Consider the following 57,671-nt stretch of genomic DNA (forward strand, 5'->3'; position numbering starts at 1 on the left):
CAGTGGAGGAGTTTATCGACCTCTTCCCGCTCGCCATGCTCGAATTTACCGAGCAGCAGTGGCAGGAGAGCAAGGCGGGGCTGCAAGCCCAGCTGAGCGAGCGGGATGCCAATCTGCGCAGTCGCGGCCAGCGGTTGTGGGTCAGCATCGGCAACAAGGATCTGGGGTTTGATCAGCGCGAAAGAGTCTGCGACGAGGTGGGCAAGTTGAGCCGCGCCGATCTGGTGCGCTTTATCACCCAACTGCGTTCGCGCACCTCCGATCGGCTGATCCTCTGCAGCTATGGTCAGGGGCACGAACATGACGAGCGGATCACCGGCCAGTTTATCGACGATCCACGGGCATTTCGGCTCAATGCCGCCACCTTCGAGGCCTGATCAGGCCTCGCACTCCCCCGCTTTTCCTGCCTACGGCAAATCACAGACAATAAAAAGCCGACCCATCAGGGTCGGCTGGAAAAACCATAACAATTGCGACCAAAGCCGCCAAAAGTGAACATGAGCGTGAAAATCAGACACTGAGTTGCTGATCAGCAAGCGGGAAAGACCCGATACTCGCTTTGCAATGCCAACAGTGATTGAGAAACAGCCTCATATTAGGCACTCCCCCCGCCAGTCACGTTGATCTACGTCAAAGGAGGTAGCGAAGAGCGCGTAGCCCGATGATTTGTCGGCGCAGATCACCCTTTGGCTGCCCGTTAACCCCGGCGAACCAGCCGGTAGGCTACCTCATCGAAGTAGGAGAGCTGACCCGACAGCACCCGCGGGTGATCCACCTCGGCGGCGCGCCCCAGCACCTCGATACGAAAATCGCGCTCGAACAGGGCTCGCACCTCCATCTCACCCACCGAGAAGGGGGGCTGACTCTGCTGTTCAGGCTGATATTCGAGGGTCACCAGCAGGATCTGGCCACCGGTCTCGACCAGCGAACTGATCAGGGCTGCATACTGGCGGCGCATCGCCGTCGGCAGGGCGATCAGCGCCGCACGGTCATAGACCAGCCGGTAACGGCGACCCAGACTGGGGGCGGCGAAAAAATCCCCCTGAAAAATGCGCAGGCTGTCCACCTGATGGCACTGATAAGGGCCCACCTCGCTCACGGTCGCGGCGAGCTGGTTTTCACTGAAGAACTGACTGACGGCAAGGCTCGATAGCTCGAAACCGTCGACCGGATGGCCCTGAGCGCTCAGCCAGAGCATGTCACGGGACTTGCCGCACAGGGGAACCAGCACCGGCTCGTCCGATTGCTGGGCTGACCACCAGGATTGCAGCCAGTGGTTGAAGTCCGCCTGATGAAAGCCAATCCGGTTCTCTTCCCAACGCTGATGCCAAAACGCAGCTTCCATCGTTATTACCCTTCTGTACTAAAGATGCCTCAATATCACAACTTAACCGGCACCGCGCAACCCTCTGCCCTCCCCTTTTTGCCGCGCAGCCTCTGCGTGTTATCGGGCGAATGGCGTGACGTCACCTTGCCGTGCGCCTCGCTGTCGCAATGGGTGCTATTGGCTGTGCTTATGACGGGCAGAGGTATACCAACCCATGCAAAAACGTCATGGGTGTATAGCGATGAAGGAATAAAAGGAGTGGCGTTGGCAGGCCAAACCGTGCCTGCCAATGCCAGAAAGATCACGACAGTGTGGCGCGAACGGCCGCCAGCTGGCGCTCGATATAAGCAAAATCGGGACGATCGGCGGGGAGTTCCGAGAGGCAGGCCGCTTTGAGCTGATGCAACCCATCAAGCGGTGAGTCTTGCGTATCGCAATGGGCCAACAGCTCTTCCAGCAGGCAACCAAAGGCGCGCACTTCCAAACGCTCAAGTCCTACGGCCCGCTCGCGGTCGCAGCGGTCATATAAGGAAGCGGCGCCAAAATCCCCCAGCAGAGCGCGAGCCGGGGCGTCAGGCCCGCGGGTAAACAGAATATTGTGGCCGTAGAGGTCCCCGTGCATGATGCCCGCACGGTGCAGATGGCCCGCCACCGAGGCGATGCCATGGGCCATCGCCAGCGCATCCGGCACACTCAGGCGCAACCCCTCGGGATAGACATCCCGGGTGCAGGAGTCCAGGCTCGGCGGCCCGGCCAGATTGGCAAAGGCCGGGTCGATCAGCTCCATCACCAGCGCCGGAATGCCGGAGGGGTGATCCGCCACCTTGCCCATCACCTTGATAAGGTTGGGATGAGTGCCCGCCGCCAGCGATGCCGCCATCTCGCAGCGGGGCAGTCCGTCGCTGGTCACCGCCCCCTTGAACAGCTTGACCGCCACCTGATTGCCATCGCCTCTATCGCTCGCCTGAGTCACTGCATCAGCAGGATTAGCCACAAGGGTGGCGCGATGGATAACGCCGGATGCTCCCTGCCCCAGCAGCTCGCCCAGCGCCAGCGTCCCCCAGGCAAGGGGAGCGACATGGGCATCATCGATGGCCCGCGTCTCCTCCCCTTCGCTAAAGGGGTTACCCGAGTAGGCGAGCCATGAAAGGCGCGGCAGCGAGAGCAACCACTCGGGGAAGCGTTCGATGCGGTTGGCAGCGATGCGCAGGAGCTCTAGATTGCGGCAGTTGGCAAGACTTGCCGGCAGCTCGCGCAGGCGGTTGCCCGCCAGCATCAACTTTTGCAGGGCGTCGCACTGACCCAGCTCATCAGGCAACTGTTCCACCGCGTTGTCGGTCAGGATCAGCCAGCGCAAACCGGCGGGCAGCGCCTTGGCCGAGACGGTAGCAATCCGGTTGGCCTTAAAGCCAACCATGGTGAGCGCCGGGCAACGCCCCAGCACCTCGGGCAGCTCGGTAAAGCGGTTCTCGGAGCAGAAGATGATGCGAAGTTTGCCAAACCCGGCCAGCTCGTCAGGGAGCGTGCTTAGCTGGTTGCCGGTCAAATCCAGCATCTCCAGCGTCTCTTTCAGGCTCAAAATCTCGGTGGGGAACTCCGTCAGGTTTTCAGAGAGCTTCAGATGGCGGGCACCGCACAGTTCACCTGCGCGCAGCTGTTCCAGAGTATGCATAACCGTTTCTCAATCCTGATGATCTGCCTGATGGCGTTGCCAGCCATCAGCGCGCGCCGAACCCGGGTCCGGCGATTTTAAAGGGGGGCATTATAAAGAATTCGGGGTGCAGTTCGCCCCTTTTGTTGCCGCAAAGGCCTGTATCGACATGTAGCAAAACGAGTTGGAGAGAAAGAGAGCAAGATTCGGGTCGTTCCAGCGAGGAGTGGTTGTCATAGTGGGGGCCAAACCCAAGTCGGTTGGAACCTATTGGAGTTCCAACCCACAGCCAACCCTGTGCCCCACTGATTTGGCGCACAACACACCTGCGAGGGAACTGCCATGTCATTACTGTCCAACAAGGTCGCCATCATCACCGGCGCCAGCTCCGGTATCGGCCGCGCCAGCGCCATCCTGTTTGCCCGCGAAGGGGCCTGCGTCGTCGTCGGCGCCCGCCGCCAGCCCGAACTGGATCTACTGGTGGAGGAGATCCGCCACGAGGGGGGCCTGGCGGTGAGTCTGGCGGGAGATGTGAAAAGCGAGACTTACGCCCGCGATCTTGTTGATCTCGCGCTAACCCGTTTCGGCGGGCTCGATATCGCCTTCAACAACGCAGGTACCACAGGCACGCCGGGCAGCGTAGAGCAGCTTGAGCTGACGCAGTGGCAGGAAATTCTGGATACCAACCTCACCAGCGCCTTTGTGGGAGCCAAGTACCAGATCCCCGCCATGCTGGCGCGTGGCGGCGGCTCGCTTATTTTTACCTCTACCTTTGTCGGCCATACCCTGGGGCTACCCGGCATGGCGGCCTATGCTGCGAGCAAGGCAGGACTCATTGGCCTGACCCGTGTGCTGGCTGCCGAGTATGGGGCACAAGGGATTCGGGTCAACGCCCTGCTGCCGGGGGGCACCGACACCCCCATGGGGCGGGCTTTTGCCAATACGCCAGAGAGCCTCACCTTTGTGCAGAATATGCATGCCCTCAAACGGCTGGCCCAACCGGAGGAGATCGCCCGCTCGGCCCTTTATCTCGCGTCCGATGCATCCAGCTTTACTACCGGCATTGCCCTGCTGGCCGATGGTGGGGTATCAATTTGTCGTACATGACGTTGTCGCCCCCCACAGCCTGCGACCGAAACCTTATCGTGAGAGCGCCTTATGTCTGATTACGCCCGCATCGCCGATGCCATCCGTTTTATCGCAAGTCAGGTGGAGCGCCAGCCCACTCTGGACGAGATAGCGGCGCACGTGCACTTAAGTCCCTTTCACTTCCAGCGGCTGTTCAGCCGCTGGGCCGGAGTGACGCCCAAACGCTATCTGCAGGTGCTGACCCTGGAGCGGGCCAAGGCGCTGTTGCAGGAGTCGCGCCCGCTGCTTGAGGTGGCAGATACCCTGGGCCTTAGCAGCGGATCGCGACTCTACGATCACTTCGTGCAGCTCGAAGCGGTGACGCCGGGCGAGTACAAGCAACGGGGGGCCGGACTGGTTATCGATCACGGGGTGCACGACACCCCCTTCGGCCAGGCATTCGTCGCCCTGACCCCGCGGGGGGGGTGCAACTTCTCGTTTCTCGATGAAAAGGCCCCAGAGGCACCGCTGGCCACCCTCGCCCAGCACTGGCCTGCGGCAACGCTGCAAGAAGCACCATCACGCACTCAAGGGGTCATCAACACCATGTTCGATGACAGCAAGGCGCCGGATCGCCCCATCTCGTTGCACGTGAGCGGCACCAACTTTCAGATCAGCGTCTGGCGGGCGCTGCTGCAGATCCCGCCCGCCAAGGTGGTGAGCTACGCCCAGGTGGCGAGCGCCATCGGCAATCCCAAGGCCGCCCGCGCCGTGGGTCTGGCGGTGGGCGCCAACCCCGTCGCCTTGATGATCCCCTGCCACCGGGTCATCCAGCAAAATGGCAAACTCGGCGGCTATCACTGGGGCGAGACCCGCAAACAGGCGATCCACGCCTGGGAAGCGGCGAGGTATGAGTGAAGGTGGGCTTTTTCTGCCCGGCCTGATGGAGGGGCAAAACGGGGGTGTTGGTAGTGAGTCAGCAGACAATAAGGCTTTGCCGGACAAGCGTGCGACGATATCAAGCGGGGAGATCAGAAGAATCGGGGCGCAGATCGCCCCTTTTGTTGCTTTGGCAAGGCTCAGCGCTCAGCCGCCCCCCAGCGAATTGACGAAACAAGTTTTCAGAGCGGCTTTTGTGCAAGGTATGAGGAACAAAAGTAGAGGTGCAATTTCATTGCACCCTATGGTACTAATAGCCACGCACAACGAAAAAGAAAATGCAAATAACCAACATAACTAGAAGATAGAAAATTAATGGACCAAGATTACCATTTTTTGCCTCTGACGCTAAGTAAGCATTAAATTCTTTCTTACTCTGCCTTTTTCCGTATTTTGTAGCGTAATTATGTTCACCGGTAGGCGTTGTTCCATCAGATACATATTGCTTTGCTGCCGCCAGTGTTGGCAATGGACCGAAATCATGCTTACCGTCGTTGTTTAACACATACCAACTAGAACCATCTTTAACGATAGTTCTTCCATCTGAAACAGAATATTGTCCTGCTTGAATCCTTTTTACAGTCACGATATTTTCCTCTGGTGCCTAGCTCCGCTATATGGGGCGAAAAAAGCTCGACTAAAATTGGAGATCGAATACACACAACCAAGTTTTCGTACCTTTCATGATGGCTTTGTTAGAGCTTACTTTTCGCCCAAAAATTTATGTTTGATATTACTGTAACACCGACTAAAAACAGTAATGCGTAAGAGGTCAACCCTACAAACTCAAGGCTTTTTATTGTATGCGGCTCAGTGAACTTCCATATAATTGGAATCGCAAATAAGAGCCCTGATGTAAGACGATAGATACCCAATGTACTATCACCGACCTCTCCTATATAAATAATTTTTTGCTTTGCCTCTTTCTGCTTTTCAGGACTAAACCTATATCCATATAACCAACAAAAGATTGTCAACAATAAATGCAGAACAAAAAACGATAAGAAATAATAAAAAATATAATTAGGCACTATAGCGCCAGACACAAAATCCTTAAGTTTGCCGACACCATCGTTATATTGAATTAATAATGCAGGAAAGCAACCTGTCAAAGCTACCAATATTATTTCTTTAATGGCTATTTTCATAACACCCCATGTAAGCTCTAACGCCATGTTAAATATTTAGCTACACTACCACCAAACCTCAATCACCTAAAAAATACGAAACACAACTCTGGAATGAAAAATGACAAGTGTTGGGAACCACTCTTAAATGCTTTTTATAATTATTTTTTTATAAAGCTAAATTTGGTTTTTCCAGCTGCACTGCCTAATTTCAGCATGCTATCGAAACTGCTATCTTCATTAATTTTAAGTTGCATCTCTTGCTGTCTTATCTCTAAGTATTTTCCGAGGTATTCTATAGAAAATCGAATAATTTTAGTCAAAAACTTTTGAAACCTCGTGTTATCAGGCGGGTAACTCAAACTTGTTTCAGACTCAAATATCTTATGCTTTTCCTCACCATCAACGTATGTGTTAATCGCAGTTTCCAAAATAAGTAGGTTTACTAAATATGCAGAGATAGGGTCATCCATGTTAGTAATAAGCATCCGAATCTCGGGGTTCCACTCAAGAGCCTTGTTAACTAATTCTTGCTTTAAGTGACCTACAAATTTGTTTCTTAAGTACTTCGCAAAGTCACACTCTTTGGAGAATGATTTATAGTACCCACTCAACTCCGGGTGTTTTTTATACACTTGACGAACTGTAACTTCAAAATCGACAAAATTCGCTACTGATATCAGACTTTGTTTCAACAAAATCATAGTAGACATATCACCTATGCCCTTTTCCGTAAACTGAGCATCAATAGTTACTAAATCTGCTTTTAGTACATTTGCTTGTAAAAATTGGTCCACTGAATTATCTCTATAGTTATAACAGTGATTAGATGAAAGTCGGTATAAAAACCATCCATACAACTCCGCCTCATCATCATGATCGCCATAATAAATCATGTTAATTCATAACATTACCAACCAGTTTAGTGCTTTTGATCAATGCGATATCTCTGGTCTGATTCATTGGTGACCACAAGGAGGCCATATCCAGACGGATATACTAACGAGCAAGTCAGAGAAGAAAAAGAGTGAGATGGCAGTTTCCTGAGCAAGATCAAGAAATTAAATAAGAAGTATCAATGCTGGACATATATCTGCGGTGCCAGATCATAGATAAAGAAAAGACGCCCTAAGGCGTCTTTCTTATTTTCAGGACTTGGAGCAAAAAGCTTGGAGGTTATTCCCCCTCCCCGCCATGCCCCACCACCCAATCAGATTGGGGTAATGGAGGTGATATGGGCATCCCCGTCCAGTGATTTGAATATCTGCACCACGGCTTCGCCATGGATCGGTTTGGCAAGCGGCACAGTGCTCTTGCACTTGAAGCGGTAGTTGGTGCCAGCCACCACTTGAGTGGAGACTTCAAAGGGTACGTATTGCACCCCGACAAATCCTTTCAGCGCCTGATCAAATACCGCCTGATCCTCGGCAGTCAGCTTGTGATATGCGGTCCATCCACCCACCAACACTGCTTGTTCTGACATATCAAACTCTCCGTGCTCTATGGTCCCGACTCGTTTGGCCGTTCGGGCTGCGCCCCGTTGATTCAAGTGGTTTCCGGTCTCCACCGGGGTGTCATCACTGCCGGTTGGCGCGATAACGATAGGCAAATTTACGCAGCTATCTGCAACTGGATCTGCCCCCCCCCAGCCACAAGCCGCTGTTGACAGCGGGCTCAATTGGCATGAGAGAGCCTAGTGCGGGATGGCAAAAATGCCCCTGTCACATATGACAGGGGCAAGGTGGCGAAAAAGCTGCTCGAAAAAAGAAGATATGTGGCGCAAACGATTGAAAAAAGAAAAGACGCCTCAAGGGCGTCTTTTTGCATTTTTATGCTCGATGGGCAGAAGGGCGCGAGCCGCTTATTCCCATTCGATAGTTGCGGGCGGCTTGCCGGAGACGTCGTACACCACGCGGGAGATACCGTTGATCTCGTTGATGATGCGGTTCGATACGTGACCGAGGAAGTCGTACGGCAGATGTGCCCAGTGGGCGGTCATAAAGTCGATGGTTTCGACGGCGCGCAGGGCAATGACCCAGTCATATTTGCGACCATCGCCCATCACGCCAACGGAGCGCACCGGCAGGAACACGGCGAACGCCTGGCTGACCTGGTTGTAGAGGTCGGCTTTGCGCAGCTCTTCGATAAAGACCGCATCGGCGCGGCGCAGAATATCGCAGTACTCTTTCTTCACTTCGCCAAGGACGCGCACGCCCAGACCCGGACCCGGGAACGGGTGACGGTAGAGCATGTCGTAAGGCAGACCCAGCTCGAGGCCAACGCGGCGCACTTCGTCTTTGAACAGCTCGCGCAGCGGCTCGACCAGACCCATCTTCATCTCTTCCGGCAGGCCGCCGACGTTGTGGTGAGACTTGATGACGTGGGCTTTGCCGGTCTTGCTGGCAGCGGATTCGATAACGTCCGGATAGATGGTGCCTTGCGCCAGCCACTTGGCGTTTTTCAGCTTTTTCGCTTCATCATCAAACACTTCGACGAAGACGCGGCCGATGATCTTGCGCTTGGCTTCCGGCTCGTCAACACCGGCCAGGGCAGAGAGGAAGCGATCTTCGGCTTCAACCTTGATGATGTTCAGACCAAAGTGGTCACCAAACATCTCCATCACCTGCTCGCCTTCGTTCAGACGCAGCAGACCGTTGTCGACGAAGACGCAGGTCAGGCGATCGCCGATGGCGCGGTGCACCAGCATGGCAACCACGGAGGAGTCGACACCGCCGGAAAGGCCGAGGATCACTTCATCGTCGCCCACCTGCTCGCGGATGCGGGCAACGGCGTCGTCGATGATGGTGGCTGGGGTCCAGAGGCATTCGCAGCCGCAGATGTCTTTGACGAAGTGTTCCAGCATGCGGGCACCCTGACGGGTGTGGGTCACTTCCGGGTGGAACTGCACGCCGTAGAAGCGCTTGGCCTCACACGCCATGGCCGCGTGGGGGCAGGTCGGGGTTTGGGCGATGGTGGTGAAGTCGGCCGGAATGGTGGTGACCTTGTCACCGTGGCTCATCCAGACATCCAGCAGGGCATTGCCGTTGTCGGCGATGGCATCTTCGATATTGCGCAACAGGGCGCTGCTCTTGCCAGCTTCGCCCAGCACTTCCACCTTGGCGTAACCGAACTCACGCTCGGTAGAGGATTGCACCTTGCCACCCAGCTGCTCGGCCATGGTCTGCATGCCGTAACAGATACCGAACACAGGGACACCGGCGTTGAATACATACTCGGGGGCGCGCGGGCTGCCCGCTTCGGTGACGGACTCGGGGCCGCCGGAGAGGATGATGCCGCTCGGATTGAATTCGCGGATCTGCTCTTCGGTTACGTCCCAGGCCCACAGTTCGCAGTAAACGCCGATTTCGCGCACACGGCGGGCGATCAGCTGGGTGTACTGGGAACCGAAGTCGAGGATAAGGATACGGTGCTGGTGAATGTCTTTAGTCATTTTATTCCTGCATCAGGCTGATGTTGTCACAAAGGGCACGGGATAAAAAAAGGGTGGAAAAACGGGGCGCAGGGCCCCGTCTTATCAGCCCATCCGATAGTTGGGGGCTTCTTTGGTAATGGTCACATCGTGGACGTGGGACTCTTTCATCCCGGCGCCGGAGATGCGCACAAATTCAGCTTTAGTGCGCATGTCGTCGATGGTGGCGCTGCCGGTCAGGCCCATGGAGGAGCGCAGGCCGCCCATCTGCTGATGGATGATCTCTTTGAGGCGGCCCTTGTACGGCACGCGACCTTCGATGCCTTCCGGCACCAGCTTGTCGGCGGCGTTGTCGGTCTGGAAGTAGCGGTCGCTGGAGCCTTTGGACATGGCGCCCAGAGAACCCATACCACGGTAGGATTTGAAGGAACGACCCTGATAGAGCTCGATCTCGCCCGGCGCTTCTTCAGTACCGGCGAACATGGAACCTACCATGACGCAGCTGGCGCCCGCGGCAATGGCCTTGGCGATGTCGCCGGAGAAGCGGATACCACCATCGGCAATCACCGGAATACCGGTGCCTTCCAGCGCGTCAACGGCGTCGGAGATGGCGGTGATCTGGGGCACGCCCACGCCGGTCACGATACGGGTAGTACAGATGGAGCCCGGGCCGATACCGACCTTGACCGCATTGACACCGGCAGCAGCCAGCGCCTTGGCGCCAGCGGCGGTCGCCACGTTGCCACCGATGATCTGCAGATCCGGATAGGCGTCGCGAGTGGCCTTGATGCGGTCCAACACGCCCTGAGAGTGGCCGTGGGAGGAGTCGATCAGCAGCACGTCAACACCGGCTTCCACCAGCGCAGCGACGCGCTCTTCGTTGCCGGCACCGGCACCAACGGCAGCACCGACCCGCAGACGACCCTTGTCATCTTTACAGGCGTGGGGCTTGCGCTCGGCTTTCTGGAAATCTTTAACGGTGATCATGCCCTTGAGTTTGAAGTCGCCGTTCACCACCAGCACTTTTTCGATACGGTGCTTTTGCATCAGGGCAACCACCTCTTCGCGAGGGGCCCCTTCACGCACGGTGACCAGACGATCTTTCTGGGTCATGATCTGTTCAACGGTCTGGGAGAGGTCAATCACGAAGCGCACGTCACGGCCGGTGATGATACCGACCAGCTGATTGCCGTCAGTCACCACGGGGTAACCGGCGAAGCCGTTCTTGTGGCTCAGCTCCTTGATTTGGGCGATGGTCATGTCAGGGCGCACGGTGACGGGGTCAGTGACCACACCGCTCTCGTACTTCTTGACCTTGCGCACTTCGGCAGCCTGCTGCTCGATGGACATGTTCTTGTGGATAAAGCCGATACCGCCTTCCTGGGCCAGTGCGATAGCCAGACGGGCTTCGGTCACTGTGTCCATGGCAGCGGAGATCATCGGGATGTTCAAGCTGATGGCGGAGGTCAGCTTGGTACGCAGATCGGCAGTATTGGGAAGAACTTCGGAGTGGGCGGGAACCAACAGTACATCGTCGAAGGTTAACGCTTCTTTGGCAATCCTGAGCATGGCAATATCTCACCGTTGAGGAAGTGGGGGTGTAAAATATTGCCGACGAAGTTTACTCACGCATTGGTCACTGGTAAAGAAGTTTTTTGAATTTTTTATGGCATAGCCCTCTTTTAGGCGGCCAAAACGCCAAAAAACCAAGATTATCAGTACGAAAAGCGCCATTTCGGGGCAAAAGAGTTGGCTAACCGGTGATTTATGCAAAACCGGTAGGTGCCGACGCAGCCAAACCCCCATGCAACGGGATGATCGACAGGGGCTCAGGGAGCAAGCGGCCTCTGACCACCCTCCCCAGTCTTGTGTCCTTATATTGTCTCTTGCCCTCGCGGCGACCACTCGCACCGGTATCATTCTCCTCTCAATGTCCCTTACTCGGTCTGGATAATAAATTTCACCCGTTGCCAATATATATTTCCCAGCACAACAAGGGGTGTCTCTGTTTATTATTTTCGCCCCACCATCCGCAACAAGGTATTATCTTTATCCAGCAGATGATGTTTCAACGCCCCGACAATATGCACCAGCAAAAATGCCAGCATGACATATGGCAAATAAATATGGATTGTGTGAGCAATATCCCGAACGAATTCACTGAGTGGAATTACATTGGCCGGATCATGGATATCTGGATTCATCGGGATAATAGACCAGCCAAATATCGCGACTCCTCGGCCAGCCGCTGCGGAATAACAGAGACCGGACACCGGAATAAGCAGCGTTGAAATCAGCAAACCCCAGTGGATCGCCTTGGCTGCCAATGCCTCGTAAATAGGATATTGACGCACAGGCTCAGGCCACCCTTTAACAAGGCGGAGAATGGCGCGGGGCAGGATCAAGATCAGTGCAATCACCCCCAGAGATTTATGCAGGGCATAGAGATCCCATATTTCAAATTTAACCATCAGATAGCCCACAAGGGTCAGGCCAATCATCAGCAAGGCAACCGACCAGTGCAGCAAACGGGTCGTCAAACTTAAGTGGGTGGAGGGATTCATAAGCTACTCCAAACAGGGGGCGAGTGAACGCTGGTCAAGATGGTGGTGCCGTGAATATCAGCAGCACCTAAGAGATCAACGGCATCGAGGCAAGCCGCAACTTGGTCAGATGCAGGCAAGTGCGAGGGCTTTGTCGGGAGCCATACTGCCTGCCCGAATAAACGGCAGCGTTTCCAATCTTGCTTTTCTGCTGCTGGCGCCTCCTGCTTAGCGCCCTCCCCCTGTTTCGGGTTAAGATAGCGGCCATCGTTTTATCCCGGCCACGCCGGGGCAGACCACAGGTACGCCATTGAACCGATTTACCCCATCCAGTGCGGCGAACGGCCGCGAGCAGCAGGTCTTTACCGTCACCCGCCTCAACAGCGCCGTGCGCATGATCCTGGAGCAGGATCTGGGGCTGGTGTGGCTGACCGGCGAACTCTCCAATCTGGCGATGCCAAGTTCCGGCCACTGGTATTTCTCCCTCAAGGACATGTCGGCGCAGGTGCGCTGCGCCATGTTCAAGGGCAACAACCGGCGGGTGGCCTTCCGCCCGCAGGATGGCATGCAGGTGCTGGTGCAGGCGCGGGTCTCCCTCTATGAGCCGCGCGGTGACTACCAGCTGATCATCGAGTCGATGCAGCCGGCGGGCGATGGCGTGCTGGCGCTGCGTTTTGAAGAGCTCAAGCGCCGTCTCGGCGCCGAGGGGCTGTTTGACGAAGGCCGCAAGCGGCCGCTGCCCCGTGAACCGCGGGCGGTGGGCCTTATCACCTCCGCCACAGGTGCCGCCCTGCACGATATGCTGACGGTGCTTAAACGGCGCGCGCCGGATCTGCCGGTCTTTATCTACCCGACTCAGGTGCAGGGGAGCGCCGCCATCAGCCAGATCGTCGCAGCAATCGCCAAAGCAAACCAGCGCGCCGATGTGGATGTGCTGATCGTCGGGCGTGGCGGCGGGTCGCTTGAAGATCTCTGGTGCTTCAACGAAGAGGCGGTGGCGCGTGCCATTGCCCACTCCGCCATCCCTGTTGTGAGCGCAGTGGGCCACGAGGTGGATGTCACCATCAGCGACTTTGCCGCCGACTTGCGCGCCCCTACCCCGTCGGCTGCCGCCGAGCTGGTGGCGCCGGATCAGAGCGCCCGTACCCAGCGTCTGGTTCACCTCAAGCAGCGACTGCTGCAGGCGATGAGCCGCCAGCAGACCGCCGCCCGCCACGATTTCATCCTGCTGCAAAAGCGGCTCGACCATCAGGATCCGAAGCGGAGGCTGGAGCAGCAGTCCCAGCGCCTCGACGAGCTCTCCACCCGTTTGCAGCAGCTATTGCGCCAGCGGCTGCATCAGGGAGAGCGACGCCTCACCAACCTTGAGCTGCGCCTGCAGGGCAAGAGCCCGGAGCGCCTCTTGGCAGCTGGCAAGCGCCGTCATCAGCTGGCCGAGGAGCGGCTTCATGCCCTGATTGCAAAACGGCAAGACCTTGCGAGCCACCGCCTCGCCATGCTCACCGCCCGCCTCGATGGGGTGAGCCCGCTCGCTACCCTAGGTCGCGGTTACTCCATCACCCGCACTGCGTGTGGCGAAGTCATCAGCCGCGCCGATCAGGTCAACAGTGGCGATCAGCTCGTCACCACCCTGGCGCAAGGGAGCCTGCAGGTACGGGTCGAGGGGATCGTCAAGGACTCTGCGCAGTAGATCGGCTGAGTCAAACCACCAGCCAATCTGCTATTCAACCCGGCGATCAGCCAAAAACAAAGGCCACCACCGCAAACACGGTGGTGGCCTTTTTGGTCTCGGATGCTTGCGACCTCACCCCTTGGCGCGACGGGCGACCAGGGTGAACTTGTAATCATCACTCTTGAAGAAGTTGCGACTGAACTCGAACACGGTGCCATCTTGCAAGAAGCCACGGGAAACCTTCTCGATAATGGGCTTGGCAGGATCGATACCGAGCGCCTCCACTACCTGCGCCGAGGGGAGCACCGGAATGATCTCCTGCTCGCTGCGGTCGATCACCAGCTGCTTCACCTCTTCGATGTAGTGGTACTTGGAGCCCTGCATCACCGCATAGCTGAGATCGGGGAAGAGGGCGAGCGGCATCCAGGTCTCCTCCAGTGTTACCGCGATCTGGCGAATAAAGCGCACCCGCTTGACGTAGTAGACCAGCGCCCCTTCCAGCAGATTGAGCCGCTCGGCCAGCTCGCTGCTCGCCTTGATCACCTCGAAGGCGAGAATGTCGCTGTGGGTCTCGGCCGCCGGATCGGTCACCTTCTCATAGAGGCTGGTGAGCTGATAGATGTCGTAGTTCACCTTCTCCTGCCGCACATAGCTGCCGCTGCCCTGAATGCTCTCGATGACATTGAGTTCGGTCAGCTGCTTGAGGGCCTGACGCACCGTCACCCGGCTCACCCCGAACTGCTCGCGCAACTCGGCTTCGGTGGGCAGGGCATCGCCGGGGGCCAGCTCCCCTTGCGCAATCCACTGCTGGATGGTGTCGGCTATCTGGCGATACATGGGTTTTTTCGACACGAAAGGCCACCTCGTCGGCTCTGCGCCATGATAAATGGAAGAGGCGTCATTCTACCCCAGTTACCGGACAGACAAAACGGCTCAGCCTCATTTGACCTAACAAATCACCCCGACAAAACAATACAAAAACAATACAAATAACGAATTGTATGATACCACTCACAAAAATCAGTCGGCCGGTTTGTTAGCATCGCTGTCACTTTCACCATGACGGCTTGCTGGCAAGCCAACCTGACAGAGGATCATCATGAATCTGACCAGTCTTACCGGCCCCCATCTCATCACGTTGCAAACCCGGTTTGCCGATCGGGATGCGGCCATTCATGCTCTGGCTGATCGGCTCGATCAGGCCGGCAAGCTGCACGACAAGGCCGCCTTTTTGGCTGCGGTCATGGCCCGCGAGGCACAGGGCCCCACCGCCCTTGGCGAAGGGCTTGCGGTACCTCACGGCAAGTGCGATGCGGTGCGCGAAGCGGCCTTTGCCGTCGCTACCCTGAGCGAGGAGCTGGGCTGGGAGGGGATCGATGGCCCCGAGCCGGTCAACCTGATCTTCATGCTGGCGATCCCGACCGATCAGGCGGGCTCCACCCATATGCAACTGCTCACCACCCTCACCACGGCCCTGGTGGATGACGATACCCGCGAGGCGGTGCTGGCGGCCCAAAGTGCCGAGCAACTGATGGCGCTGCTCGATGGTGAAGGGGATAGTGGCAAGAAACCAGAAAAAGAAGACAAATCAGATACAAATCAATCCACAGTGGTCTGTGTCACTGCCTGCCCGGCGGGGATCGCCCACACCTATATGGCTGCCGAGTATCTGGAAAAGGCGGGGCGCAAGCTGGGCATTCGGGTACTGGTCGAGAAGCAGGGTGCCAACGGCATCGAGGATCGCCTGCCGCAAGAGGCGCTCGATGCTGCGGTGGCCTGCATCTTCGCCGCCGAGGTGGCCATCAAGGAGCAGGAGCGTTTCGCCGGAATCCCCCGTATCGAGACGCCGGTGGCCGAGCCCATCCGCCATGCCGAGCGGATCCTCAATGATGCGCTGGAAGCGGCCAAGGCCGGGCGCACCGCCCCGACGCCCAACCCCAGCCAGAGCGACGCGCAGACCGGCAAGAAGGTGAGCCTCAAGACCGAGCTCAAGCAGGCGCTGCTGAGCGGCATCTCCTTTGCCGTGCCGCTGATCGTGGCGGGCGGTACCGTGCTCGCCGTCTCTGTGCTGCTGGCCCAGATCTTCGGCCTGCAACATCTGTTTGATACCGAGAACTCCTGGCTCTGGATGTACCGCAAGCTGGGCGGTGGCATGCTGGGCACCCTGATGGTGCCGGTGCTGGCGGCCTATACCGCCTATTCGCTGGCAGACAAACCGGCGCTGGGCCCGGGCTTTGCGGCGGGACTGGCCGCCAACATGATTGGCTCCGGTTTTCTCGGCGGCGTGGTCGGTGGTCTTATCGCCGGTTACCTGATGCGCTGGGTCAAGCAACATGTGCGCCTTAGCCCCAACTTCAACGGCTTTCTCACCTTTTATCTCTATCCGGTGATCGGCACCCTGGTGGCGGGCAGCCTGATGCTGTTTGTCATCGGCCAGCCGGTAGCCTGGCTCAACAACAGCCTCACCGAGTGGCTCAACGGCCTCTCCGGCACCAATGCGCTGGTGCTGGGTGCCCTGCTCGGCTTTATGTGTTCGTTTGACTTGGGTGGCCCGGTCAACAAGGCGGCCTACGCCTTCTGCCTCGGCGCCATGGCCAACGGGGTCTACGGCCCCTACGCCATCTTCGGCGCGGTCAAGATGGTCTCGGCCTTTACCGTCACCTTCTCCACCCTGCTGGCGCCGCGCCTGTTCCAGACCTTCGAGATCGAGACCGGCAAGTCCACCTGGCTGCTGGGGCTGGCAGGGATCACCGAGGGCGCCATTCCGATGGCCATCGAAGATCCGATCCGGGTGATCGGCTCCTTCCTCGCAGGCTCGGTGGTCACCGGCGCCATGGTGGGTGCCATGGGGATTGGTCTCTCCACCCCGGGGGCCGGCATCTTCTCTCTGTTCCTGCTCCACGATGGCGGCCACGGCGCCATGATGGCGGCCGCCGTCTGGCTCGGTGCGGCGCTGGTGGGCACCCTTATCTCCACTGTGGTGCTGATCGGCTGGCGCCGTCACGCCATGCAGCGCGGCACCTATCAGGTGGTCGCCGCAGAGTAAGGCGCATCTTCACCACCACTTTTTCAACAGACTATTTTTCCGCACGGCAGGCAAGGGCCGCCGTGCGTCAGCAAAGGATCATTGTCATGACAGTTTCACGAGTTCACATCACGCCGCACATGCACTGGGATCGGGAGTGGTACTTCACCACCGAAGAGTCCCGCATCCTGCTGGTCAACAATATGGCGGAGATCCTGGCGCGGCTTGAATCCGACCCCGACTACAAGTTCTATGTGCTGGACGGCCAGACCGCGGTGCTGGAGGATTACTTCGCCATCCAGCCCGAGAACAAGGCCCGGGTGAAGGCACTGGTGGAAGCGGGCAAGCTCATCATCGGCCCCTGGTACACCCAGACCGACACCATGCAGGTGAGCGGCGAGTCCATCCTGCGCAACCTGCTCTACGGGATGCGCGATTGCCTCAGCCTTGGCGAGCCGATGAAGATCGGTTACCTGCCCGACTCGTTCGGCATGTCTTCCCAGTTGCCCCACATCTTCAACGGCTTCGGGATCGATCGGGCCATGTTCTGGCGCGGCTGCTCCGAGCGCCACGGCACCGACAAGACCGAGTTCCTCTGGCAAAGCAACGATGGCAGCGAGGTGACCACCCAGGTGCTGCCGCTCGGCTACGCCATCGGCAAGTACCTGCCGGAAGATGAAGCAGGCCTGCGCAAGCGGCTCGAATCCTACTTCGAGGTGCTGGAGAAGGCCTCGGTGACCAAGGATATCCTGCTGCCCAACGGCCACGACCAGATGCCACTGCAACAGAACATCTTCGCCATCATCGACAAGCTGCGGGAAATCTACCCCCAGCGTGAATTCCACATGAGCCGCTTCGAGCAGGTCTTCGAGCGTATCGAGGCATGCCGCGACCAGCTGGCCACCCTCAAGGGGGAGTTCAACGACGGCAAATACATGCGGGTACACCGTACCATCTCCTCCACCCGGATGGATATCAAGCTGGCTCACGCCGCCATCGAGAACAAGATCGTCAACATCCTCGAGCCGCTGGCGAGCATCGCTTGGGCGCTCGGCTTCGAGTACCACCACGGGCTGCTTGAGAAGATGTGGAAGGAGATCATGAAGAACCACGCCCATGACAGCATCGGCTGCTGCTGCAGCGACAAGGTGCATCAGGAGGTGATGACCCGCTTCATTCTGGCCGACGACATGGCCGAGAACCTGATCCGCTTCTACATGCGCAAGATTGTCGACAACATGCCGGTGGCGCTGTGCGAAGACGGCGTGCAGGTAGCCGACAAGCTCTGCCTGTTCAACCTGATGCCCTTCCCCCGTCAGGAGGTGATCAACACCAGCATCCGCATTCGCGCCCAATCCTTTGCCCTGCGCGATGAAGCGGGCCAGCCGGTCCCCTACTTCATCCGCGCCAGACGCGAGATTGACCCGGGACTGGTGGACAGACAGATCGTGCACTACGGCAACTACGACCCCTTTATGGAGTACGACATCCAGCTCTGCCATCCCCTACCGTCTATGGGCTATTGCACTCTCCATATCGAGGGCAACCAGCCGGGACTGGAGCAGCCGGTGACGGCCTGCGGCGAGCTGCTGGAGAACGATTTTTATCGCATCGCCCTCAACGACAACGGCACCATGCAGATCCTGGACAAACTGCGCGGCACTCGCTTTGATCAGGTGCTCACGCTGGAAGAGGGTTCAGATGATGGCGACGAGTATGACTACTCACCATCGCGGGACGAGTGGCTGCGCTACTCCACCGAGTTTGCGGTGACCCGCGAGGTTACCCATCAGGCATGGCAGAGCATCGCCACCCTCAAACTGCGTATGGCCTTGCCTGCCAACCTCGCCGAGCGGGCCAACCGCCAGTGCAGCGGCCACCTCGATGTCACCTGCCGCATCACGCTGGCGCACCAGAGCCCACGCATCGACATCGAGCTGGAGCTCGACAATCAGGCCGATGATCACCGGGTGCGGGTGCTGATCCCCACCCCCTTCCCGAGCGACACCGTGGTTTCCGATAACCAGTTTGGCTGCATCACTCGCCCCACACGCGACAGCGCCATGGCCGACTGGGAAGCGGAGGGGTGGAAAGAGGCTCCCATTCCGGTCTGGCAGCTGATGAACTTCGTCGCCCTGCAAGATGGCAAGCAGGGGCTGGCGGTGCTGAGTGACGGTCTGCGCGAGTTTGAAGTGATCGGTGAGCAGTGCGACACCCTGGCACTCACCCTGCTGCGCGGGGTCGGCGTACTCGGTAAAGAGGAGCTGCTGCTGCGCCCGGGTCGCCCCTCCGGCATCAAGCTGCCCACCCCGGACTCCCAGGTGCGCGGCAAGCTCAGCTGCCGTTTCAGCCTGCTGGCGTTTGCTGGCGATCACATCAGCGCCAACGTGATGCAGGCGGCGCGCAGCTACCTCACCCCGGTTCAGTGCTACAACAAGATCCCGTTCGATGCCATGAAGCTCAACAAGGCGAGCTTCACTACCCCGCTGCACTTCAGTCTGCTCACCATGGATCCCTCCGGTCCGGTGCTGAGCGCACTGAAAAAGGCTGAAGATGAAGAGGCGCTGGTGATCCGGGTCTACAACCCGAGCGAGCAGGCGGTACTGGAGGGTGGCAAAGTGAGCTGCGAACACGCCCTGAACGACTGGCTAGCGGTGCGGATGGACGAGCAGCCCCTGCCCCTTGAACTGGCCGCTGGCGAGTTTGGTGAGCTGGCGCCCTGCCACTCCCGCAGCGTGCGCTTTCGGGTGGCTCGCGGCTAACCGCCGGTAACACGTACTGGTAGCAACAGGCGGGGAAGAGTCATCCCCTCCCCGCCTGTTTATCCCTTCAAGCTGGCCTGCCCCGCTTGATAAAGGCATAAAAAATCCCCGCCGATTGGCGGGGATTTTTTTATTGGGTCCTGCTTCATCCCGCGAGCGGGAGCGCGCACTTAGCTGGCCTTGCGCAGGATCTGCTCAAGGTAGTCGGCGAAGCGGTGACCGTGATGCTCCAGCAGTTTCGGGAACATGGAGATGGAGGTCATGCCCGGGAAGGTGTTGATTTCATTCAGCAAGATCTCCCCCTCATCGGTCAGGAAGAAGTCGATGCGCGAGAGATGAGTCAGTTTCAGCTGACGGAACGCCTTGAGGGCATACTCGTGAATAGCGTCAGCCTGCGCCTCGGTCAGCCCCTCGGCACGTAGTGCAGTCTCGGTATGGCTGGCGCTGCTGTACTTCTCTTCATAGGTGTAGAACTTGTCCTGCGGCACGCAGATCTCGCCCGGATAAGTCGCCACCAGCTCGTCACCATACTGGTAAACCGCCACTTCCAGCTCGCGCGGCTTGACCGCTTTCTCGATCAGAACCTGTTCGGAGTAACCGAAGGCATCGGCAATGCCTTTCACCAGATCCGCTTCGTTGCTGGCGGAGTAGCAGCCAACGGAAGAGCCCTGGGAGGCAGCCTTGATAAAGACCTTGCCCCACTTGGCCAGCGCGGCCTTCGCTTCGGCCAGCGCAGCGTCATTTTGCTCGGTCAGGAACAGGTACGGGGTGTTGGGAATGCCGATGGCGGAGAGCCACAACTTGGTGCTGATCTTGTTGAAGCAGATCTTGCTCGCCTCGGCATCGCAACCGAGATAAGGCAATCCGGCCAGTTCGAGGAAGGATTGCAGATCGCCGGTCTCACCCGGGTAGCCGTGGATGCAGGGCACCACGTAATCCACCGGACGGGCCACGCTGTCAAACGAAAGCAGCTTGTCGAGCCCCAGCTTGCACTCGCGGCCATCGGCACTGAGCCAGCGATCGGCGAACATCTCGACGCGGGTCACTTCGACACCGGGCAGAAGGCCCAGTTGTTGCTCGAGGAAATTGGCGCTGCGCAGAGAAACCTCGTGCTCGGAGCCACCGCCGCCGCACAGCAGCAAGACATGCATGTTCTTCATTAGATGTGATCCCTTGGGAAAAGCGGCCTCGTCATGACCATTTGATAAGCCAACCACCATAAAAACCGGACGAAGCCAGATACGAACATAAGTGCGCGCCAGTGTAGCAAGGGAGATCAACCCTTGTCAGCTGATGGGAGACCCATGACCCCACTTCTTGCAGTGAAAAGTCTCCCCTGTGTCAAAATCGGGACACATTGCCCCTCAGCGCGGGGGATCGACCCTTCCCATGCCGTTGCCATTGACCCGAAACCAGCCGGCAATGCTGTAACGCTCGCGATTGGCAGGCAGCACCTCGTGGGGAAACTCCTCGGAGAGAAACATGACCAGCCGCCCCCCCTTGGGGCTGACATCCATCAGAAACTGCTCCTTGTCGTCATACATGCGCAGCACTCCACCCGCTTCGGGTTGCCAGTCGTTATTGAGGTAGAAGACCGACGTCAGGCGACGGTTGGAGCGACCGGCAAAGGCATCCCGATGGGTGGCGTAAAAATCCCCGCTGCGATAGCGGGCGAAGTGGGCCTCGTAGTCGAACAATCCCAGCATCAGCATCCGGTTGGCGGCAAGACGCAGGGACTCCATCCGGGCGAGGTAGTCAGCCACCGGCGCACCGAGGGAGGGCTCCAGCCAGTGGATCTGGTCACGGCGAATGTCGGGATTGCCCTGATGCAGGGCGTCACGGCCGATCCCGGCCGGTTGCCATTCGCCTGGCAAACAGGCTTTGAGGGCATCCACCTCGGCGGCAGTCAAAAAATCATCCACTATCACCCATCCCCGGGTGTAAATGGCATCCATGGCAGCTTGATAGTCCAAGATTGGCTCACAATGAGTGGAAAGAGGGCGCTTTGTAGCGACTTACCGGCAAAGTCACAAACCGGTTTGCTTCTCTTGAGAAGTCCCAACATCAATACGCGAGTTGCTGCCCGCCTCCCCGCATTTTTGTCGCCAGTTGTGATCCCGCGCTGCCAAGGAGCGTATTGGCTGTCGAAACTGTGATGGCCCTTGCAATCGGGACGAGGAGGCGCCGCAGCCTCCTTGCGGTGCCAAGAGCCAGCCGATACCGTAGCCGCATCGCCATGTTGCTGTTCATCCGGCGCTTGTCTCTGTCACCGACCGAACCACTCACGGCACAACCCGCGCATCACCCACGAAAGGATCTTCTCATGCCTCTGCCCGATCTCACTTTGCAACGACTGGATGGTACCCCCTACCCGCTAACTCAACTGGCGGGCAAGGTAGTGCTGGTGGTCAACGTGGCCAGTCGCTGCGGCTTTACTCCCCAATATGCAGGGCTGGAAACACTCTATCGGGAGCTAGGCCCCAAGGGGCTGGTGATTTTGGGCTTCCCCTGCAACCAGTTCGGTCAGCAGGAGCCGGGGGATGCGGACGAGATCGCCCGCTTCTGCTCCCTCGACTATCCGGTCACCTTCCCCATCATGGCCAAGTGCGATGTCAACGGTGAGCATGCCCACCCCTTCTACCAGTGGCTCAAGCAACAGAAACCGGGATTTCTTGGGCTGGAAAACGTCAAATGGAACTTCACCAAGTTCCTGATCGACCGCGATGGCAACGTGGTGGAGCGTTTCGCCCCCCAGGCCAAACCGGAGAGTCTGGCCGAGCAGATCCGCGAGATGCTCTGATGCTCCCGCACCGTTTTACGCCACTGCGTTGAACGATTGTATGGCGGCCGGTGCGACACCTACTGCGCAGCGGCCGCTCTTTTGCTATATTACGGCCCCACTATCTTTTCCATATCGTGGCTGGCCCCAACACGCTGGCTGCCCGTTGAGCCAAAGGCTCATCTCAGGAGTGTCTCTCGAACATGTCATTCAACGAACTGGGTCTGTCTCCGCATATTCTGCGGGCCGTCAAGGAGCTGGGTTACGAACAGCCAACCCCCATCCAGCAGCAAGCGATTCCGGCCATTCTGGCCGGTCAGGATGTGCTCGGCGGCGCTCAGACAGGCACAGGCAAAACGGCCGGTTTCACCCTGCCGATGTTGCAGCGTCTGCTGGCCAACCACGGTCGTGGCCGTCGTCAGGTACGCGCACTGGTACTGACCCCGACCCGCGAACTGGCGGCACAGGTTGGCGAGAGCATCATCAAGTATGCCCACCACCTGCCGTTCAAGACTCTGATCGCCTATGGCGGTGTCAGCATCAAGCCCAATCTGGACGCCATCAAGCTGGGGGTGGACATTCTGGTCGCCACCCCGGGCCGTCTGCTGGATCTGCTGACCCAGGGCGCCCTGACTCTGAGCCAGCTGGAAGTGCTGGTGCTGGATGAAGCGGATCGCATGCTCGACATGGGCTTTATCGTCGACATCCGCCGCATCATGAAGGCGCTGCCTGCAGAGCGGCAAACCCTGCTCTTCTCTGCCACCTTCTCAAACGACATCAAGGCGCTGGCGGACGATCTGCTGAACCACCCCACACTCATCGAGGTTGACCCCAGCAATACTGCCGCGGAGCAGGTGACCCAACGCATCATTCAGGTGGATCGGGAACGCCGCCGCGAGCTGCTATCCCACATGATTGGCCGTGGCAACTGGCAGCGGGTACTGGTGTTTGTCCGCACCAAGCAGATCGCCGACCGCCTCGCCCAGCAGATGCAAAAAGATGGCCTCAATACCGTGGCGATCCACGGTGACAAGAGCCAGGGAGCCCGCAACCGGGCGCTGGCCGATTTTCGCAGTGGCGAAGTGCGGGTGCTGGTAGCGACCGATATCGCCGCCCGCGGTCTGGACATCGATCAACTGCCCTACGTGATCAACTTCGAACTGCCCCAGATGGCGGAAGATTACATCCACCGTATCGGCCGTACCGGCCGCGCCGGTCGTGGCGGCGAGGCCATCTCGCTGGTCAGTCAGGATGAGCTGGGCCAGCTCAAGGCGATCGAAGCCCTGATCGGCCAATCCCTGTCCGTAGAGATCCTGGAAGGGTATGAGCCAAGCGGCAAGCCGAGTCGCCAGACTCTGCCGGGCAGCAAGCCGGTGCAGAACCCGCCTCGGGCTCGTGGTCATGCCAACGCCAAGAGCAGCAATGCCAAGGGCAAGCCAGCCGCTGGCAAAGGCAAGGGTGACGCCAGCAAAAAACCGGCCCAGTCTCCTCAAAACAAGTCCCGCAAGCGGGAAGTAGTGGGTGAGGATATCGGCTTTGCGCCAATGCGCCGCTTGCCCAAAGCAATGCGCGACAGCTATCAGGAGAGCAGCGACGAGTAAGCTCGTGCGACGCTAACTGCCAAGCCAAAAGAGGGATCCTGCAAGGCTCCCTCTTTCGTTATGGATCGCACGGAGTCGTGCAAGTGCTCCGTGCAAATGCTCCGCTCGGGCTCAAACCAGCGAATGTCGCACCGCAGCGGTACCATGGCTGGGCGGCGCTGAACCATCGAGCGGATTGAGCTGCAAGAACTCGAACAAGCCAGCCTGCATATTGACGTTCCAGAAGCGTCCGGCAAGGGTGAGTTGCAATCGCTCATGGCTTATCTCGGCCAAGCCATGCTGCTGCCAGGCAGAGAAGAGCGGCATCAGATGAGCACGCAAGGAGATCGGCAGACGATCCAGTGCCAGCACACCGCTGTCGAGGGCGCCACGCAGCAGACCGTCCATCCTTGCATTGGGATTGCGTCCCATCACCATCCCGGGCGCCCGCTTGCCACTGGCCAGCGCGTCGTGCCAGGGGGCCAGATCCCGTCCATACATCAAGCCATGGCCAAGAATACTGCCCCCCGCACCGGCGCCAAAGGGGAGGATCTCCGCACCGCGCTTGGCCATCTGGTTATAACGGCTCTGCTCGGCCGGGCTGCGCCGCCAGTGACTGCAAGAGAGACGCTCCCAGCCGTGGGCTTCCAGTTGCGCTCCGCCATAGGCATACATGGCCGCCCGCTGCTGACCATCGGCGAGCCAATCCAGGGTGCCCTTCTCCTGCGCTCGCTCCAGATTGGTGCCTTGCATGGCGATGAGCTGGTAGAGATCGACCCCGTGTACACCGCTCGCCATCACATCGCGGATATCCTGCTGCCACACGGCATCATCCTGACCGGGCAGACCAAAGATAAGATCCGCCACGATCACAGCCGCATCATCCCGGGTCAGCTCACCCAGACGGGTCAGCAGCGTCTCCCTGTCATCGAAACGGGCCGCCTGCTGACGCACCCGGGTATCAAAGCTCTGCACCCCGAAGGAGAAGCGGTTAAAGCCCCCCGCCAGCGCCACCTGCCATTTCTCATCATCAAAGCCGTTGAGGCGTCCCTCCAGCGTCACCTCTGCATCGGCCGCCAGCGGGAAACGGCGGATCACGGCGGCCAGCATGGCCAGCTCATCGGCGCTCATGTCGGTCGGCGTACCGCCCCCCACATAAACGGCTGAAAATGGCATGCTCTGCGCCAGCGGGGTGTCAGCCGCCTGCGCAAGGGAGGCGCACAAGGCGTTGACATAGCGGTTGATCCGCGCCGGGTTGGCGCCATTTTCAAAGAAATTGCAGAAGCTGCAGCGCTTGCGGCAAAACGGAATATGGATGTAGAGGGCGCGCTCCTCAGCTTCACTCTCTCGCTGCCACCAGCTCTGCCAGCCAGCCTCATCCAGCGGGAAGGGGCGCATCCCTCCCCGACTGGCGTGAGCCGAGGTCTTGGCGCTAAAAGCAAACTTGAGGGGATCCGGCGTGGCAATACCGGTCATGGAAGGGGTCAGATTCATGATGGTCACTATTATCAGCAAATAATGACAATGATAACGATTATCGTTACTGGCAATTTGTTCTGGATCAACCTGAGGAGCAGCCCCCCTACCGAAAGGCATTTTGGCAACCTGCATTACCGATCTGCTTAACAGATTATTTACTCAAGAGTGGTTATCGTGTGCCGATAGAGAACCATCTCCCGCCGTTTCTTCGTCTACGATCAAGATGATACGGGATCACATAACAACACCAAGCGCATGGAACTTGCCCAAAATGCATAACCTCTCCTTGAACTGGAAAATATTCCTCCCTCTTGCGCTGGTCATCAGCACCACCTTTGGCCTCTGCTTCGAACTCTCCGCCTGGCTGCAACGGGATCTCGCCATCCGGCTGGCAGAGGAGAAAGTTGAGAGCATGGCCAACACCTATATGGATCAGGTGAACGTGCTGATGATGACAGGTGGCATGGCCAACCGGCAGATAGTGCAGACCAAACTCAAGAGTGAAGCGGGCATCGTTGAGGCCCGTCTGGTGCGCGCACCAGCAGTAAGCAACCTGTTTGGCCCGGGTCATCCGGATCAGAAAGCGCAGGATCCCCTCGATGAGCGTGCCATCAATCAGGGCGAAGCCATCCTGGAGCAGCAGGGCAACCGGCTCACCCTGATCAAACCGTTCAAAGCTTACAAGGAGTATCGCGGCACCCAGTGCCTCACCTGCCACCAGGTCAATGAAGGAACCGTGATGGGGGCAGTGCGGATCAGTTATGACCTCAGCCACACCTTCGGCGAGATCCGCCACAACAACCTGATCCTGAGCGGCAGCCTGGCCGCCGTCTTCAGCCTCGGCTTCGGCTTGCTCTGGTGGGTATTGCAACGTTACGTGAAACACCCTCTGCGCCAGCTGCAGCTCACCATGATCCGGATGGCCAAAGAGCGCGACCTCGCCCTCCCCCTGGTCAATCACAGCCGGGATGAACTGGGCCAGATGACCCGCGCCGTCAATGACATGGTGCAGGGATTCCGCCACAGCCTGCAGGAGGTGGAAGGGGCAACCCACCAGCTCTATCAGGAGTCGAACCAGATCCGTCAGGTGGCGACCCAGACCGAAAACTCGGCCCGCCAGCAAGAGGGGATGACCACCCAGGTTGCCGCCGCCGTCAGCGAGCTGGCCGCCAGCTCTCATGAGGTGCGCGAACATGCCCGCCACAGCGCCGAGCTCTCCGCCCTCACCAATCAGGATGCCGCTGACACCAGTCGCCTCGCCCAGCACTCCATCACCGATATGGGCGAGATGTCGGCAGAGATCGATCGGGTGGATCAGGTGATCCAGCAGCTCGACAGCCGCTGCCTGGCGGTTGACGGCGTACTCGAGGTGATCAAGGGGATTGCCGATCAGACCAACCTGCTGGCCCTTAACGCTGCAATTGAAGCGGCCCGGGCAGGTGAGCAAGGCCGTGGCTTTGCGGTGGTGGCCGATGAAGTACGGGCCCTATCCAACCGCAGCCGCGCCGCCAGCGAAGAGATCTCCCAGATGATCGCCGCTCTGCAAAATGAGGCCCAGAGCGCTGTTACGGTGATCGGGGATGCAAAAAGCAAAGCCGATGAGAGCATCAGCAAGACCGAAGCGACCCTGGCAGCCATGCAGAACATCATCGAGCGCATCGCCCGCATCAATGACCTCAACGCCCAGATGGCCCAGTCGGCCGAAGAGCAGGACAGGGTCTGCCATGAGGTAGACAGCTCGGTAAGCGATATTCGCAACACCTCCAACGACACCCTGGGTCAGGCGCACGCCGCCAACCTCGCCAGCATCCAGCTGGTGGAGCAGTGCCAGAAACTGGAGGCACTGCTGAAAACCTACCGCTGGTAATGCACTTCACCAACGAAAAAGCGCGACCCGAGGGTCGCGCTTTTGCTTTATGGATTCGATTTGGCCGAGCGGCCGCGTTGCTATTCCAGCGGCGCGCTGACTATTAACAGCGCCGCTAGGATAGCTTTAACGGGCGTTACGGGTTGCGACGGCATCCGCCAGATTGCGCAGCAGCACTTCGGTATCGGCCCAACCGATGCAGGCATCGGTGATGCTCTGACCAACAGTGAGTTCACACCCTTCCACCAGATCCTGACGGCCTTCTACCAGATGGCTCTCCACCATCACACCAAACACCGCCTTGCTGCCGGCACGCAGCTGACCGGCCACATCCTCGGCCACCACCATCTGGTTCTTGAACTGCTTGCTGCTGTTGGCATGACTAAAGTCGATCATCACCTTCTGGGGCAGACCGGCCTTCTCCAGCCCCTTCACAACTTCGCTGACATGGGCCGCGCTGTAGTTCGGCTCACGACCACCACGCAGAATGATGTGACAGTCCGGGTTGCCGCGGGTCGCCACGATGGCGGAGTGACCGTATTTGGTGACCGACAGGAAGTGGTGCGGCGCACTGGCAGCGCCAATGGCATCGATGGCCACCTTGATAGTGCCGTCAGTGCCGTTCTTGAAGCCCACCGGACAGGAGAGGCCGGAGGCCAGCTCGCGGTGTACTTGGGATTCAGTGGTACGGGCACCGATCGCGCCCCAGCTCATCAGATCCGCCACATATTGCGGGGTGATCATGTCGAGGAACTCGGAGGCAGTCGGCAGCCCCATGTCGTTGAGATCCAGTAACAGCTTGCGACCAATGCGCAGACCGTCGTTGATCTTGCAGCTGTTGTCGAGGTACGGATCGTTGATCAGCCCCTTCCAGCCCACTGTGGTGCGCGGTTTTTCGAAATAGACCCGCATCACGATCTCCAGCTGACCTTTCAGCTCGTCGCGCAACGCCTTGAGGCGCTTGCCGTACTCCAGCGCGGCAACCGGATCATGGATGGAGCAAGGACCAATCACCACCAGCAGACGATCATCTTCGCCGGCCAGAATATTGTGAATGGCCTGACGGGATTCAAAAACGGTGGACGAGGCAACCTCGGTAGCCGGAAACTTCTCAAGCACCGCAACCGGGGGTAATAACTCTTTGATTTCACTGATACGAACGTCGTCGGTTTGATGCTGCATGACAAGGCTTCCTGCTAGATGACTGCGATTAGGAAATCTCAACATAGCCCGCGACAGCGCATGTGTAAATAGGAAATTACAGCAATCACAAAACTATTTTATATGGCAATCTTGCAAGTTATTGAAATGATGCTAAGCGAAATGACGATGCTGGTGAGGAAGGCAAAAAGGCCCGCTCAGCGCGGGCCCGAAGCGTCGGTGATGACGGGTTTGTCAGTGATCAGCCACGCTGGCTGATACTGGCCAGCTTGTCGAAGTAATCCGGGAAGGTCTTCGACGTGCACTTGGGATCATTGATGGTGACCGGGGTATCCGACAACGCCACCAGCGAGAAGCACATGGCGATACGGTGATCGTTGTAGGTATCGATATCGGCGTGCTTGAGCTGGGTCGGCGGGGTCACGGTGATAAAGTCATGCCCCTCCTCCACTTCGACGCCCAGCTTGCGCAGCTCGGTCGCCATGGCGTGCAGACGATCGGTCTCTTTCACCCGCCAGTTGTAGATATTGCGAATGGAGGTCGGCCCCTCGGCAAACAGCGCGGCAACCGCGATGGTCATGGCCGCATCGGGAATATGGTTCATGTCCATATCCACTCCGTGCAGCGGTGCCTGCTCCGCCTCGATAAAATCATCGCCCCAGGTGATGCGCGCGCCCATCTTCTCCAGCACGTCGGCGAAGTGGATATCACCCTGAATGCTGTGCTTGCCAATACCGGTGACCCGCACCTTGCCCTTGATGGCACCCGCCGCGAGGAAGTAGGAGGCGCTCGAGGCATCTCCTTCCACCAGAAAATCACCCGGGCTGATGTAGGTCTGGTTGCCCTTGATGTAGAACAGCTTGTAGTTGTCGTGCTCGATGACCACCCCGAACTGCTTCATGATGTGCAGGGTGATGTCGATGTAGGGCTTGGAGACCAGCTCTCCCTTGATGTGGATCCGGGTATCACCGGCCGCCATTGGCGCCGCCATCAAAAATGCGGTCAGGAACTGGCTGGAGACGGAGCCGTCGACGTGCACATCGCCGCCCCACAGCCCCTTGGCATCCACCACCAGCGGCGGATAACCATCGTGTTTCAGGTACTGGATATGGGCACCCGCTTCACGCAGGGCATCCACCAGATGGCCGATGGGACGCTCTTCCATGCGCGGCTCACCGCCCAGGGTATATTCACCTGAGCCGAGGCATAGCGCGGCGCAGAGCGGTCGCATGGCAGTACCGGCGTTGCCGAGGAACAGATTGACCGGCTCTTTTACCGCAAAGCTGCGGCCCAGACCCTGCACGGTACACTCGGTCTTGTCGGCGGAGAGCTTGTACTTGACCCCGAGCTGGGTCAGCGCAGCCAGCATATGACGAATGTCATCGCTGTCGAGCAGGTTGGTCAGACGGGTGGTGCCACGAGCCAGCGCTGCCAGCAGCAGCGCACGGTTAGAGACACTCTTGGAGCCGGGCAGATTGACCTCTCCGGCCACACGAGAAATGGGTTCCAAACGCAACGAATTCATAGACTTCCTGTGCTATCTCAAAAATAAACGCCTGTCCGGACGTTAACAGCCTGCGTCCCGCTCGGCAAGGGCACTTTCAGGGGAAATCGCACGGCAAACGCCAGCGCGCTGGTTCTGTTGAAAAAAAGACGCCGGGGTATCCCCGGCGTCTTGAATCACTGCAATAGCTGGAAGCGGCTCACGAGTTGTCACGAGAGGCCGCCAGCAAGCATGTGAGTACTCTCTTCTCAGCCGTTGCGCTTGGCAAAGCCATCCATAAAGCTCACCAGGGCCTTCACCCCCTCCAGCGGCATGGCGTTGTAGATGCTGGCGCGCATGCCACCGACAATGCGGTGTCCTTTGAGGGCCAGCAGGCCAGCCGCTTCCGATTCTGCCAGGAACTGCTTGTCCAGCTCGGCATTTTTCAGCTGGAACGGGATGTTCATCCGCGAACGGCAGCTGACATCCACCTGATTGCCATAGAAGCTCGACTGATCGAGATAGTCATACAGGAAGTCTGCCTTCTCCTTGTTGCGCGCTTCCATTGCCTCGAGGCCACCCTGTTCTTTCAGCCACTCGAATACCAGACCGGCCAGATACCAGGCGTAGGTGGGCGGCGTGTTGAACATGGAGTCGTTCTTGGCAGTGAGTTTGTAGTCAAAAATCGAGGGGACATCGGCTCTCGCCTGATCCAGCAGGTCATCGCGCACGATGGCGATGGCAAGCCCGGACGGCCCGATATTTTTCTGGGCACCAGCATAGATGATGCCAAAGCGGCTCACATCGAGAGGACGGGAGAGAATGGTGGAGGAGAGATCTGCTACCAGCGGCACCTCGCCGGTGGCCGGGATGTCGAACATCTCGATGCCATCAATGGTTTCGTTCGGGCAGTAGTGAACATAAGCCGCATCGGCGCGAAACGCCGGGGTCGGCAGCAGGTGAGAGATCCCCTGTTCGTTCTTGGCAACCCCCTGGAAGATCTGGATATCGCCATACTTTTTGGCTTCATCCACCGCACTCTGGGACCAGACACCGGTCAGCAGGAAGTCCGCCTTCTTGTTGGCCCCGCCCAGCAGGTTCATGGGCACGGCGGAGAACTGACCGCGGCCGCCACCGTGCATGAAGAGCACCTTGTAGTTGTCCGGCACAGCCAGCAGTTCGCGCAGATCCGCTTCGGCCTTCTCGGCAACCGCCATGTAGGGCTTGCCGCGATGGGAAAGCTCCATGACCGAGGCTCCCAGCCCCTGAAAATTACAAAACTCGCGCTGGGCGCGCTCCATGACTTCAACCGGCAGCATGGCGGGGCCGGCGCAGAAGTTGTAAATCTGTTTGCTCATGACGCTTTCCGTGAGTGGATGAGAGTAATCGATGACTTGTCAGGTTTTACACAAGAGCAGCCAGCGGATCAAAGGCTTTTTGGGAGCTGGCTCAACCTTTTACCATCACTCGGCGTCCCCCTTGCAGTAGAAAAAGCCCTGAACGGGTCAGGGCTTGCAGGGAACATGCACAGAAATGGCGGGCAGAGCGCATAAACCACCACAGCTCAGCCATTTCTGACAAATTTACAGTTTGGCGGTGAGCTCCGGCAGCAGGGTGAAGAGATCCCCCACCAGCCCGTAGTCAGCCACCTGAAAGATGGGGGCTTCACTGTCCTTGTTGATGGCCACGATCACCTTCGACTCCTTCATCCCCGCCAGATGCTGGATGGCCCCCGAGATACCGACCGCGATATAGAGCTCCGGCGCCACCACCTTGCCGGTCTGTCCCACTTGCAGATCGTTGGCGACATATCCCGCATCAACGGCGGCCCGCGATGCCCCCACCGCGCCGCCCAGCTTGTCGGCCAGCGCTTCTATCAAAGCAAACTGCGTCTTGGAGCCCAGAGCCCGGCCGCCGGAGACAACCACCCGAGCGGCGGTCAGTTCGGGCCTGCTGGAGCGCACCGCGCGGCGCTCGACCAACCGGGTACGACCAGCGAATTCGGGCACGGCCAAGTGCTCGATGAGAGCCTGCCCGCCCGTTGCCGCCTTGGCAAACGCGGTGGCCCGCACCGTCATCACCTTGACGGGCGCCGAGCTTGCCACTCTGGCGATGGCATTGCCCGCATAGATGGGGCGCAGGAAGGTGTCGCTGCTCTCGATAGCCGTCACCTCGGAGAGCATCTCCACCCCGAGCCGGGCCGCTACCTGTGGCAGCAGCGCCTTGCCCATGGTACTCGCCGCCATCAGGCAGTGGCTGTAACCTTCGCACCAGCTGGCCAGCAGCTTGTCGACCCCATCCAGCAGCCCGTCGGCCAGCAGGGGATGCTCGGCAAGCAACACCTTGTCGACGCCGCCGAGAGCTGCCGCCTGTTCACTCGCCTCGGTCAGTCCCTGCCCCAGCAACAGCAGGTCAACCTGACCGCCGATGGAGACGGCGGCGGTGACCAGTTGTGCCACGTTGTCGGCCAGATGGCCCTGATGATGTTCGGCAATGATCAGCACGCTCATGGCAGCACCTTCACTTCGTGTTTGAGTTTGTCCACCAGCTCGTCCACCGAGCCCACCTTGATCCCGGCGCTGCGGGCTGGCGGCGCCATCACCCCGAGCAAACGGGTCTGGTTGGCCACCTCAACAGCGAGTGTCGAGAACGGGGCGCTATCAAGCGGCTTGCGCTTGGCCTTCATGATGTTGGGCAGCGAGGCAAAGCGCGGTTCATTCAAACGCAGATCGGCGCTCACCACCGCAGGCAACGGCATGCCCAGGGTCTCGAGGCCACCGTCGATTTCGCGGGTCACCAGCAGCTCAGCAGCTTCCACCTTGAGGGCGGACGCGCAGGTCGCCAGCGGCCAATCATTGAGGGCAGCCAGCATCTGGGCCACCTGATTGTTGTCTGAATCGATGGACTGCTTGCCGAGCAGCACCAGATCCGGCTGCTCCTGCTCACACACCTTGTGCAAGGCGCGGGCAACCGTCAGCGGGGCGAGCGTCTCATCGGTGACATAATGCAGCGCCCGATCCGCCCCCAGCGCCAGCCCATGGCGCAGTTGCTCGGCGGCAGCGTCAGGGCCAAAGGTCACCACCACCAGCTCGCTGGCAACCCCGGCTTCCCGCAGCCTGACCCCCTCCTCCACCGCAATTTCACAAAAGGGGTTGATCCCCATCTTCACATTGGCCAGCTCCACGTCGGAGCCGTCTCCCTTCACCCGGATCTTGACGTTGTAGTCGACTACCCGTTTGATCGCGACCAGCAGCTTCATGGGGTCATGCCTCGTCTCTTTGGATTGAATTCATTAGTGTGCCTCTGCGTTTGTTGCAGTACGCTCTTCCCTGATTTTTTGCTTTTTCTTGCTCAGTTTTGCTTACAACTGCTTTACGTTTACGTAAACTACCAGCATTACCCTAGGCCAACCAGAGCGCAGAGGCAAGATGGAACGGGAAGCAATGGAATTTGATGTCGTCATCGTCGGCGGCGGTCCGGCGGGGCTCAGTGCAGCCATCGCCCTGAAACAGCAGGATGCCACTCTCTCTGTCTGTCTGCTGGAGAAGGGGGCGGAAATTGGCGCCCATCTGCTCTCCGGCGCCCTGTTTGATCCCGTCGCCTTGCAAGAGCTGCTGCCGGATTGCTGGCAGCAAGCGCCGCTCGGCGTGCCGGTCAGCGACGATCAGGTGCATCTGCTGCAAAGCGAGCAACGCTCCCTGCAACTCCCCGCCTGGGCGGTGCCACCCCGGATGCACAATGAGGGCTGTCACATCGTCAGCCTCGGCAACCTTTGCCGCTGGCTTGGCCAACAGGCGGAAAAACTGGGGGTCGAAATATACCCGGGGTTTACCGCCAGCGAACTTATCATGGAGGCGGGCCGGGTCAAGGGGGTGATCACCGGCGATCTGGGGCTGGATCGGGCAGGCAACCCAAAAGCAGATCATGTACCCGGGATGGCGCTGCTCGGCCGCTACACCCTCTTTGCCGAGGGGGCCCGCGGTCATCTCGGCAAGCAGCTGATCGCCACATTCAATCTGGCAAGCCCTGCCCAGCCCCAGCACTATGCCATCGGCTTCAAGGAGCTATGGCAGCTTCCCGCTGGCCAAGGCAAAGCAGGACAGGTGCTGCACGGCAGTGGCTGGCCCCTCGGCAAGCAGGGGGGCGGCAATAGCCACGGCGGTTTCTATCTCTATCACATGGAGGGGGATCAGGTCGCGGTCGGGCTGATTGTCGATCTCAACTACCAGAATCCCTGGCTCAGCCCGTTCGACGAATTCCAGCGCTTCAAGCATCACCCGCTTATCGCCGGCGTGTTGCAAGGGGGTGAACGCATCAGCTATGGCGCCCGCGCCATCACCAAGGGGGGCTGGCACGCCCTGCCCCGCATGCACTTCCCAGGCGGCCTGCTGATCGGCTGCGATGCCGGCACCCTCGACTTTTCCCGCATCAAGGGGATCCACACCGCCATGAAATCGGGGATGCTGGCGGCAAAAACCGTCGCGATGGCCCTGCGGGGGGGCGATGAGGGAGGCCGGGATCGGGCCCAGTATGGTGACGAGCTGCACCAGAGCTGGCTGGCCCGCGAACTCAAGGCAGCGCGTAACTTCGGCGCGGCGCTTCACCGCTATGGTCCCTGGTTGGGCGGTGCCTTCAACTGGCTGGAGCAACGGCTGTTTGGCGCAAACTCGCCCTTCAAGCTGCTCGATAAGGCTCACGATTACCGTCAGCTACGCGTGGCCAGCCGCTGCGAGCCCATCCATTATCCCAAACCCGATGGCAGACTGAGCTTTGACAAGCTCTCGTCTGTGTATCTGGCCAACACCAGTCACGACGAGGATCAGCCTTGCCACCTCAAGCTGCAGGACGAGCGCATTCCGGTCGAGGTCAATCTGCCCACCTGGGCCGAACCCGCCCAACGCTACTGCCCGGCCGGGGTGTTTGAAGTGCTGGAAATGGAAGGCGCGGCCAAACTGCAAATCAACGCCGCCAACTGCATCCACTGCAAAACCTGTGACATTAAAGATCCCAGTCAAAATATCATCTGGACACCGCCACAGGGGGGCTCCGGGCCCAATTATCCGAATATGTGATGACGCGGGGCAGCGGCAACAAGCAGCCCCAGCTAGCCCTCCCCCAGCCAAAGGTGGGTTCTACCCCGCATAGCCGCTCAGGTGATCCGACCTCGCTGTTTTTTTGAACAAACAAGCTGAATCCCTGATGAATAGCCCCTGACAAGCGCGGCCCGCCCCTGTATAGTTCGCCGCATTCAGGTTTTCCATCGGCCCGATCTGCTTATCCACGGGATCGCCTTCTGCAGCGATCTAAGGCCGCATGACCTGTGCAACCATCCCTGATTACCCATGACTTTTTAAGGGGGGACAGATGATCACCGCCTACATTCTCAACAACAAGGTGCTGGATATAGTCACGCTCGGGCCTGACGACATAGTACCTGACAACACGGTCTGGCTGGATGCCTACAAGCCGGACACGGCAGAGCGAGAATGGTTGACGGGCCTGTTCCTGGAAGAGGTCCCCGACAAGGAAGAGCTCGACGACATCGAAGCATCCGCCCGTTTCTACTGGGATACCGATGGTCTGCACATTCACTCCCTGTTTCCCCAGCGGATCGGTCGTGACACCAAAGGTGTCCACGTCTCCTTTACCCTGCGCAACAACCTGCTGATCAGCATTCGTGAAGATGACATCGGGCTGGTGCGCCTGCTGCGTCACTATATGCGCCAGGATCGGCTGGAGGTGGAGGATGCCCTCGACATCCTGCTGGAGGTGCAGAACCTCAAGGTGGAGTACCTCTCCGACCTTATCGAAGATGGTTACAAGACCTTGGAAAACACAGCCGATCAGATCTTCGAGCCGGATCAGATCAACCCCATGCTGAAAGAGTTGATGGCACAGGAAGAGGCCAACGGCCAGATCCGTCTCTCTCTGCACGATACCCGCCGCGCCCTGCGTTTTCTCAAACGCAGCCTGCGCCAGCGCATGAGCCTTGAGCAGAACAAGTGGATTGACGAGATGCTGCACGACGTGGAATCTCTCTTGCCCCACACCCAGTTCCTGTTCGACAAGATCAACTTCCAGCTGGAGGCCTCCATGGGGGTGACCAATCTGGAGCAGAACAAGGTGATCAAGATCTTCTCGGTAGCCGCCGTGATCTTCCTGCCGCCGACCCTGATCGCCAGTATCTACGGCATGAACTTCGGCCGCATGCCGGAGCTCGCCTGGGAATATGGTTATCCGATGTCACTGGTGCTGATGGTGATGTCATCGCTCGGCACCGGCCTCTTCTTCAAGCGCAAAGGCTGGCTGTAACGCCGCCGACGCGCGATGCGATATCTGAAGAAACCGATTGGGGGGCATTGCCCCCCGATTAATTTGCACCACGCCCAACGCCTTGCAAAGGGCGCTTCGTCGCCCCATATCCCCTCCATCACTCAATTCAAGTGGATAACGGGCAACCATGACCCTCTACCCCGAACACCGATATGACGATCACGGCCAGTTGCGCCCGCCCCTCTGGTTCTGGCCCATCGCCCTGTTGCTGACCCGCTCGGTCTGGCTCTTTTTGATGGCAGGGGTCACCCGCGAGAGCGGCAGCGAGATTCTGACCCTCTTCTATCCGGACAAGATCACCCTCTACATCAGCCTGCTGACCGACGTGCCCGCCATCCTGGCGTTGCTCGCCTGCGGCGGCACCTATCAGCAGACCCGGAGCATTCGCGCCAGACTCCGGCGCCACAGCCCGCTGCTGCTGCTCTGCTCTGCCGTCAGCGGCCTGCTGATGCAGTTGCACAGCCTCAATCTGCAGAAGTGGTCATTCAGCTGGCCCACCGCACTGGTGCTGGTCGCCAGCCTCTGGGCGCTCTGGTATCTGCTGCGCAGTCGCCAGCTACGGGAATATGCCGCAGATCAGCCCCACTGACGGGGCTGACACCTATTGACGAGTGACCCGGATCTGCAGGGTCTGGCGCTCGCTCTGGCTGCCTCGCCCCCCCTGTAGCTGGGTACCGAGGCTGCTCCCCTGATCCGCTGAGCTGGTCGAGAGCTCCCCCACCGTCAGCCACTGGCCCGGGGCCCCGCTCACCTCGGTGGCACTCTGCCCACGATTGATGGTGCCCTGATCCAGCCTCGCCTGTTCACTGCTCAGCGCAATCTGCACCCGATCGCCAATCAAGGTGGCCGTGGCATAGAGGCCGTTCACCAGCGGCATCATCCCCACCACGGCCCCCCCGTTCCATTGGTAGAAAGTCACCGGTTGATAGGAGCCCATCTGCAGCAGCACGGGACGGCCCGACAGCCCGCGCACCTGCCAGCTGTCGTTCTGGCTACGCTGGTACTGCTGTGCGCTACCATCGAGCAACCACTGCCGCTTGGCCTCGTCGCGACTGATTGAGCCCCCCAGTTGCTGACCGCTGGCGACACCATCGACCCGCCACTCGATAAGCAGGCTTTGCGGTGGCTGGTTGATCTGCGCCAGCGTGGCTTCGGCCTCCTGCAGCTGGGCTGGCGTCCCGCTCAGCACCAACTGATTCCCCATGGCACTCACCCCAAGCTGGGGATAGATCTCCTTGAGGGTCTGCACCGCCGCCTGCGCCTCGAAGACCGGGATCACTTTCACCTCGGCCCACAGCGATGGGCTCCAGAGTCCCATCATGCAGCCAAGCCACAGCAGCGCCCTGCGGCCAACCTTGCCCATCCGAACCATTACGCTCTCCTCGTTCTCTTTGCTCTTCTCGCTCTCTGTTCTCTCTCTGCTCAGGCGTAGACCCACACCCGCAGCCAACTGATCGGCCCTATTCCGCTCACCCGTCGATGATGAACCCGGCGGTTGCCAAAAAACAATCGGGAATGCTGCAACTCCGTGATTTCCCACGGTATGAGGCTCTCATTCCACGCCCGTTATCGCGTAAGATAGCGCCATCATAGTTGCCCAAGCGGAATCCATCATGTTGAAACAGTTGTTGTTACTCCCCCTCGCCCTACTGCTGGGGGCCTGCTCCCTGACCCAGTACAACGTCAGCGAGGCCGAAATCAACCAGTACCTCAAAGATCAGGTCTCTTTTGAAAAACAGCTGGGGATCCCCGGTATCATGTCGAGCAAGATCCGTCTGGATGAGATGCAGAGCCGTATCGGCCGCAAACAAGCAGATCGCATCGAGCTGGACGCCGCTGGCGACCTGCAGGTGAGCAGCCCCCTTGGCAGCCAGCAGATGAAGATCCGCTTTGCCCTGAGCGCACGCCCGGACTATGTGGCCGATCAAGGCGCCATCTATCTGCGCGACCTTGAGCTGGTCTCGGTCAAGACTGAGCCGGCCGATATCGGGGCTGCCCTCACCCCGCTGCTGCCCACCTTCAATCAGTCGCTCTCCCTGTTCTTGTCGCAGACCCCGGTCTATCGCCTCGACAGCAGCCGCAAGAACGAAGCCAGGATCAAGGAGAAGGTCGAAGCCCTCAAGGTGGAGCCTGGCCGTCTGATCATCCCGTTCAAACTGCTCTGATCCCCACCGCACTGGCACTTTCAGCGCAATAAACAGATAACCGTCCTCTTCGACAGCGCACATCCGGTTTAACGTGCAGCCGAATGGGGCGGTTTTTTACTTCTCAAGTCTCCCTCAACACAGCATAATGCAGACCATTCTCATTTAGATTCGTTATGAGAAGCGTCAATAATAAAACCAATGGTGAGAAGGGACATGAGAAAAACCGTACTGGTTCAGGCGATTGCCTGCGCACTGATTAGCGGCGCCGCACACGCTGCTGTCAAGGTCGAAGATAAGACATTCAATACCGCCGCCAACATGCTGGCCTATACCGAATTCGAGCTCTCCGGTGAGCCGCTGGCCGAAGCGCTGGGGCTGGACCTGGATGTGCTGGATGCCAACCGTGCCGATGAGCCGACCCCGTTCGACTTCGCTGCCGGCATCGAATCCTACGAATACTCCGAAGAGGCGATGTACGCCCTCAACTACCAATCCGGCATGGGCCCGCATCTGGTAAACGGGCCGCAAAACCTGGCTCGTGGTGGCACCATGGCCTCTCTGGGGCAACGGGTGCTGGCCATGGCCGATGCCGTTGGCTTCCCGGCGGATGAAGTGCCGCAGGGCATGTATCCCCTCTCCCTGCCCTATGCCTCCGCCAATCCGGAGTTTGCCCAGGCCATCAACGCCACCCCGGTCAATGGCGATCAGATCACCATCAAGACCGCCAAAGGCACCGAGAAAACCGTTAAGACCCAGGTGCCCGCCTACTTCCGTGACTACAGCACCCTGCGCTGGAGCGGCAGCGACAACCTGCTGGTGCCCGCAGCGGTGGGCGGCATCCTGCTCAAAGAGGTGATGTGGTCGCAAGACTTCCTCGGTGGCATGCACGTGGCCGAGACCGATGAAGAGGTAGAAGCCGCCTCCGCCACCATGGATCAGGATGGCAAGCACAAGCTGGGCGTCTCTGCCGCCGATGGCTTCAACGGCATGATGCTGACCGAGCAATCCATCGACAAGCTGGCCATCATGCAGAACCAGCTTGGCTTCGATGGCAAGCAACTGGGCGCCAAGATCACCCCGCAGTACGATCCGGCCAAGGGCGTTGTCTACTTCCCCCATCAGGTGAAAGTGACCGAAACCAGCAACAACGATGCCGGTGCCATCGGCAAGCTGGAGGTGGTGGATGGCTCCGCCCAGCTGCGCGATGCCTGGATGATGCTGTGGCCGCTCTCCGAGTTCTATGCCTTCAGCGATCAGCGCAGCGCCAACACCAACCAGAACCCGGCCTTCCACGCCGTGTTTGACGGTACGCCGTTTGCCGCCGCACCGGCTGCCAACAAGACCAATGACCTGGGCAAAGCGGTCGCGGGCAGCGATGCCTTCTCGCTGGCGATCAATCTCTCAAACCACACCTTCAAGAACCTGGTAGCCCTGCACTTTGATACCAAGGCTGGTACCCTGGTCGACAGCTGGCAGGCAGGCAAACAGGGCAAGCACGTCACCACCTTTGACGCCGCTTACGCACTGGTCGCCCTGCAGATCTTCCAGCGCGCTCAGGATGCGCTGCCGGTCGGTTACGCCGCCGGTGACAATGGCGAGCTGAACCTCAAGACCCAGCAGGGTCAAGAGGCGCTCGACTTGATCCGCAAACAGGCCGATTTCATCCTTGCCAACCTCAAGGGCAAAAATGGTCTGGTGCATGATGGCATCACCCTGGGTGGCAAGCTCGATGCCAGCCACTCCATCGATGCACAGTTCGCCGCCATCCGTGGTCTGACGGCTGCGTTCCTCGCCACCTCCGATGCCAAGTACCGCACCGCGGCGCGCGAACTGTTTATCGCCGCCGACAAGGCCTACTTCAATGCCAAGGCGGGAACCTGGCTGGCTGGCAAGCAGGGTGAATACACTCCCTGGACCCAGGCTGCCATCTCCGGCGCCCTGCGCTCTGCCATGCTGAACCTGCGCAACGAAGGGGCCGAGAAGGCGCCCGAGCTGGAGCTGGCAAAGCTGACCGGTCAGTACGTCAGCTGGTTCCGTGGCACCGTCAACGGTGGCATGCAGATGGCCGAGTGGATCGGTGACTCCGGCGAGAACATCATCGAAGGTGCCGGCAGCGACACCGATGAAGATGGCGTACCGCAAGTGACCGCCGCCGGTGGCAAGCACGGCACCGCCATGGTGATGGCCGCCAAAGCGGTGGTTAGCGAATAATCCTCGCCATTCACCAGCATGAAAAAGGGAGCCAACTTGGCTCCCTTTGCATTACAGCGTCTGACACAGTTTCAAGGGCCTTCCTCAAACCAGCTTGTCCAGCATCTCCTTGGTCACCAGCACAATCCCCTGCTCGGAGCGGTAGAAGCGGCGGCTATCCTCATCGGCATTCTCGCCCACCACCAGCCCATCGGGCAGCACACATCCCTTGTCCACCACCACCCGGCGCAGACGGCAACCGGCGCCAATCTCGACCCCGGGGAAGATGATGGCCTGATCCAGGGTGCAGAAGGAGTGCACCCGCACATTGGTAAAGAGCACCGAGTTGAGCACGAACGACCCGCTGACGATGGTACCGCCCGAGAACATGGAGTTGATGGTCATGCCATGCTGACCATTGCGATCCTGCACAAACTTGGCCGGTGGCGTCAGGGTCTGGCTGGTCCAGATGGGCCAGTTCTGATCGTAGATATCGAGCTCGGGCAGCACGGAGGCGAGATCCATGTTCGCTTCCCAGAAGGAGTCCAGCGTACCCACGTCACGCCAGTAGGGCTTTTGCCCCTCGCGCGCCCCGACACAGGACATGTTGAAGGGGTGAGCAAATGCCATCCCCTCCTCCACGATGCGGGGGATCACATCCATCCCGAAGTCGTGTTTGGAGTCCTGATTGTGAATATCCTCCTCCAGCAGTTGGTAGAGGTACTCCGCCTCGAAGATATAGATCCCCATGGAGGCCAGCGAGCGATCTTCGCAACCTGGCATGGCGGGCGGATTGGCCGGTTTTTCGACGAAGGCGCGGATCTTGCGCTGCTCGTCGATATCCATGATCCCGAAGGCGGATGCCTCGGCCCGCGGCACCTCGATACAAGCGACCGTCACCTTGGCACCGAGGCGCACATGGTCGAGCAACATGGCGGCGTAATCCATCTTGTAGATGTGATCCCCCGCCAGCACCACCAAGTATTTGGGGCCGTAGTCACGGATGATATCGACGTTCTGGTAGATGGCATCGGCGGTGCCGCGATACCAGTGCACCTCGTCTACCCGTTGCTGGGCAGGGAGCAGGTCGATGAATTCGTTCATCTGGTAACGCAGGAAGGACCAGCCCGATTGCAGGTGACGCAGCAGGCTGTGAGATTTGTATTGGGTGACTACACCAACGCGGCGGATCCCCGAGTTGATACAGTTGGAGAGCACAAAATCAATGATCCGGAATTTGCCACCGAAATGGACGGCAGGCTTGGCGCGGTTGTCAGTCAACTGCTTCAGGCGACTACCACGTCCACCCGCCAGCACCAGTGCCATACTCTGGTTCAATAATTGTCGTGCTTTGGCACTATTTTCGGGCTCTAGCAACATGATTTACCTCTGCCTTGTTTGATCTATTTTCAACTCATCTTCGCCTGTTTCGGCACCTGTGAAAGTGGTTTCACTCACATTTAACCGATCTCAATTGACCCTTTTCACCGAGTTGCGAGGAATAGCATGCTTTGCTCCGCCAGCTTGGTTAAAATTCCCCCACAAAGCAGCCACTTCAAGGATGACAAGATGGTTCACAAGCTCGGACGTACCCTCTTTCTGATCGCCACCATAGTGACCATACCCCTGCTGCTCCTGCAAGCAGTTTGGTTAGCCCTGCAGAGCACACCGCTTACTTTGGCCATTATTCTGGCCACCACACTGCTTGGCATGATCCTGCTGTTGATGCTGGCCATCCGCACCATGGATGGCATGCTCCAGCATCAGGAGCTCACCTGGGTCAAGGCGATCAGGGGGCGGGATCCCTCACAACTCGATGAGCCCGCCTCCCAGGAGGTGCTGCAACAACTGCTGGAGCAGTTCGAAAGTGCCGAGCAGAGCGCCCATCGCCAGCTGACCGAGCTCAGCAACCTGGCTACCACCGACGAGCTGACTCAGCTACTCAACCGCCACGCGTTTCGCCGCGACATGACCGAGTTGCTGCAGCGGGATCAGGACACCCAGACCGCGACCCTGGTGCTGATCCGTGCCACCGAGCTTGGCAAGATCAACGCCCAGCGCGGCTTCCAGTCTGGCGATGCCTACATCAAGGACATGGCCGCCCTCATCAAACGGGTGGTAAGCCGCTTCCCGGGCAATCAGGTCTACCGCATTTCGGGGGCTGATTTCGCCGTGCTGGTGCAACCGGTGGCCAATATTCCTCCCCATCTGCTGGGGCAGGATTTGAAGGTGGCCTTCGATCACTATCAGGATCAGCACGAGCTGGAGAGCACCGGTTACTCGGGGCTGACCAAGCTCAGCAGCGGCCAGAAAATTGAAGCCGTGCTGGCCAGAGCGGATCTGGCACTGGCTCGCGCCCAGACCGAAACCATCAACGGCTGGGCCATCCAGCAAGATGACAGCGCCTCCGATTTGCAGGGCCAACACCACTGGCGCGACGTGCTGACCGACGTGCTGGCGCAGGAGCGACTCAGCTTTACCTACCAGCCGATCCAGCCCCTGCACCGCAGCATGCTGGCTTACAACGAGATCTACACCCGCTTCAGCGGCAATGACGGCACCGCCCTGCCCACCGACACCCTATTTGCCATGGCCCAGCGGCTGGATATGGTGATGCGGCTGGAGCAGCTGGTCATTACCCACATCATGCGTCAGTACCGGGCCTTTGGTGCCAACCAGAGTCGCTGGGGGATCAACCTCTCCCCCAACCTGCTGCAAAACAGCGCCTTCCTGATCTGGCTTGACCGCCAGCTGCTCAAAGATCCCAATACCAGCGCCAATCTGGTGTTCGAACTGGATGAAGAGCATCTGGAACGCAACCTCACCGGCGCCAAGCGGGTGTTTGAACTGCTGCGCCGCAATGGCAGCCGCTCGGCCATCGCCAATTTCGGCAAGGGGATCGGCTCCTTTACCCTGTTTCGCGAGCTCAAGCCCGACTACATCAAGCTGGATCCTGCCCTGATCACCGGGCTGGAGCAGGATCAGACCAACCAGCAGTTCGTGCGGATGATCGTCGATGTATCACATCGGATGGGGTGTCAGGTGATTGCAGAGGGGGTAGAACAGCTTGGCCAGAAACAGCTGCTGCAGGGGATGTACGTGGATGGCTTGCAGGGCTATCTGATCGCCCGGCCGCAACCGCTGCGACCGGATATCAGCCAACTGGGGCTCTTTACTGAGGATGCTTCAGCTTCAAAAGGGTCAGAATGATGTCATTGAGCTGGCGATAGCGCTCCAGCTCTTTCTGATCGTACCGGGTCGCCAGGGTGGTGGGGTTGTGGCGGTTCTTGAGGTAACGGTTGATTTGCAGGCGATTGAACCCCGCCACCTGATAGACCTGGCCAAGCAGGGTATTGAGTTCATCGTGCTCCAGACCTGCTCTGGCCAGATAGTCCCCATCGGCGGGACTCTCGGTCTGGTGACTCCACTTGCCAATGCGACCACTCTCCTGCAGATAGCTGAGCCACTGTTCGATATAGAGAGGTTTACACCCCGCCAACAGGTTGAAAAAGCCCACCGCGTCGCAACGACAACCGCTCAGAAGCACGACCGCCAGCTGATCGTCATCGCACTGGAAGGTCACTGGTCCGGCTTGCGCCCAATCCAGGGCCTGCACCCGAATGCTGGCCTTCTCACCCGCAGCTCCCGTTACGTCGAATACAAACATGGCGCTCCTCCCTTGGCAAAAGGTTGATGATGGACCATCCCCCTGACAGGTGCAAAGGCAAATCGGCTTTTAACTCATCAATCGGGCTATTCGACCATAAAAAAGACCGGCCCCCTCACGGATGCCGGTCTTTGTCCCGATGGCCTGTGCGTTCAGGCCATCAATGGAGGCGCTTTCAGGCGTCCAGTTCAACCAGTGCCTTGGCCAGCTCGATGGGTTCGAGCTCCTGACCTTCCAGATCGGCGTTCCAGTTCGGGCCGACCAGCACATCATCTTCATCCAGATCGTTGATCCAGATATCGAGAAACTCTTCCAGATCGATCACTTCCGGCTCGTAATCGGCCCACTCGTCGACGCAGTGCAGACGGGCGTCCTCTTCGGCAGACCAGAGCGGCATCACGTCGGCATCTTCAAATTCGGCGGAGCGACAGACGACCCAGTCTTCCCCATAGCGCAGACCCCACACCTGACCCGACTCGCGGACTTGTTCGATAAACAGTTGGAAATTGGCGTCAAGGTTGTCGTTAAGCATGCTCATGGGATTCTCTCTTTCTTTCGGGTGCTGCGGCATTGTCGGGCGACAATACGATGGCCAAATGGTGTCGTAAAAGTGACATGGACTCAAGCATATTGGGGTTATTCCGGGAAAAAAGCCGGGATAACTCATATTTGCCTGCAAAAACGCCTCCCGATGGAGGCGTCTTGCAGATTCAGGAGATCAACGCTCCCAGTAAACCTCTTCCAGGCTGTCCTCTTTCTCCGGCAAACCGCGGGAGAGACGGGGACTGCTCTGGGCCAGCACCTCGTAGCTGACGCGGTTGGCGTATTTGCACACCTGGGCCAGTGAGGAGTAAGTCAGGAACTCGGAGATGTGCTTGGCGGAGTTGGGCACATTCATCCGATGATAGGAGTTGGCCACCATGTCGTGCAGCACGGCGGAAAGGGCGCCATCCCCTGCCCCGTTGGTGTTCTTGATCTTCTCCGGGCCACCCATGTACGGGGAGATGTGGGAGTAGATACGGGCCGGTTTACGGCACTTGGCACGGGCCATCGGGCGGCTGAACTCATACATATTGAACTCGGGGATAACGCCCGGCAGCAGGGTATGAGTGGTCTCGCGCTTGTAGTCCTCGTCGGTGTAGCTCGCCATATAGAGGCCGATGGGGCCTGCGGTACAGAGCACCATGTCGGCCCAGTCGAGCGCCTTGTCGGCCGCACCGAGCGGATCAGCGATACCGGTCAGGGCTTCACCTTCGTCTTCGTTCATCGCCAGCACAGTCACGTTTTCGGCAATGAAGTCGCGCCACCACTGGGGGTTTTCGTCGATGACGAAACGGGTGCCCAGGGTCAGCACCACGGGAATACCGGCCTCGCGGGCATAACGCACAGCAGTCATGGCCGCCTCTTTCATCGGATCACCATCGTCACCACGCACCAGATAGGCGGTGATCACCAGGGCAGATGCCCCTTTGATCACATCCTCCGGAATGTGCTGCACATCCAGCTGGTTCATCTTGCCGGCGTTGATGCCGAAGCTGCGCTCGCCGCACTCGGTAATGAAAGTGAAGCAACGGCCGATGGGGCCATCAACCGGCTGCAGGTAGTCCAGATTGACGCGGGAAGAGGTGTTGCACAGATAACGGTAGGCGTAGCAGCCGATGCGAATGTCCTGACTCATCACACCCAGCAGGATGGAGTGGGAATCGGCCAGCACCGAGTAGTTGTGTACCGTGTTGCCAATGGTGCCACCGGCAAACTCGCTCACCACCATGTTGTTGGCCTTGAGCTCGTCATAAATGCGTTCGGCTACATCGTCATTGATAACGACGGAGTGCCCCTTGCTCAGACCATAACGGGTCAGAAAGTCTTCATCCACATGGGCTTCGATATCAACCAGGGTCTGATCAATCCCGACGACGTAGGCTTTGCCCAGCTCGGTTAACAGGGGATTTTGCGGAACCAGGGGATCGCGTCTGTCGACAGGGAAGTAGTGTTTGGACTTGCGCTGACCGGGAAATTTCATGGCAATGTTCTGTGCTCTGGGGGAAAGAGGGGCGGGATTTTAACACAATCCGCCGCCCCGAAAAGTCGCCCTGTTTAAATAATGGAGTCAGTATAGACAAGGCCCGCAAGGAAAAACGTTTGCCTTTTCACCATAAAAAAACCACCCAACCCAGGGTGGTTCCATAGCATACAAAAGCGCCGGTTTTCAGGCGGCCGCCATGCCCTGCAACAGAGCCAGCACCGAGAAGAGGCCGAGGGCGAGCCAGAACAGCAAGGTGCCCAGAAAACGGGGCACATTGGGGGCTTTGGGGAGCTGGATGCCGATGGCATGCAGGATGCGGCCAACCAGTAGCATGGCGCCACCCATATGTAGCCAGAGCGCACCGGCGCCGGAGAGCTCGCACAGCGCCATCAGCAGCAGGGTCAGCGGCACATACTCGGCAAAGTTGCCGTGGGCCCGGATCGCCGCCAGCAGCTCGGGGGCCTCCCCCAGCCCTATCATCACCCCGAACTGGGCGCGGCGTTTGACCACCCAGAAGGAGAGCCCCAGAAACAGCAGCCCAAGCAGGCCTGCGTAGATCAGCGTGATATGTACCATGACTCGACTCCTTGTTTGACTGACTGCCGGTCACTCATGCCAATTCGCGGCAGATGAGCGAGACCATCATCCTGATGTGGGCCTGATCGCTGTTGAGGGCCGGAATATATTCAAACCGCTCGCCACCGGCCTCCATGAAGACCTCCCGATTCTGTACCTGAATTTCCTCGAGGGTTTCGAGGCAGTCGGCGGCAAAGGCAGGGCAAATCACATCGAGTCGCTTGACCCCGGCGGCAGGCAGGCCAGCGATAGTCACGTCTGTGTAGGGCTTGAGCCACTCCTCCTTGCCAAAGCGGGACTGGAAACTGGCCGTCCACTGCCCAGCCTCCAGCCCGAGCGCCTCGGCCAGCAAGCTGGCGGTATGGCGACACTGGTGACCATAGGGGTCCCCTTCGTTCTCGTAGCGCTCGGGAATACCGTGGAACGACATCAACAGGTGATCACCCTGACCGTGCTGCTCCCAGTGACGGCGCACGCTCATGGCCAGCGCCTGAATGTATTCGGGGTGGGCGTGATAATCACGAATGAGCCGTACCACCGGCAGATTGCGTTCTCTCTTCATTGCCTTGCCCCAGGCATCGAAGACCGAGGCGGTGGTACTGACCGAATATTGCGGATAGAGCGGCAACAGGATCACCCGGTTGACCCCTTTGGCCTTGAGCGCCTGCCAGCCATCATTCACTGACGGGGAACCATAGGTCATCGCCAGCTCTACCGGCACCTCAACCCCCTCCCGCTTGAGCTCCTGCTCCAGTGCGGCGCGCTGCTGCTTGCTTATCACCATCAGCGGCGAGCCCTGCTCGGTCCACACCTGCTGATAGAGCTTGGCCACTTTGGGCGAGCGCGTCGGTAAGATGATGAAGTGGAGCAGCGGGCACCAGAGGTAGCGGGGCAGGTCAACCACACGGGGATCGTGCAGGAACTGGCTGAGGAACGCTTTGACGGCAGCGGTGGTCGGTGCGGCTGGGGTACCCAGATTGACCAGCAATATTCCGGTTTTCGTGGTCACGTTGGCTTCCTGTCTATCTGTCATTATGCAAAAAGGGCCCGACAGGGCCCTTCTCTTTATTTATCTGATGGCACGGGAAACAGTGCCGACAGCAAAGATCAGCCCAGAATGGTGGCAAGCTGCTTGCTGACCAGATCAACCGGCTGGGTGCCGTCGATCTTGACGTAACGGGTGTGGCCCGCTTCCGCCTCTTTGCCGTAGAAACCGATCAGCGGCGCGGTCTGCTGATGATATACATCCAGACGCTTGCGTACTGTGGTCTCTTCGTCGTCGGCGCGGATCACCAGATCTTCACCGGTCACGTCATCCTTGCCTTCCACTTTCGGCGGGTTGAACACCACGTGGTAGGTACGGCCGGAGCCGGAGTGAACGCGACGGCCGCTCATGCGCTTGACGATCTCTTCGTCCGGTACATCGAACTCCAGCACGAAATCAACCACGACACCGGCGTCCTTCATGGCTTGCGCCTGGGGAATGGTGCGCGGGAAACCGTCCAACAGGAAGCCTTTGGCGCAGTCCGGCTGAGCGATGCGCTCTTTGACCAGACCGATGATGATGTCGTCAGAGACCAGCTGACCTGCGTCCATCACAGCTTTGGCTTTCAGACCGAGCTCGGTGCCCGCTTTGATCGCCGCACGCAGCATGTCGCCGGTGGAGATCTGGGGAATACCGTGTTTTTCCATGATGAACTGAGCCTGGGTACCTTTGCCGGCGCCCGGAGCCCCCAACAGAACAATGCGCATACACGCTCCTATTGATTGGTTATTCAAATCTTGCGAAGGCAAAAAAGTACACGGTTTCGCCCGTTTCTACAAGGGTGAGCCACTTGAATGAGCACTTTATCACCACAATAACCGGCTGATCGAACAGGATTTCATCGCAAGGGGAAGACGCAAAAATAGCCAAGGATTCCGCATAGAGCGCCAAAAGCAGGAAGGAGGTACGACAGAAAAAAAGATCCCGGCTCAGGGCCGGGAATTGCGCTCAAAAGTAACTACTTGTCGCTCGTAGTAGGAACAGGGCAATAGTAGTTTGCCCCCTGTGCGTCAACAACTGTCAGATGTGACAGGCAGGCCGCTATGAAACCGGAACTGCGGATCCGGCGAGCAGATTAGCTCGGCTTCCAGCTTACCGAAGAAGGCCACCCGCTCGCTGATATCCTCCCCTGCGTACTGTTCGGCCAGGCTCAGGTAATCCTGATAGTGGCGCGCCTCGGAGCGCAGCAAAGAGACGTAGAAGCGGCTCAGCTCCTCGTCCAGATGGGGCGCCAGCTTGGCAAAGCGCTCGCAGGAGCGGGCCTCGATATAGGCGCCGATGATCATCTTGTCGACTATGGTGGCAGGCTCATGGGTGCGCACATGCTGCATCAACTGGCGGGCATAGCGGGAGGCCGTCACCGGCCCGTATTCGATGCCGCGGGCCTGCATGATCTCCAGCACCTGCTCGAAGTGATGCAGCTCCTCCTGAATGAGCCGTACCATGGGAAACAGCAGTGGATTGCGCTCCAGCTCGGCAAAGACGGTGCGATCAGACTCCCCCATGCTGCGTTTGCCCAGGATCTCGGCCTTCTCCGGAATGGCATCCAGCTCGCGATAGAACTCCAGCTTGGGCAGCAGATGGCGCTTGCCCTTGGGCAAGCAGTAGCGGCGCACCAGACTGTGGGCAGTGAGTGCGGCCTTGGTCTCGCAGTTGGCGTGATCGATGAGCAGGGTCGGTAAACGGGCCGGATCCCGAGCCATCTCCACCCACTCATCCGGGGTCTCGCACTGCAAAAACTGGCGCACTGGGGCTAGCAGATCATCCATCTAAACTCTCGTTTGTTAAACACGCCGGTTAAAAGCGTATCGGTCATATATGTTGCCGCCTATGCTAGCGGATCCCGCTGGCCATGCCCATATCCGGCAAGATAAGCGGATATTTTTCAAACAGATATCTCCTCCCCCTTCTGCCCATGTTAGGTAGAAACGACAATGGGGGCCACAGGCCCCCATCTCGCTATCCCATCCGGCAAAACCGCAACGTTTAACTACCTTCGTTAAAAATTTCCAGATTGCTGGTGCCTTCCTGCCATTCACGCACCGCTTTGGTGTCATCGTTGCGCAGGGCATTGAGGTGATCCAGATAGGACTGGTCCACGTCGGAGGTGACGTAGTGGCCATTGAAAACCGAGGTCTCGAAGTGACGCAGATCCGGGTTGATCTCCCGCACGGCGGCTTCCAGATCTTCCAGATCCTGGAAAATCAGACCGTCAGCGCCAATCAGCTTGCACACCTCTTCCACTTCACGGCCGTGGGCGATCAGCTCGTTGGCGGTGGGCATATCGATGCCATAGACGTTGGGGAAGCGAATTTCCGGCGCTGCCGAGGCGAAGTAGACCTTGGCTGCCCCCGCTTCACGGGCCATCTGGATGATCTGCTCGGACGTGGTACCACGCACGATGGAATCATCTACCAGCAACACCTTCTTGCCCTTGAATTCGGAGCTGATGGCGTTGAGTTTGCGGCGCACCGACTTCTTGCGCTGGGTCTGGCCCGGCATGATGAAGGTACGGCCGATGTAGCGGTTCTTCACGAAGCCCTGACGGTATGGCAGATCCAGGGTGTGAGCGATCTCCAGCGCCACGTCACAGGAGGTCTCGGGGATGGGGATAACCACATCAACGTCGAGATCTTCCCACTCGCGGGCAATCTTCTGACCCAGCTTGCGACCCATGTTGAGGCGGGCGGCGTAGACCGAGACCTTGTCGATGCACGAATCGGGACGGGCGAAGTAGACGTATTCGAAGATACAGGAGCTCATCTGCGGGTTCTCCGCACACTGCTCGGAGAAGAGCTGGCCCTGCTCGGTGATGTAGATGGCTTCACCCGGCGCAATATCCCGTACCGTCTCGAAACCGATGGCGTCGAGCGCCACGCTCTCGGAGGCGAGCATGTACTCCACCTGGCCCTGCTCGTCCTGACGACGACCGAGGATCAGCGGGCGAATGCCGTTGGGATCGCGAAAACCGATGAGACCATGGCCAATCACCAGCGAGACCACCGCATATGCACCGCGGATCTGCTGATGGGTTCTGCGCACCGCGGCGAAGATATCTTCGGGACGCAACGCCATCTTGTCACAGCGATCCAGCTCGTGGGCCAGCACGTTCAGCAACACTTCCGAATCGGAGGTGGTGTTGATGTGGCGGCGGGCGACCTTGAACTGCTGCTCCTTGAGCTCCTTGGCGTTGGTGAGGTTGCCGTTATGGGCCAGCACCATGCCGTAGGGAGAGTTCACATAAAAAGGTTGGGCTTCAGCGGCACTTGAGCTGCCTGCGGTGGGGTATCTGACATGACCTATGCCGATGTTCCCTTGCAAACGCTGCATGTGACGCACTTCAAACACGTCCTTCACCAGGCCATTGGCCTTGCGTTGCCGGAAGTTTCCACTATCAATGGTCACGATCCCGGCGGCATCCTGTCCCCTGTGCTGCAACACCGTCAAGGCGTCGTAGAGGGCCTGATTGACGGGGGTGGTGCCAACTATACCGACAATACCACACATGTCTTTGCTACCTCGAAGTCACTATACCTGTTTAAGAAAACTGGATGAGTTCAACATGAACCCGAAAAACCACTGGATCACCGGCTTGAACTCCGGCACCAGCTTGGACGCCACCCACCAGTCGCTCTGGGAGAGGCTGGTGAAGGTATCCATGAAAAAAAGCAGGGCACTGACGATCAGCACCCCGCGAATTGCACCGAAGCAGACCCCCAGCACCCGATCGGTACCGGAGAGACCCGTCTTGTCCACCAACAGGCCCACCACATAGTTGACCACGCTGCCGAGGATCAGGGTCGCCACAAACAGCGCCGCGATGGCCAGACCGTTGCGAACCAGCGCGTCGGAGAAGGAGGTGAAATAGACGGCGAGATCGGGATAGAAATGGCTGGCAATAAAGAAGGCGACGAACCAGGTGACAAGAGACATGGCCTCCTTGACGAAGCCGCGAACCAGGCTGATGAGAGCAGAGAAACCGACGATGCCGATGATGGCGTAATCAATCCAGACCATAGAAAAAGATGTCCTGCGAAATTGCGGCGCAGTCTAACAAAAACGATTGCGCATTGCTTGATAAAAATGTGTTAACTGTTCAAAGCGACGCCGAAAAGCCGCATTTTTTCAGCACTAAAACGGTTGATCGGCGCCAGAATGCACAACGCCATGGCAATGCCATGGCGTTGTGGTCTGCGGCGTGAGCTTACCCGATGTGGGTCAGGCCACCCATGTAGGATTGCAGCGCAGCCGGGATGGCGATGCGGCCATCTTCCTGCTGGTAGTTCTCCATCACGGCAACCAGAGTACGACCCACTGCCAGACCGGAGCCGTTCAGGGTGTGCAGCAACTGCGGCTTGCCGTCGATACGCACGCGAGCTTGCATGCGGCGCGCTTGGAAGTCGGTGCAGTTGGAGACAGAGGAGATCTCGCGGTAAGTGTTCTGGGCCGGCAGCCACACTTCCAGATCGTAGGTCTTGGAAGCGCAGAAGCCCATATCACCGGTAGAGAGCGCCATCACGCGATACGGCAGCTCCAGCAGTTGCAGCACCTTCTCGGCGTGACCCACCATCTCCTCCAGCGCATCCCAGGATTTCTCCGGGTGAACCAGCTGAACCATTTCGACTTTGTCGAACTGGTGCATACGGATGAGGCCGCGGGTATCACGACCGTAGGAACCGGCTTCAGAGCGGAAGCAGGGGCTGTGGGCGGTCATCTTGATCGGCAGCTCTTGCGCGTCAAAGATCTCGTCACGGGCCATGTTGGTGAGCGGCACTTCGGAGGTCGGGATCAGGGAGAACTTGCGTACCTTGCCCTCTTCTTCCCCTTCACCTTCGATACCGGTGTTGAACAGGTCTTGAGCAAATTTCGGCAACTGGCCGGTGCCATAGAGGCTGTCCGGGTTCACCAGATAGGGCACGTAGCACTCGGTGTAACCGTGCTGCTGGGTGTGCAGATCCAGCATGAACTGAGCCAGGGCACGGTGCAGACGGGCAATCTGACCCTTCATCACCACAAAACGGGTACCGGAGAGTTTGACGCCATTCTTGAAGTCAACGCCCTTGGCCGCTTCGCCCAGATCGATGTGATCGCGTACCGGGAAGCTGAACTCACGCGGGGTACCCCAACGGCGCACTTCCACGTTGTCGTTCTCGTCACGGCCCACCGGAGTGGTCTCGCTCGGCAGGTTGGGGATGGCGTCGGCAATGGCTTTCAGCTGGGCCAGCAGGGCATCCAGCTCGACCTTGCTGGTTTCCAGCTCGTCGTTGATTTTGGTCACTTCGGCCTTGAGCGGGGCAACATCTTCACCACGACGGGCAGCTTCACCGATGGATTTGGAGCGGGCGTTGCGCTCGGCCTGCAGCTCCTGGGTACGGGACTGCAGATCCTTGCGTTTCTCTTCCAGAGCGTTGACAGCCGCTACGTCCAGAACGTAGCCACGTGTCGCCAGACGAGCGGCAGCCTCTTCGATATCGCTGCGCAGATATTTGGGATCCAGCATGGTTTACCTACTTTTTTAAAATGGGATCTGGGCCTGAGTCGTCATGACGGGCTGGGAAACAGATCCGGAAGTTAACATCGGTTGGCGCACCCCAATCGTCTTCAGAATCGGGCCTTAACTATCACAGGCCTTCGAGATCAAGAAGATGGCGCAAGGCCAAGACAAGCGGGGTCAGACGGGCAGTGTAGCAGACCGCCCCCCCGCCCGAACAGGGACTATTTGTGTCGTTTTTACCGACTTTGGCACGCAAACCGTCCTGTATATTCAAACGCCTGACCAATTTTCAGCCACGCGAGGTAACAAAGGGGCTATTTGCCCCGTTGCTGCGGACTTTGCCTGTCCAGTTCATGGAGGTAATCGAGCTTCTGGCCAATCTGCTTTTCAAGGCCGCGATCGGTGGGCTGGTAGTACTGCTTGCCCGCCAGCTCGGGCGGGAAATACTGCTCGCCCGCAGCATAGGCGCCCGGCTCGTCATGGGCATAGCGATACTCGGCGCCATAGCCCAGATCGCTCATCAGCTTGGTCGGCGCATTGCGCAGGTGCACCGGCACCTCGAAGTCAGGGAGGTTTTTGGCATCATTAAGCGCCGCCTTCCAGGCGGTGTAGACCGCATTGCTTTTCGGGGCACAGGCGAGATAGACGATCGCCTGGGCGATGGCCCGCTCCCCTTCCGCCGGCCCGATCCGATGGAAACAATCCCAGGCCGACAGGGCGACCTGCATGGCACGGGGATCGGCATTGCCCACATCTTCCGAGGCAATCGCCAGCAAACGGCGGGCAATATAGAGGGGGTCGCAACCGGCGCTCACCATACGGGCATACCAGTAGAGCGCCGCATCCGGCGCCGAGCCGCGAATGGATTTGTGCACCGCCGAGATGAGGTCGTAGAAGTGATCGCCCCCCTTGTCGAAGCGGGCCACGTGCTCCCCCACCACGGCAGCGAGCAGGGCACTGTCGATCACCCGCCCCCCTGTGCTGTCGGTTTCGGCCATGTCGGCCAACAGCTCCAGATAGTTGAGGGATTTTCGCCCGTCCCCATCAACTGCCTTAGCCAACGCCTCTTTGACGCCGGGGGCAAAGGTGAGTGCCGGATCATTGAGACCACGGGGATCGGTCATCGCCTGATCGAGCATGGCGAGAATATCGCTATCCTCCAGTCGCTTGAGCAGATAGACCCGGGCTCGTGAGAGCAGTGCGTTGTTGAGTTCGAACGAGGGGTTTTCAGTGGTGGCACCGATAAAGGTGATGGTGCCATCTTCGATGTGGGGCAGGAACACATCCTGCTGGCTCTTGTTGAAGCGGTGCACCTCATCCACAAACAGAATGGTGCGCACCCCGCGCCAGCTGTTCTCCTTCGCCTTGTCGATGGCGGCGCGGATCTCCTTGATACCGGAGGTGACCGCAGAGAGTCGCTCCACTTCCGCCTGACAGTAGTGAGCCATCAACTCCGCCAGCGTGGTCTTGCCGGTACCGGGCGGCCCCCACAGGATCATCGAGTGGCAGTGACCCGCCAGGATCGCTTTGCGCAGGGGCTTGTCAGCCCCCAGGATATGTTGCTGACCGATATACTGGTCGAGGTTTTGCGGCCGCATCCGGGCCGCCAGCGGACGAAAGTCCGATGAAAAATCCAGCGACAAGTTACTCATCTGTATTGACCACCCAACGTCACGCCACTCGCCTTTGACTGGCGCAGTGGCGAGCAATCCAACGACCGCTTGCTCATTAGCGCTGGTCGTCCAGCTCGACCCCCTTCGGGATCTTGAAAACAAATTCGTTGCCCTTGAGCACCGGCTTGCGGTTGAAGCTGCTCAGGGTGAATTCACTCCACTGCCCTTGCGCCTCTTTCACATCGAAACGACTGATGTTGTCTTGTCTGTCGAAGGTGACACGGAAGGAGGCGATCAGCTCATCCTTGTTGCGGCTGGTGACGGTGTAGACATCGCCCTGCTGGGTCACGTCATAGTTCTTCCAGAACTTGTCGTCATTGCCAGCGATCAGAATAAAGGGGGTGTTGAGCACCGCATCTTTCAGCTTTAGGGCGGTGACCTGCTCGACGAAGGGATCATAGACCCAGACATCCTGACCATCGGCCACGATCAGGCTCTCGTCCGGCGAGGTGGTGTGCCAGTTGAAACGGTTTGGCCGCTGCACCAGCAAGTCGCCGCTGGCCTTTTGCAGCTCCTTGCCCTTGCTGTCATAGACGGTCTGGGCAAATTTGGCGGAGAAGAGGCTCACCCCCGCCAGCTTCTGTTTGAGATCGCTGGCCGCATCGGCCCACACCTGGCTGCTGGCCATCAGCAGCACGGTACCCATCAACAGTTGTTTTTTCATCACGCTCTTCATAAAGACGCTCTCGATAAAAGGCCACGCCCGCGAAGGGCATGGCCAGGGATAGTAAGAAACGGTGAGGCTTAGTCCCGCACCGGCGGCGGTGCCAGCACGTCGCGCTGACCATTGCCACCCGGTGAGCTGACGATGCCCTGATTCTCCATCTGCTCGATGAGACGGGCTGCCCGGTTGTAACCAATCTTGAACTTGCGCTGGACGCTGGAGGTCGAGCCACGGCGGGACTCCACCACAAAAGCGACCGCTTCGTCGAACAGGGGGTCCAGCTCTTCGTCGCCACCACCGCCATATTCGCCGCTGCCACCTTCGCCACCCGACTCACCGGAGAGGATCTCCTCGATGTAGTTCGGCTCGCCGCGCAGTTTCCAGTCCGCCACCACCTTGTGCACTTCGTGATCATCGACGAACGCACCGTGTACCCGGGTCGGGTTGGAGGTACCGGCTGGCATGTAGAGCATGTCGCCCATGCCGAGCAGAGATTCGGCGCCGCCCTGATCGATGATGGTACGCGAGTCGATCTTGCTCGACACCTGGAACGAGATACGGGTCGGGATGTTGGCCTTGATAAGACCGGTAATCACATCCACCGACGGACGCTGGGTCGCCAGAATGAGGTGAATACCGGCGGCCCGCGCCTTCTGGGCGATCCGGGCGATCAGCTCTTCCACCTTCTTGCCGACGATCATCATCATGTCGGCAAACTCGTCCACCACCACCACGATGTGGGGCAGTTTCTCCAGCTCCGGCGGCATCTGATCCATGGAGTCACCCGGGCGCCACAACGGATCCAGCAGGGGTTCCCCCTCCTCGATGGCGGCCAGTACCTTGTCGTTGTAGCCCTTGAGGTTGCGCACCCCGACTGCCGACATCAGCTTGTAACGGCGCTCCATCTCGCCCACACACCAGCGCAGGGCGTTGGCGGCATCCTTCATGTCGGTCACAACCTCGGTCAGCAGATGCGGGATCCCTTCGTAGACGGAGAGTTCCAGCATCTTGGGATCGATCATGATAAAGCGCAGATCATCGGGGGATGACTTGTAGAGCATCGAGATGATCATGGTGTTGACCCCCACTGACTTACCGGAACCTGTGGTACCGGCCACCAGCAGGTGAGGCATCTTGGCCAAGTTCACCACCACCGGCTCCCCTGCGATGTCCTGACCCAGGCCCATGGTGAGCGGGTTGCGGCTATCGCGGAACGCATCGCAGTCGAGGGTTTCGCGCAGGTAAACGGTCTGTCGCACCCGGTTGGGCAGCTCGATACCGACATAGGTTTTACCCGGGATCACTTCCACCACCCGCACGCTGCTGGCAGAGAGGGAACGTGCTAGGTCGCGCGAGAGGTTGGTGATCTTGCTCGCCTTCATGCCCGGCGCCAGATCCAGCTCGAAACGAGTAATGACCGGGCCCGGATAGACACCGACCACCTTGGCCTGCACGTTGTAGTCGGCAAGCTTGGCCTCCACCAGACGGCCCATGCGATCCAGCTCATCCTTGCTCATCATCTGGGTTTTGGCGGGTGGACGGTCGAGCAGCTCGATACTCGGCAACGGCGGCAGCGTAGATTGCGGACGACGCTTGGGCTTGGTCGGTGCGACGGCTACCGGTGCGCCGACCTCGTCGTCCCCTTCGGCCCGGGCAGATCCAGATCGTCCTCATTATCGTCATCGGCCACAGCCAGTACCGGCTGACGGCGACCATTGGCGGCCGCCACCGCACGTTTCGGCTTGGCAGCCGGAACCGGCTCATCATCTTCATCATCAAACTGGGGATCGAACTCGAAGGTATCGTCGTCGAGTTCCGGCAGCCACTCTTCGGCGGCAGCCTTCTGATTTTTGGCCTTGGGCTTGCGCGTCCAGCTGGTGTGTGGCTCATCTTCCTCATCATCAAACGCGATGGCCCCTACCCCGCCTTCCAGCAAGGGATCCGGCCCCTCGTTGCGGGGTTG

At 59.0% G+C, this 57,671-nt stretch carries 48 protein-coding genes and 1 pseudogene (2 of these 49 cut by a window edge); 16 read left to right on the forward strand and 33 right to left on the reverse strand.

Translation table 11 applies throughout. The features are described 5' to 3' along the window. Window positions 1–377, forward strand: partial view of an insulinase family protein gene (locus tag ACTG2T_RS00270; RefSeq protein ID WP_330124403.1) — the end only. It extends 2,410 nt beyond the left edge of the window; 377 of the gene's 2,787 nt are visible here — the last part of the coding sequence; the start codon falls outside the window, past its left edge; the stop codon is at window positions 375–377. Between the two features lie 320 nt (window positions 378–697). Here ACTG2T_RS00270 and ACTG2T_RS00275 read toward each other — a convergent pair whose 3' ends face one another. Together ACTG2T_RS00275 and ACTG2T_RS00280 are read right to left on the reverse strand one after the other, a co-directional pair. Continuing rightward, the gene (locus ACTG2T_RS00275) at window positions 698–1,345 is read right to left on the reverse strand and encodes a thiopurine S-methyltransferase (RefSeq protein WP_330124404.1); all 648 of its coding nucleotides are present in this window, start codon (window positions 1,343–1,345) and stop codon (window positions 698–700) included. Window positions 1,346–1,628: 283 nt separating this feature from the next. After that, window positions 1,629–2,999 (reverse strand): leucine-rich repeat-containing protein kinase family protein, encoded by a 1,371-nt coding sequence (locus tag ACTG2T_RS00280; protein WP_330124405.1) that lies wholly within the window; start codon window positions 2,997–2,999, stop codon window positions 1,629–1,631. Between the two features lie 321 nt (window positions 3,000–3,320). On the opposite strand from ACTG2T_RS00280, the gene ACTG2T_RS00285 reads away from it, so the two are divergent. Together ACTG2T_RS00285 and ACTG2T_RS00290 are read left to right on the forward strand one after the other, a co-directional pair. Next, window positions 3,321–4,085 (forward strand): SDR family oxidoreductase, encoded by a 765-nt coding sequence (locus tag ACTG2T_RS00285; RefSeq protein ID WP_330124406.1) that lies wholly within the window; start codon window positions 3,321–3,323, stop codon window positions 4,083–4,085. Between the two features lie 51 nt (window positions 4,086–4,136). Further along, the gene (locus tag ACTG2T_RS00290; protein ID WP_330124407.1) at window positions 4,137–4,964 is read left to right on the forward strand and encodes a bifunctional transcriptional activator/DNA repair enzyme AdaA; all 828 of its coding nucleotides are present in this window, start codon (window positions 4,137–4,139) and stop codon (window positions 4,962–4,964) included. A gap of 271 nt (window positions 4,965–5,235) precedes the next feature. Here the strand turns inward: ACTG2T_RS00290 and ACTG2T_RS00295 are convergent, their stop codons facing one another. From ACTG2T_RS00295 to ACTG2T_RS00325, 7 genes are all read right to left on the reverse strand, one after another. Then, window positions 5,236–5,571: a hypothetical protein gene (locus ACTG2T_RS00295; protein ID WP_234928222.1), complete on the reverse strand. Its 336-nt coding sequence runs from the start codon at window positions 5,569–5,571 to the stop codon at window positions 5,236–5,238. Window positions 5,572–5,680: 109 nt separating this feature from the next. Continuing rightward, window positions 5,681–6,133 carry a hypothetical protein gene (locus tag ACTG2T_RS00300; RefSeq protein ID WP_159166538.1) on the reverse strand — a complete coding sequence of 151 codons (453 nt, stop codon included), beginning with the start codon at window positions 6,131–6,133 and terminating at the stop codon, window positions 5,681–5,683. A 140-nt stretch (window positions 6,134–6,273) separates the two neighbouring features. Then, window positions 6,274–7,008, reverse strand: coding sequence for a hypothetical protein (locus ACTG2T_RS00305; RefSeq protein WP_330124408.1), 735 nt, complete (start codon window positions 7,006–7,008; stop codon window positions 6,274–6,276). A gap of 314 nt (window positions 7,009–7,322) precedes the next feature. Further along, window positions 7,323–7,595, reverse strand: a complete 273-nt coding sequence (locus ACTG2T_RS00310) for a hypothetical protein (RefSeq protein WP_005337011.1) — start codon at window positions 7,593–7,595, stop codon at window positions 7,323–7,325. Window positions 7,596–7,973: 378 nt separating this feature from the next. Beyond that, window positions 7,974–9,563 carry a glutamine-hydrolyzing GMP synthase gene (gene guaA, locus ACTG2T_RS00315; protein WP_129504193.1) on the reverse strand — a complete coding sequence of 530 codons (1,590 nt, stop codon included), beginning with the start codon at window positions 9,561–9,563 and terminating at the stop codon, window positions 7,974–7,976. A gap of 84 nt (window positions 9,564–9,647) precedes the next feature. After that, window positions 9,648–11,111: an IMP dehydrogenase gene (gene guaB, locus ACTG2T_RS00320; RefSeq protein WP_005345006.1), complete on the reverse strand. Its 1,464-nt coding sequence runs from the start codon at window positions 11,109–11,111 to the stop codon at window positions 9,648–9,650. A gap of 443 nt (window positions 11,112–11,554) precedes the next feature. Continuing rightward, complete coding sequence (locus ACTG2T_RS00325; RefSeq protein WP_330124409.1) at window positions 11,555–12,106, reverse strand: cytochrome b; 552 nt, start codon at window positions 12,104–12,106, stop codon at window positions 11,555–11,557. Between the two features lie 289 nt (window positions 12,107–12,395). Here ACTG2T_RS00325 and xseA point away from each other — a divergent pair, with 289 nt between their 5' ends. Further along, window positions 12,396–13,775, forward strand: a complete 1,380-nt coding sequence (gene xseA, locus ACTG2T_RS00330; protein WP_330124410.1) for an exodeoxyribonuclease VII large subunit — start codon at window positions 12,396–12,398, stop codon at window positions 13,773–13,775. 114 nt (window positions 13,776–13,889) lie between these two features. On the opposite strand, the gene ACTG2T_RS00335 is transcribed toward xseA, so the two are convergent. After that, window positions 13,890–14,609 carry a GntR family transcriptional regulator gene (locus ACTG2T_RS00335; protein WP_005337027.1) on the reverse strand — a complete coding sequence of 240 codons (720 nt, stop codon included), beginning with the start codon at window positions 14,607–14,609 and terminating at the stop codon, window positions 13,890–13,892. Between the two features lie 247 nt (window positions 14,610–14,856). On the opposite strand from ACTG2T_RS00335, the gene mngA reads away from it, so the two are divergent. Continuing rightward, a complete protein-coding gene (mngA, locus tag ACTG2T_RS00340) occupies window positions 14,857–16,803 on the forward strand; it encodes a PTS 2-O-a-mannosyl-D-glycerate transporter subunit IIABC (RefSeq protein ID WP_330124411.1) in 1,947 nt (648 codons plus the stop codon). Between the two features lie 86 nt (window positions 16,804–16,889). Then, window positions 16,890–19,544: a mannosylglycerate hydrolase gene (gene mngB, locus ACTG2T_RS00345; protein WP_330124412.1), complete on the forward strand. Its 2,655-nt coding sequence runs from the start codon at window positions 16,890–16,892 to the stop codon at window positions 19,542–19,544. Between the two features lie 170 nt (window positions 19,545–19,714). Here mngB and ACTG2T_RS00350 read toward each other — a convergent pair whose 3' ends face one another. Beyond that, window positions 19,715–20,704, reverse strand: coding sequence for a D-alanine--D-alanine ligase (locus ACTG2T_RS00350; RefSeq protein WP_330124413.1), 990 nt, complete (start codon window positions 20,702–20,704; stop codon window positions 19,715–19,717). 204 nt (window positions 20,705–20,908) lie between these two features. Further along, window positions 20,909–21,517 carry a 2OG-Fe(II) oxygenase gene (locus ACTG2T_RS00355; protein WP_330124414.1) on the reverse strand — a complete coding sequence of 203 codons (609 nt, stop codon included), beginning with the start codon at window positions 21,515–21,517 and terminating at the stop codon, window positions 20,909–20,911. Between the two features lie 350 nt (window positions 21,518–21,867). Here ACTG2T_RS00355 and ACTG2T_RS00360 point away from each other — a divergent pair, with 350 nt between their 5' ends. Further along, entirely contained in the window at window positions 21,868–22,344 is a 477-nt protein-coding gene (locus ACTG2T_RS00360) for a glutathione peroxidase (protein WP_330124415.1), read from the forward strand. 182 nt (window positions 22,345–22,526) lie between these two features. Further along, window positions 22,527–23,924, forward strand: a complete 1,398-nt coding sequence (locus ACTG2T_RS00365) for a DEAD/DEAH box helicase (protein WP_330124416.1) — start codon at window positions 22,527–22,529, stop codon at window positions 23,922–23,924. Window positions 23,925–24,035: 111 nt separating this feature from the next. Here the strand turns inward: ACTG2T_RS00365 and hutW are convergent, their stop codons facing one another. Next, the gene (hutW, locus tag ACTG2T_RS00370) at window positions 24,036–25,397 is read right to left on the reverse strand and encodes a heme anaerobic degradation radical SAM methyltransferase ChuW/HutW (protein WP_236322375.1); all 1,362 of its coding nucleotides are present in this window, start codon (window positions 25,395–25,397) and stop codon (window positions 24,036–24,038) included. A 256-nt stretch (window positions 25,398–25,653) separates the two neighbouring features. On the opposite strand from hutW, the gene ACTG2T_RS00375 reads away from it, so the two are divergent. Beyond that, entirely contained in the window at window positions 25,654–27,249 is a 1,596-nt protein-coding gene (locus ACTG2T_RS00375) for a methyl-accepting chemotaxis protein (protein WP_005360022.1), read from the forward strand. Window positions 27,250–27,375: 126 nt separating this feature from the next. On the opposite strand, the gene aroG is transcribed toward ACTG2T_RS00375, so the two are convergent. From aroG to ACTG2T_RS00400, 5 genes are all read right to left on the reverse strand, one after another. Next, complete coding sequence (aroG, locus tag ACTG2T_RS00380; RefSeq protein WP_005351268.1) at window positions 27,376–28,431, reverse strand: 3-deoxy-7-phosphoheptulonate synthase AroG; 1,056 nt, start codon at window positions 28,429–28,431, stop codon at window positions 27,376–27,378. Window positions 28,432–28,651: 220 nt separating this feature from the next. Continuing rightward, window positions 28,652–29,935 (reverse strand): 3-phosphoshikimate 1-carboxyvinyltransferase, encoded by a 1,284-nt coding sequence (gene aroA / locus ACTG2T_RS00385; protein ID WP_159158784.1) that lies wholly within the window; start codon window positions 29,933–29,935, stop codon window positions 28,652–28,654. Window positions 29,936–30,162: 227 nt separating this feature from the next. Continuing rightward, window positions 30,163–31,251: a 3-phosphoserine/phosphohydroxythreonine transaminase gene (gene serC / locus ACTG2T_RS00390; protein ID WP_159163771.1), complete on the reverse strand. Its 1,089-nt coding sequence runs from the start codon at window positions 31,249–31,251 to the stop codon at window positions 30,163–30,165. A 225-nt stretch (window positions 31,252–31,476) separates the two neighbouring features. Beyond that, complete coding sequence (locus tag ACTG2T_RS00395) at window positions 31,477–32,403, reverse strand: electron transfer flavoprotein subunit alpha/FixB family protein (protein ID WP_159163772.1); 927 nt, start codon at window positions 32,401–32,403, stop codon at window positions 31,477–31,479. Then, window positions 32,400–33,152 carry an electron transfer flavoprotein subunit beta/FixA family protein gene (locus ACTG2T_RS00400; RefSeq protein ID WP_330124417.1) on the reverse strand — a complete coding sequence of 251 codons (753 nt, stop codon included), beginning with the start codon at window positions 33,150–33,152 and terminating at the stop codon, window positions 32,400–32,402. The genes ACTG2T_RS00395 and ACTG2T_RS00400 overlap by 4 nt, the downstream gene beginning before the upstream one ends. Window positions 33,153–33,321: 169 nt before the next feature. Between ACTG2T_RS00400 and ACTG2T_RS00405 the strand changes: the two genes are divergently transcribed. The 3 genes from ACTG2T_RS00405 to ACTG2T_RS00415 all read left to right on the forward strand — a co-directional run bounded on the left by ACTG2T_RS00405 (window position 33,322) and on the right by ACTG2T_RS00415 (window position 36,815). Then, complete coding sequence (locus ACTG2T_RS00405; RefSeq protein WP_330124418.1) at window positions 33,322–34,965, forward strand: electron transfer flavoprotein-ubiquinone oxidoreductase; 1,644 nt, start codon at window positions 33,322–33,324, stop codon at window positions 34,963–34,965. Window positions 34,966–35,257: 292 nt separating this feature from the next. Then, complete coding sequence (gene corA, locus ACTG2T_RS00410) at window positions 35,258–36,205, forward strand: magnesium/cobalt transporter CorA (protein WP_005337059.1); 948 nt, start codon at window positions 35,258–35,260, stop codon at window positions 36,203–36,205. Between the two features lie 148 nt (window positions 36,206–36,353). Then, window positions 36,354–36,815 (forward strand): DUF2919 domain-containing protein, encoded by a 462-nt coding sequence (locus ACTG2T_RS00415; protein ID WP_330124419.1) that lies wholly within the window; start codon window positions 36,354–36,356, stop codon window positions 36,813–36,815. A 12-nt stretch (window positions 36,816–36,827) separates the two neighbouring features. Here ACTG2T_RS00415 and ACTG2T_RS00420 read toward each other — a convergent pair whose 3' ends face one another. Further along, window positions 36,828–37,547, reverse strand: a complete 720-nt coding sequence (locus ACTG2T_RS00420) for a hypothetical protein (RefSeq protein ID WP_439973820.1) — start codon at window positions 37,545–37,547, stop codon at window positions 36,828–36,830. A 292-nt stretch (window positions 37,548–37,839) separates the two neighbouring features. On the opposite strand from ACTG2T_RS00420, the gene ACTG2T_RS00425 reads away from it, so the two are divergent. Together ACTG2T_RS00425 and ACTG2T_RS00430 are read left to right on the forward strand one after the other, a co-directional pair. Then, a complete protein-coding gene (locus ACTG2T_RS00425; protein ID WP_139401652.1) occupies window positions 37,840–38,391 on the forward strand; it encodes a lipoprotein in 552 nt (183 codons plus the stop codon). A gap of 195 nt (window positions 38,392–38,586) precedes the next feature. Then, complete coding sequence (locus tag ACTG2T_RS00430) at window positions 38,587–40,584, forward strand: hypothetical protein (RefSeq protein ID WP_330124421.1); 1,998 nt, start codon at window positions 38,587–38,589, stop codon at window positions 40,582–40,584. An 84-nt stretch (window positions 40,585–40,668) separates the two neighbouring features. On the opposite strand, the gene glgC is transcribed toward ACTG2T_RS00430, so the two are convergent. Beyond that, the gene (gene glgC, locus ACTG2T_RS00435) at window positions 40,669–41,943 is read right to left on the reverse strand and encodes a glucose-1-phosphate adenylyltransferase (protein WP_005337070.1); all 1,275 of its coding nucleotides are present in this window, start codon (window positions 41,941–41,943) and stop codon (window positions 40,669–40,671) included. A gap of 189 nt (window positions 41,944–42,132) precedes the next feature. On the opposite strand from glgC, the gene ACTG2T_RS00440 reads away from it, so the two are divergent. Continuing rightward, a complete protein-coding gene (locus ACTG2T_RS00440) occupies window positions 42,133–43,773 on the forward strand; it encodes an EAL domain-containing protein (protein ID WP_227273520.1) in 1,641 nt (546 codons plus the stop codon). Here the strand turns inward: ACTG2T_RS00440 and ACTG2T_RS00445 are convergent. The 9 genes from ACTG2T_RS00445 to ACTG2T_RS00485 form a co-directional block, all read right to left on the reverse strand. Further along, window positions 43,736–44,230, reverse strand: a complete 495-nt coding sequence (locus ACTG2T_RS00445) for a hypothetical protein (RefSeq protein WP_042055706.1) — start codon at window positions 44,228–44,230, stop codon at window positions 43,736–43,738. The two genes, ACTG2T_RS00440 and ACTG2T_RS00445, sit on opposite strands and share 38 nt — an antisense overlap. A gap of 175 nt (window positions 44,231–44,405) precedes the next feature. Next, window positions 44,406–44,768, reverse strand: coding sequence for a DUF2750 domain-containing protein (locus ACTG2T_RS00450; protein ID WP_005337077.1), 363 nt, complete (start codon window positions 44,766–44,768; stop codon window positions 44,406–44,408). A gap of 180 nt (window positions 44,769–44,948) precedes the next feature. Beyond that, complete coding sequence (locus tag ACTG2T_RS00455) at window positions 44,949–46,253, reverse strand: inosine/guanosine kinase (RefSeq protein ID WP_005337079.1); 1,305 nt, start codon at window positions 46,251–46,253, stop codon at window positions 44,949–44,951. A gap of 186 nt (window positions 46,254–46,439) precedes the next feature. Further along, a complete protein-coding gene (locus tag ACTG2T_RS00460; RefSeq protein ID WP_330124422.1) occupies window positions 46,440–46,832 on the reverse strand; it encodes an MAPEG family protein in 393 nt (130 codons plus the stop codon). 34 nt (window positions 46,833–46,866) lie between these two features. Next, a complete protein-coding gene (gene hemH, locus ACTG2T_RS00465) occupies window positions 46,867–47,841 on the reverse strand; it encodes a ferrochelatase (protein ID WP_330124423.1) in 975 nt (324 codons plus the stop codon). Between the two features lie 98 nt (window positions 47,842–47,939). After that, a complete protein-coding gene (gene adk, locus ACTG2T_RS00470) occupies window positions 47,940–48,584 on the reverse strand; it encodes an adenylate kinase (protein ID WP_005337083.1) in 645 nt (214 codons plus the stop codon). Window positions 48,585–48,887: 303 nt separating this feature from the next. Continuing rightward, window positions 48,888–49,646, reverse strand: a complete 759-nt coding sequence (gene miaE / locus ACTG2T_RS00475; RefSeq protein ID WP_005346385.1) for a tRNA isopentenyl-2-thiomethyl-A-37 hydroxylase MiaE — start codon at window positions 49,644–49,646, stop codon at window positions 48,888–48,890. Window positions 49,647–49,863: 217 nt separating this feature from the next. Further along, complete coding sequence (gene purF / locus ACTG2T_RS00480) at window positions 49,864–51,384, reverse strand: amidophosphoribosyltransferase (RefSeq protein ID WP_005351229.1); 1,521 nt, start codon at window positions 51,382–51,384, stop codon at window positions 49,864–49,866. A 21-nt stretch (window positions 51,385–51,405) separates the two neighbouring features. Then, window positions 51,406–51,894 carry a CvpA family protein gene (locus ACTG2T_RS00485; RefSeq protein ID WP_005337086.1) on the reverse strand — a complete coding sequence of 163 codons (489 nt, stop codon included), beginning with the start codon at window positions 51,892–51,894 and terminating at the stop codon, window positions 51,406–51,408. Between the two features lie 8 nt (window positions 51,895–51,902). On the opposite strand from ACTG2T_RS00485, the gene ACTG2T_RS00490 reads away from it, so the two are divergent. Beyond that, complete coding sequence (locus tag ACTG2T_RS00490; RefSeq protein ID WP_155395816.1) at window positions 51,903–52,079, forward strand: hypothetical protein; 177 nt, start codon at window positions 51,903–51,905, stop codon at window positions 52,077–52,079. Window positions 52,080–52,081: 2 nt separating this feature from the next. On the opposite strand, the gene serS is transcribed toward ACTG2T_RS00490, so the two are convergent. The 4 genes and pseudogenes from serS to ACTG2T_RS00510 all read right to left on the reverse strand — a co-directional run. Beyond that, on the reverse strand, window positions 52,082–53,377 hold the full coding sequence (gene serS / locus ACTG2T_RS00495; protein ID WP_005337087.1) for a serine--tRNA ligase: 1,296 nt from the start codon (window positions 53,375–53,377) through the stop codon (window positions 52,082–52,084). 308 nt (window positions 53,378–53,685) lie between these two features. Then, window positions 53,686–55,023 carry a replication-associated recombination protein A gene (locus ACTG2T_RS00500; protein ID WP_330124424.1) on the reverse strand — a complete coding sequence of 446 codons (1,338 nt, stop codon included), beginning with the start codon at window positions 55,021–55,023 and terminating at the stop codon, window positions 53,686–53,688. Between the two features lie 76 nt (window positions 55,024–55,099). After that, a complete protein-coding gene (lolA, locus tag ACTG2T_RS00505; protein WP_041202312.1) occupies window positions 55,100–55,708 on the reverse strand; it encodes an outer membrane lipoprotein chaperone LolA in 609 nt (202 codons plus the stop codon). An 80-nt stretch (window positions 55,709–55,788) separates the two neighbouring features. Beyond that, window positions 55,789–57,671: pseudogene (locus tag ACTG2T_RS00510) on the reverse strand (DNA translocase FtsK 4TM domain-containing protein) (it continues 633 nt past the right edge of the window).

The sequence above is a fragment of the Aeromonas sp. 75A genome, from assembly GCF_051919425.1.
GTDB classification, from domain to species: domain Bacteria; phylum Pseudomonadota; class Gammaproteobacteria; order Enterobacterales; family Aeromonadaceae; genus Aeromonas; species Aeromonas veronii.

Excerpts from the sequence above, each read along its gene's own strand:
- ACTG2T_RS00420 (WP_439973820.1), bottom strand. The coding sequence starts at position 37,547 with ATGATGGGACTCTGGAGCCCATCGCTGTGGGCCGAGGTGAAAGTGATC.
- aroG (WP_005351268.1), bottom strand. The coding sequence starts at position 28,431 with ATGCAGCATCAAACCGACGACGTTCGTATCAGTGAAATCAAAGAGTTA.
- ACTG2T_RS00425 (WP_139401652.1), top strand. The coding sequence starts at position 37,840 with ATGTTGAAACAGTTGTTGTTACTCCCCCTCGCCCTACTGCTGGGGGCC.
- purF (WP_005351229.1), bottom strand. The coding sequence starts at position 51,384 with ATGTGTGGTATTGTCGGTATAGTTGGCACCACCCCCGTCAATCAGGCC.
- ACTG2T_RS00395 (WP_159163772.1), bottom strand. The coding sequence starts at position 32,403 with ATGAGCGTGCTGATCATTGCCGAACATCATCAGGGCCATCTGGCCGAC.
- ACTG2T_RS00455 (WP_005337079.1), bottom strand. The coding sequence starts at position 46,253 with ATGAAATTTCCCGGTCAGCGCAAGTCCAAACACTACTTCCCTGTCGAC.
- serS (WP_005337087.1), bottom strand. The coding sequence starts at position 53,377 with ATGCTGGATCCCAAATATCTGCGCAGCGATATCGAAGAGGCTGCCGCT.
- ACTG2T_RS00290 (WP_330124407.1), top strand. The coding sequence starts at position 4,137 with ATGTCTGATTACGCCCGCATCGCCGATGCCATCCGTTTTATCGCAAGT.
- ACTG2T_RS00445 (WP_042055706.1), bottom strand. The coding sequence starts at position 44,230 with ATGTTTGTATTCGACGTAACGGGAGCTGCGGGTGAGAAGGCCAGCATT.
- guaA (WP_129504193.1), bottom strand. The coding sequence starts at position 9,563 with ATGACTAAAGACATTCACCAGCACCGTATCCTTATCCTCGACTTCGGT.
- serC (WP_159163771.1), bottom strand. The coding sequence starts at position 31,251 with ATGAGCAAACAGATTTACAACTTCTGCGCCGGCCCCGCCATGCTGCCG.
- miaE (WP_005346385.1), bottom strand. The coding sequence starts at position 49,646 with ATGGATGATCTGCTAGCCCCAGTGCGCCAGTTTTTGCAGTGCGAGACC.
- ACTG2T_RS00430 (WP_330124421.1), top strand. The coding sequence starts at position 38,587 with ATGAGAAAAACCGTACTGGTTCAGGCGATTGCCTGCGCACTGATTAGC.
- ACTG2T_RS00460 (WP_330124422.1), bottom strand. The coding sequence starts at position 46,832 with ATGGTACATATCACGCTGATCTACGCAGGCCTGCTTGGGCTGCTGTTT.
- adk (WP_005337083.1), bottom strand. The coding sequence starts at position 48,584 with ATGCGCATTGTTCTGTTGGGGGCTCCGGGCGCCGGCAAAGGTACCCAG.
- ACTG2T_RS00275 (WP_330124404.1), bottom strand. The coding sequence starts at position 1,345 with ATGGAAGCTGCGTTTTGGCATCAGCGTTGGGAAGAGAACCGGATTGGC.
- ACTG2T_RS00280 (WP_330124405.1), bottom strand. The coding sequence starts at position 2,999 with ATGCATACTCTGGAACAGCTGCGCGCAGGTGAACTGTGCGGTGCCCGC.
- mngA (WP_330124411.1), top strand. The coding sequence starts at position 14,857 with ATGAATCTGACCAGTCTTACCGGCCCCCATCTCATCACGTTGCAAACC.
- ACTG2T_RS00375 (WP_005360022.1), top strand. The coding sequence starts at position 25,654 with ATGCATAACCTCTCCTTGAACTGGAAAATATTCCTCCCTCTTGCGCTG.
- ACTG2T_RS00310 (WP_005337011.1), bottom strand. The coding sequence starts at position 7,595 with ATGTCAGAACAAGCAGTGTTGGTGGGTGGATGGACCGCATATCACAAG.
- aroA (WP_159158784.1), bottom strand. The coding sequence starts at position 29,935 with ATGAATTCGTTGCGTTTGGAACCCATTTCTCGTGTGGCCGGAGAGGTC.
- ACTG2T_RS00360 (WP_330124415.1), top strand. The coding sequence starts at position 21,868 with ATGCCTCTGCCCGATCTCACTTTGCAACGACTGGATGGTACCCCCTAC.
- lolA (WP_041202312.1), bottom strand. The coding sequence starts at position 55,708 with ATGAAAAAACAACTGTTGATGGGTACCGTGCTGCTGATGGCCAGCAGC.
- ACTG2T_RS00490 (WP_155395816.1), top strand. The coding sequence starts at position 51,903 with ATGTCCTGCGAAATTGCGGCGCAGTCTAACAAAAACGATTGCGCATTG.
- ACTG2T_RS00365 (WP_330124416.1), top strand. The coding sequence starts at position 22,527 with ATGTCATTCAACGAACTGGGTCTGTCTCCGCATATTCTGCGGGCCGTC.
- ACTG2T_RS00305 (WP_330124408.1), bottom strand. The coding sequence starts at position 7,008 with ATGATTTATTATGGCGATCATGATGATGAGGCGGAGTTGTATGGATGG.
- hutW (WP_236322375.1), bottom strand. The coding sequence starts at position 25,397 with ATGAATCTGACCCCTTCCATGACCGGTATTGCCACGCCGGATCCCCTC.
- ACTG2T_RS00415 (WP_330124419.1), top strand. The coding sequence starts at position 36,354 with ATGACCCTCTACCCCGAACACCGATATGACGATCACGGCCAGTTGCGC.
- guaB (WP_005345006.1), bottom strand. The coding sequence starts at position 11,111 with ATGCTCAGGATTGCCAAAGAAGCGTTAACCTTCGACGATGTACTGTTG.
- ACTG2T_RS00450 (WP_005337077.1), bottom strand. The coding sequence starts at position 44,768 with ATGAGCATGCTTAACGACAACCTTGACGCCAATTTCCAACTGTTTATC.
- corA (WP_005337059.1), top strand. The coding sequence starts at position 35,258 with ATGATCACCGCCTACATTCTCAACAACAAGGTGCTGGATATAGTCACG.
- glgC (WP_005337070.1), bottom strand. The coding sequence starts at position 41,943 with ATGTTGCTAGAGCCCGAAAATAGTGCCAAAGCACGACAATTATTGAAC.
- mngB (WP_330124412.1), top strand. The coding sequence starts at position 16,890 with ATGACAGTTTCACGAGTTCACATCACGCCGCACATGCACTGGGATCGG.
- ACTG2T_RS00440 (WP_227273520.1), top strand. The coding sequence starts at position 42,133 with ATGGTTCACAAGCTCGGACGTACCCTCTTTCTGATCGCCACCATAGTG.
- ACTG2T_RS00300 (WP_159166538.1), bottom strand. The coding sequence starts at position 6,133 with ATGAAAATAGCCATTAAAGAAATAATATTGGTAGCTTTGACAGGTTGC.
- ACTG2T_RS00500 (WP_330124424.1), bottom strand. The coding sequence starts at position 55,023 with ATGAGTAACTTGTCGCTGGATTTTTCATCGGACTTTCGTCCGCTGGCG.
- ACTG2T_RS00405 (WP_330124418.1), top strand. The coding sequence starts at position 33,322 with ATGGAACGGGAAGCAATGGAATTTGATGTCGTCATCGTCGGCGGCGGT.
- ACTG2T_RS00285 (WP_330124406.1), top strand. The coding sequence starts at position 3,321 with ATGTCATTACTGTCCAACAAGGTCGCCATCATCACCGGCGCCAGCTCC.
- ACTG2T_RS00485 (WP_005337086.1), bottom strand. The coding sequence starts at position 51,894 with ATGGTCTGGATTGATTACGCCATCATCGGCATCGTCGGTTTCTCTGCT.
- ACTG2T_RS00325 (WP_330124409.1), bottom strand. The coding sequence starts at position 12,106 with ATGAATCCCTCCACCCACTTAAGTTTGACGACCCGTTTGCTGCACTGG.
- ACTG2T_RS00400 (WP_330124417.1), bottom strand. The coding sequence starts at position 33,152 with ATGAAGCTGCTGGTCGCGATCAAACGGGTAGTCGACTACAACGTCAAG.
- ACTG2T_RS00350 (WP_330124413.1), bottom strand. The coding sequence starts at position 20,704 with ATGAAGAACATGCATGTCTTGCTGCTGTGCGGCGGCGGTGGCTCCGAG.